Source organism: Microbacterium sp., from assembly GCF_035556355.1.
Classification (GTDB): domain Bacteria; phylum Actinomycetota; class Actinomycetes; order Actinomycetales; family Microbacteriaceae; genus Microbacterium.
This window is the reverse complement of record NZ_DATMFG010000008.1, coordinates 56,939-114,609: the sequence shown is the minus strand read 5'-3', so window position 1 is coordinate 114,609 and position 57,671 is coordinate 56,939. Positions and strand designations below refer to the sequence as shown.

The window sequence follows — 57,671 nt, the reverse complement described above, 5'->3', positions numbered from 1 at the left end:
GTACACGAGGTAGCGGCCCGGGAGCGAGATCTGGCTCGTCAGACGCGCGCCCTTGTGGCCGACCGGGTCCTTCGTGACCTGCACGAGCACGCGGTCGCCGGTCTTGAGCGCGAGCTCGATGCGACGCGGCTGGTTGCCGGTCTCGACCGCGTCCCAGTCGACCTCGCCCGAGTACAGCACCGCGTTGCGACCGCGGCCGATGTCGACGAACGCGGCCTCCATGCTCGGCAGCACGTTCTGCACACGGCCGAGGTACACGTTGCCGATGAGCGACGCGTCCTGGTTGCGCGCGACGTAGTGCTCGACGAGCACCTTGTCTTCGAGCACCGCGATCTGGATGCGGCCGTTCTTGGAGCGCACGATCATTTCGCGGTCGACCGCCTCGCGGCGCGCGAGGAACTCGGCCTCGGTCACCACCGCACGGCGACGCCCGGCCTCACGGCCGTCGCGGCGACGCTGCTTCTTGGCCTCGAGGCGCGTGGAGCCCTTGATGCGCTGCGGCTCGGTGATGAGCTCGACGGCGCGCTGCTTGCGCGGTGCGGGCTGGTCGCCCGAATCCTTCGACGAGTCGGATGCCTCGTCGCGCCCTTCTCCCCCGCCACCGCGTCGGCGGCGACGACGAGATCCGGACGAGCCGCTGTCGTCGTCGCGCTGCGGACTCTGTCGGGGCGGCAGGAGCGTGATCTCCGGCGCGTAGAAGTGGAGATCGGTCGAGACCGCCGACACGAACACCTCGGGCAGCAGCCCCAGGCTCTGCGCGGTCGGCGGCGCGGGCGGGGCCTCCTCGGCCGCGGGCTCGGCGTCCTCCGACGACTCGGTCTCAGGCGCCGGCGTCTCGTCGGCGGCCTCCGGCTCCTCGGCCGACTCGGCCTCCGCCGCCTCGGGCTCCGGCGTCTCGACCGGCTCAGCCGGCTCAGTCGCCTCGGCCGCCTCCGTCGTCTGGTCGGCGTTGGACCCGGCATCCGGCTCGGTCCCGGCGGGCGTCTCGGCCGCCTGCTCCGCCTCGTCGACGGAAGTCTGCTCCTGCTCGGTGGCGGAGTCCTCGGAAGCCTCTGCCGCCGCGCCCGACTCCTGCGCCGGCTCGTCGTCGGAGCCCTGCTCGGGATCCGGTGCATCCGGGACGGTGTCGCCCTCGGTCGCCTCGACCGACTCGATGACCGCCTCGGTCTCGACGCTCGCCGCGTCGTCCGCCTCCGCGGACGGCGGAACGGCTACCGGAGCGTCGGATTCGGGGCGGGGGTCGGCGTGTGTGTCATTCTCATCAGCCATCTACGGCGTACTCCCTGCGGGGCGGCACCGCGCGCCGCCCGGCGAAATCTCGTGCTGCGCCGCTCCGTGCCCTCCGGTCCGGGGCGGTGCTGCGAACTCACTCGGTCTGCAGCGGAACCCGGCTCTGTCGGCGGAGTTCGCTGCGGGGGCTGTCATCGCCCGAAGTCTGCGTTGATGCGGTGTTCGCGGCGCGGCCGCGACACATCCCATCCATTATCGCACCTTCCCGGAGGTTTGCCCATCTCGCGGGAACCGGCGCGGTTTCCACGGCGGATGCGGCGGCCTCCGCCCAGTCGTCGATGCCATAATCCGTCGCATGCCCGAACCGCAGACGCACGTGCGTCCCACCGCCACGGCCGTGTGGCTCATCATCGCCGGCGTCATCGGCTGGTGGGCGGCGTTCTCGCTCACGATGGAGCGGCTGCACCTGCTCGAGAACCCGGGCTCGCAGGCATCGTGCGACTTCAGCCCGCTCGTGCAGTGCGGCAAGAACCTCGAGTCGTGGCAGGGCTCGGTGTTCGGGTTCCCGAACCCCATCATCGGGCTCGCGGGGTGGATCGCGCCGATCGTGGTCGGCTTCGCGATCCTCGCGGGCGCGCGCTTCGCGCGGTGGTTCTGGTGGCTGTTCGAACTCGGCATGACGTTCGCGTTCGTGTTCGTCGTGTGGCTCATCGCGCAGAGCATCTTCGTGATCGGAACGCTGTGCCCGTGGTGCATGGTCACGTGGGTCGTGACGATCCCGTCGTTCTACGTCGTGACGCTGCACGTGCTGCGCACCGGGATCCTCCCCGCGCCCGCGTCCATCCGCCGCGGCGCCGAAGAGCTCATGGGCTGGACGCCCCTCCTCGCGGTCGTCAGCTACGCGATCGTCGCGGTCATCGCGCAGCTGCGCCTCGACGTGCTCGGCTCGCTCTTCTGACGCTTCCGGTTGTCGGCGCGGAGTCGTAGCGTCGCCTCATGCGTGTCACGAAACGGATGCCCCGCCCCCGCGCCGCCGCCGGAATGACCCTCGCGGTGGTGGCCATCGGCGCGTTCACGCTGCCGGGGTGCGTGCCGACGTCGGATCCGCCGTCCGCGGTGTGCATCCCCGAGCTGAGCGTGTCGCCCGAGAACCCCAAGCCCGGCCGCATCGTGACGGTCGCGACCACGAACCCGTGCCCCGCGTCCGAAGGCACCGAGTGGGCCGTCCGCATCCAGCCCGACGGCGAGCGCATCCCGCTCGCGCAGGCGCGCGTGGAGCCCGACGCGGACGGATCGTTCGAAGTGTCGATAACGGTCCCACCGACGATCCACCCCGGCCCCGCGATCGCGTGGATCGCGAATTACTGGGAGACGCAGGAGTGCCCCGACGAGGCATCCTGCGCGCCCGCGGAGGTGCGATTCACGGTCGCCGCACCGTAACGCGGCATCCGTCTCGATCCTTCCGGCTCAGCGGAACCAGATCGCGAGCTCGCGCGCGGCCGACTCGGGCGAGTCCGATCCGTGTACGAGGTTCTGCTGCACCTGGAGGCCCCAGTCGCGACCGTAGTCGCCGCGAATGGTGCCGGGGGCGGCGGTGGTCGGATCGGTCGTGCCCGCGAGCGAGCGGAAGCCCTCGATGACGCGGTTGCCCGCGAGGCGGATCGCGACCGACGGGCCCGACATCATGAACTCGAGGAGCGGCTCGTAGAACGGCTTGCCCTCGTGCTCGGCGTAGTGCGCCTCGAGGCGGTCGCGGTCGGGCTCGACGAGCTTGATGTCGACGAGTGAATAGCCCTTCGCTTCGATGCGCGCGAGGATCGCTCCGGTGAGGCCGCGAGCGACGGCATCGGGCTTCACAAGGACGAGGGTCTCTTCGGTGGGCATGTCAGTCTCCGTTCGCCCTGTCGGTCTCGTGGGGGACGTCGGCGACACCGCCGGCTTCGGCGGCCAGTCGCGCGTTGCGGCGGTCGAGCGCCGCCCCCTTGATCGTGGCATACCCCCACATCGCACCGAAAATGAGCGCGACGATCAGGAGCGACGGAAGCAGGATCGCACCCGCGGCGAGCACGAGCTGCCACAGCCACCCGAGCGCGATGGCCCAGCGGTGGCGCAGCAGCCCCGCGGTGACGATCATGAGCACCGCGAGGGTCGCGCCCGCGACGATGCCCCACCACGGTTCGAGGCTCGCGGGCAGCGCCTTCAAGCCGTAGACGACGAGCCCGCCGAGGAACACGACGACCGACTCGAACCCGAGGACGATCGCCCCGAGCGACTCGGCCGCCCCGCGCGGTCGGCGTCCGCGTCGGGCGCTCACGCCTCCCACCCGGACTTCCAGTCCTCGACGGTCGAGAGCGTGAGGGCCTCGCCCGCCAGCACGACGGATCCCGCGATGACGACGGCACGACGGTCGGATGCCGCGGCCCACCGCCGCGCCTCTTCGGCCGCCTCGGCGAGCTCGGGGTGCACCGTGACGCTCACGCCTGCGGCCTCCACGAGATCGGCGATCGCGTCGGCGTCGTTGGCGCGCTCGGAGTCGGGCGACGTCGCGAAGACGTGCGCGGCGAGGGGCGTGATCTCGGCGACGATGCCCGCGGCGTCCTTGTCGGACAGGACGCCCAGCACGACGCCCCACTCGTCGAAGTCGAACGCCTCGCGCAGCGCCGCGACCAGGGAGCGGGCCCCGTGCGGGTTGTGCGCCGCGTCGACGATCACCGTCGGGTCCGCCCCGACGAGCTGCAGGCGTCCGGGCGACGTGACCTGCCCGAGTCCCTCGGCCAGCACGTCACCCGCGATCGCGATCGACCCCGCTCCGATGAGCGACTCGACCGCGGCGATCGCGAGCGCCGCGTTGCGGCCCTGGTGCTGTCCGTAGAGCGGCAGGTACTCCTCCTCGTACGTGGCCGCCAGGCCCCGCACGGTGATGAGCTGCCCGCCGACGGCGAGCCGATCGTCGGTGAGGGCGAACTCCTCCCCCTCGAACGCGATCGACGCACCGCGGCGCGCCGCGACCTCGCGCAGCACGGCGGCCGCGGCGGGATCCTGGTGCGCCGAGACGACGGATGCGCCGTCCTTGATGATCCCTGCCTTGACGCCCGTGATCTCCCGGATCGTGTCGCCCAGGCGGTCGGCGTGGTCGACATCGATCGGCGCGATCACCGCGACGTCTCCGTCGGCCGTGTTCGTGGAGTCCCACGAGCCGCCCATGCCCACCTCGAGCACGAGCACGTCGACCGGAGCGTCCGCGCACGCGACGAACGCGAGCACCGTCAGCAGCTCGAAGAACGTGAGCGGCGCGTCGCCCGCGGCCGCGAGCTCGGCGTCGACGATGTCCACGATGGGCTCGACCTCGTCCCACGCGTCGGCGATCGCGGCATCCGACACGGGCTCGCCGTCGATCATGATGCGCTCGGTGAACCTCTCGAGGTGCGGGCTCGTGAACATGCCCGTGCGCAGGCCGTGCGCGCGCACGAGGCTCTCGATCATTCGGCTCGTCGAGGTCTTCCCGTTCGTGCCCGTCACGTGGACGACGCGATACGTCTTCTGCGGGTCGTCGAGGAGCTCCAGCACGCGGCGCGTGCGCTCGACGCGCGGTTGCACCCACTGCTCCCCCTGCCGCTGCAGGAGGGTCTCGTAGACGCGATCGGCGCGGCGCCGATCCTTTTCGCTCATGCGGATGCCTCCACCTTCGTCACCGCGACCTCGAACGCGCCGCGGTTCGCGAATGTTCCGGCCGCGAACTCGGCGACGTACCCGGGCTCGGGCTTTCCGGGACGGCTGCCGCGAGGCCCGTACAGGGAGTGCTCGACCGCGAGGGTCTCACCGGCGACGTTCGCGACGTCGAACGCCGTCTCGACCGCGACGCGGTCTTCGACATCGTCGAACGCGAGCTCGAGTCGGATGCGGTCGCTCACCTCGAAGCCGGCGGCCTTGCGCGTGTCCTGCACGGCACGGATGACGTCGCGCGCGAGGCCCTCGGCTTCGAGCTCGGGCGTCGTGGTCGTGTCGAGCAGCACGAAGCCCCCCGACGGCAGCAGCGCGATCGCGGTGCCGTCGCCGACACCCCCGGCCTCGAGTGCGAGATCGTACTCGCCGGGTTCCAGCGGGATGCCGTCGACGACCACGACGCCGTCGCGCTCCTCCCACACGCCCGCCTTCGCCCCGGCGATGACATGCTGCACCTGCTTGCCCAGGCGCGGGCCCGCGGCGCGCGCGTTGACCGTGAGGCGCCGGCTGATGCCGTACTCCTCGGCGAGAGTCTCGGTGAGCGGCACGAGCTCGACCGCCTTCACGTTGAGCTCGTCGCGCAGGATGTCCTCGAACTGGGCGAGGGACGCGGCATCCGTCACCGCCACCGTCAGTTTCGCGAGCGGCAGGCGCACGCGCTTGCCCTCCTTCTTGCGGAGCGCGTTCGCGACGCTCGACACCTCGCGGACGGTGTCCATCGCGGAGCGGATGTCGTCGGCGGACGGGAACTGCTCCACATCCGGCCAGTCCTGCAGGTGCACGCTGCGTCCGCCGGTGAGCCCCTGCCACACGCGCTCCGAGATGAGGGGGATGAGCGGTGCCGCCACACGCGTGAGCGTCTCGAGCACCGTGTAGAGGGTGTCGAACGCCTCGCGGCTCGCCGGGTCCTCCGACACGCCCATCCAGAACCGGTCGCGCGAACGCCGGATGTACCAGTTCGTCAGCACCTCGGCGAAGTCGCGCAGCTTCGCCGCTGCGAGCGTCGAGTCGAGCACCTCCAGGTCGGCGGCGACACCGCGCACGAGGTCGCCCGTGAGCGCGAGGATGTACCGGTCGAGCACGTCGGTGGAGTCGGTGCGCCACGACGCCTCGTAGCCCGAGCCCTCTGAGCCGCCGGCCGCGTTCGCGTACGTCGCGAAGAAGTACCACGCGTTCCACAGCGGCAGAAGGAACTCGCGCACGCCGGCGCGGATGCCCTCCTCCGTGACGATGAGGTTGCCGCCGCGCAGCACCGAGCTCGCCATCAGGAACCAGCGCATCGCGTCGGAGCCGTCGCGATCGAAGACCTCGCTCACGTCGGGGTAGTTGCGCAGCGACTTCGACATCTTCTGCCCGTCGCTGCCGAGCACGATGCCGTGGCACGACACGCCCGTGAACGCCGGCCGGTCGAACAGCGCGGTCGACAGCACGTGCATGACGTAGAACCAGCCGCGCGTCTGGCCGATGTACTCGACGATGAAGTCCGCCGGCGAATGCGTCTCGAACCACTCGCGGTTCTCGAACGGGTAGTGCACCTGCGCATACGGCATCGATCCCGAGTCGAACCACACGTCGAACACGTCTTCGATGCGCCGCATCGTGCTGCGGCCGGTCGGGTCGTCTGGGTTCGGGCGCGTAAGCTCGTCGATGAACGGGCGGTGCAGGTCGATCTCGCCCGCCTCGTTGCGCGGCAGCGCGCCGAAGTCGCGCTCGAGCTCCTCGAGCGACCCGTACACATCGACGCGCGGGTACTCCGGGTCGTCGCTCTTCCACACCGGGATCGGCGAGCCCCAGTAGCGGTTGCGGCTCACCGACCAGTCGCGCGCGCCCTCGAGCCACTTGCCGAACTGCCCGTGCTTGACATTCTCGGGCACCCACATGATCTGCTCGTTGTTCTCGAGCATGCGGTCCTTGATCGCGGTCACGCGCACGAACCAGCTCGAGACCGCCTTGTAGATGAGGGGATTGCGGCAGCGCCAGCAGTGCGGGTACGAGTGCTCGTAGCTCGCGAGGCGCAGCAGTCGCCCGTTCTGGCGCAGGAGGCGCACGAGGGGCGTGTTGGCGTCCATCCACAGCTGGCCCGCGACATCCGTCACGTGCGGCAGGAAGCGCCCTCCGTCGTCGAGCGACAGGATCGTCGGGATCCCGGCCGCCTCGGCCACGCGCTGGTCGTCTTCACCGTACGCCGGCGCCTGGTGCACGATGCCCGTGCCGTCGCTGGTCGTCACGTAGTCGTCGGCGATGATGCGCCACGCGTTCTGGGTGCCCCAGGTCTCGGCATCCGCGTAATAGTCGAACAGGCGGTCGTACGAGACCCCGTCGAGCTCGGAGCCCAGGACCACGCGCTCGACCGCCTCGCGCGCCGCCTCGGGCGACTCGTAGCCGAGGTCCTTCGCGTAGCCGCCCAGAAGTTCCTCCGCGAGGAGGTACCGGTGCGCGACGGCGCTCTCGCGGTCATCGCCCGCCGGGACGTCCGAGGCGCCGTTCGGGCCGCCGGGAAGGACGACATAGCGGATGTCGGGACCGACGGCCAGCGCGAGGTTGGTCGGCAGCGTCCACGGGGTCGTCGTCCACGCGAGCGCCCGCACACCGGTGAGGCCGAGCGCCTCGGCCTTCGCGCCGACGAGCGGGAAGGTGACGGTCACGGACGGGTCCTGGCGCATCTTGTACACGTCGTCGTCCATGCGCAGCTCATGGCTCGACAGCGGCGTCTCGTCGCGCCAGCAGTACGGCAGCACGCGGTAGCCCTCGTACGCGAGGCCCTTGTCGTAGAGCGTCTTGAACGCCCACAGCACCGACTCCATATAGGTCGTGTCGAGCGTCTTGTAGCCGCGTTCGAAGTCGACCCAGCGCGCCTGGCGGGTGACGTAGTCCTCCCACTCCCGTGTGTACTCGAGCACCGACTCGCGGGCCTTCGCGTTGAACGCCGCGATGCCCATCTCCTCGATCTGCTGCTTCTCGGTGATGTCGAGCTGCTTCATCGCCTCGAGCTCGGCGGGAAGACCGTGCGTGTCCCACCCGAACACGCGGTCGACCTTGTGGCCGCGCATCGTCTGAAAACGCGGGAAGAGATCCTTCGCGTAGCCGGTCAGAAGGTGCCCGTAGTGCGGCAGACCGTTCGCGAACGGCGGGCCGTCGTAGAAGACCCACTCGGGAGCGCCCTCGCGCTGCGCGATCGACGCGCGGAACGTGTCGTCGTTCTTCCAGAAGTCGAGCACCTCGAGCTCGATCTCGGGGAAGCGCGGGCTCGGCACGACAGCGGACGGCGTCGCATCGGCGGCGGGGCCGAAAGCGGAAGGGCGGGGGTAGGTCATGTCTCTCCAGCAGGTGCTCGAATGCTCATCTGCCGGGACGACCCTCGCGGACCGCGGTACCACCCTGCTTGACCTCGAGGTCTCGTGCGCGAGATGCGCTCGCCCGAGACCCGGGCCCCCTCTCACTGCGGCTGTGACGGGCCTGACCCGTTCGGTTCTACTGACGCCGGGCACGGGGACCCGTCGCGTTCTTCCGAAGACTCCCCGGTGATGGCCGGATCGACGTCGTTCCCCTCGATCTTACCGGCTCGACGATCGTCGTAGGCTTCCCCTGACAGCCCCGAGCTGAGGCGACGATGCCAGACACCCCGTTCCCCCGTCCCGTGATCACGCGCCGCACGCTGCTGACGGCCGCAGGCGCCGGCGCGATGGCGGCCGCGCTCGCGGCCTGCACGGCGGATGCGCCGCCCATCCCCGCCCCGACCGCGATTCCCAGCCCCACCCCGTGGTCCCCGCCCGCCGAGCCGATGGGCTTCCCGACCGGCTTCACGTGGGGAGCCGCCACCAGCGCGTTCCAGGTCGAGGGGTCGCTCACGGCCGACGGGCGCACCCCGTCGGTGTGGGACACGTTCGCCGCCCGTGCGGGGACGATCCGCGACGGGTCGACCGGCGAGCCGGCAGCGGATCAGTACCGGCGGTACGAAGAGGACATCGACCTCATGGCGAGCCTCGGCCTCTCGGCCTACCGCTTCTCACTGTCGTGGTCGCGCATCGTGCCGACCAGCACGGGCACGATCGAATCGCGCGGCATCGACCACTATCGGCGCGTGATCGACGCGCTCGTGTCGCGCGGCATCCGTCCCGCCATCACGCTGTTCCACTGGGACCTGCCGCAATGGGTGCAGGACGCCGGCGGGTGGGTCCAGCGCGAGACGGCGGACCTGTTCGCCGAGTACGCGGCCGCGTGCTTCGAGGCGTTCGGCGACGTGGAAGCCGACTGGATGACGCTCAACGAGCCGAAGACCCACGCGTACGTGGGTCATTGGTACGGGGCGCATGCGCCGGGTCTGCGCTCACCCGACGTCGCCGCGGCGGCCGTGCACCACCAGCTGCTCGCACACGGACGCGCCGTCGAGCGGTTCCGCCTGAGCGGCGCGGCGGGACGCATCGGCATCGCGTTGAACCTCATCCCCGCGTACCCGACCGACCCCGGCGAACCGGAGGCGGCGGTGCGCGTGGACGCCCGCGAGAACCGGCTGTTCCTCGACCCCGTGCTGCTCGGCACGTACCCGGATGACGCCGTGGGCGGCGATGCCGGACAGCTCCCCGCCGACCCGGTGACCTTCGCCGGACTGCAGAAGGCCGGGGACCTCGAGACGATCGCGGCTCCCCTGGACTTCCTCGCGGTGCAGTACTACGGCGTGACGGGCGTCCGCCCCGACGGCCGCGAGACGCAGGTGGCCCCGACGTCCGCGGCGCCGTGGCAGCAGATGCTGCCGGAGGGGATGCACGACCTGCTCACGCGGCTCGCGACGGATTACCCCGCGATCCCGCTGCTGATCACCGAGAACGGCATCCCCGACCGGTCGCCCGCGGTCACGGTGGACGACCCTGAGCGCCTCGAGTTCTTCCGCGCGCACTTCCAGCAGGCATCGCGTGCGATCGCCGACGGGGTGCCGCTCGAGGGGTATTACGTGTGGTCATTGCTCGACAACTTCGAATGGGCGGAGGGGTACACACAGCGGTGGGGCATCATCGCGGTCGACTTCCAGACGCAGGAGCGACTTCCGAAGCGGAGTGCGGAGTTCTACGCCGACGTCATCGCGGCGACCGCGGTGCCGCCCGCGTAACAGACTTCCTGGATCGGATCCATCAACCCTCGAGCGGTGGCAGGATAGACGCTCGTGACAACAGCAGACGCCGCCCCTGCGGCATCCGGTTCCTCCGGTTCCTCCTCCGTCCGCCGCGTGGCCTGGGCCTCGATGGTCGGCACGTCCCTCGAGTCGTTCGACTTCTACGTCTTCGCGTACTTCTCGGCCTTCTTCGTCGGACCCCTCTTCTTCGAGCCGCTCGGCGAGTTCGGCGGCACGCTCCTCGCGTTCTCGACCGTCGCGGTCGCGTTCGTCGTGCGCCCGATCGGCGCGGTGATCTTCGGCCACATGGGCGACCGCCTCGGCCGTCGCGCGACCCTCCTGTGGACGATCGGCATCATGGGCGTCGCGACCGGACTCATCGGCGTGCTGCCGACGTACGCGCAGGCGGGCTGGTTCGGTGCGGTGTTCCTCGTGATCCTCCGCATCGCGCAGGGCCTCTCGCTCGGCGGCGAGTGGGGAGGATCGATCCTCCTCGCGACCGAGCACGCCAACCCGATCAAGCGCGCGTTCTACGCCGCCGTGCCGCAGCTCGGCTCCCCCGTCGGCTCGATCCTGTCGGCGGCTCTCTTCATCGTCATGACGATCGCACTGCCCGCCGACCAACTCGCGGCGTGGGGCTGGCGCATCCCGTTCCTCATCGCTCTGCCGCTGCTCGCGGTGTCGCTCTACCTGCGCATCACGATCACCGAGACGCCCGTGTTCGAGGGCGTCGTCGCGGAGGGTCGGCGAGACAAGGTGCCGTTCCTGACGATGTTCCGCGTGCGCCCCGTCGCGATCCTCATCGCGATCGGCGCCGCGCTCCTCGGCATCGGCTCGTACTCGCTCATGAACACGTACACCGTGAACTACGGCGTGACCGAGCTCGGGTTCAGCTTCCAGGACCTGCTCATCGCGACGACGATCGGCGGCCTGCTGCAACTTGTGACCATCCCCCTCTTCGGTGCGTGGGCCAACCGCATCGGATCGGCGCAGGTCGTCTTGTGGGGCGCCCTGGGCACGCTCCTCGTCACGTTCCCGATGTACTGGCTCCTGCAGTTCGCGACGTTCCCGATCCTCGTCGGCACCATGATCGTCGGCGGCATCCTCCCGACGATGGCCTGGGCTGCGCTCGGCGGGCTCATGAACGATCTGTTCCCCGACCACTTCCGCTACTCCGCGCTGTCGGTCTCGTACGCGTTCGCGGCGACGGTGAGCGGCTTCGTGCCGCTGCTCACGACGGCGCTCGGCGGCGCGACGGACTTCGCGTGGTGGCATCCGGGCATCATCCTCGCCGTGATGTCGGCGGTCACGCTCGTCGCCGCGTGGGCGGCTGCGCGCCTCGCGCGCACGCGTCCCGTGCCCGAGGCGGGGCCCGCTCCCGAGGAGCTCGACGCGCCGGTCGCAGCCGCGCGCTGACGCGATGCGGGTGGCGGATGCCGCGGCATCCGCCACCTCGCGTCGTCGCCGGGCCCGTGTCGCCGACCCGTGACAGGATGAGCGCATGCCCGGCCGCCTCATGCTGCTCGACAGTGCTTCGCTCTACTTCCGCGCGTTCTACGGCGTGCCCGACAAGGTGCGCGCTCCTGACGGCACGCCCGTCAACGCGGTGCGCGGGTTCCTCGACATCATCGCGCGACTCGTCACGACGTACACGCCGACCGACCTCGTCGCGTGCTGGGACGACGATTGGCGCCCGCAGTGGCGCGTCGACCTCATCCCGTCGTACAAGACGCACCGCGTCGCGCAGGTCGTGGAGGGTGCTCCCGACATCGAGGTCGTGCCCGATCCGCTCGAGGTGCAGGTGCCGATCATCCGCGAAGCGCTCGCGGCGGTCGGCATCGTCATCGTCGGAGCCGCCGAGCACGAGGCCGACGACGTCATCGGCACGCTCGCGACGCGCGCGACACAGCCTGTCGACATCGTGACGGGCGACCGCGATCTCTTCCAGCTCGTCGACGACGCGCGCGACGTGCGGGTCGTCTACACCGCGCGGGGCATGAGCAACCTCGAGGTCGTGACCGACGAGACCGTCGTCAAGAAGTACGGGGTGCTGCCGCAGCAGTACGCCGACTTCGCGACGCTGCGCGGGGACTCCTCCGACGGTCTTCCGGGCGTCGCGGGCATCGGCGAGAAGTCGGCGGCCGGGCTCCTCGCCGCGTACGGCGACCTCCCGGGCATCATCGCCGCCGCCGAGAGCGGCGAGGGCGGCATGAGCGCGGGCGTTCGCGCCAAGATCACCGCCGGCCTTCCGTACCTGGCGGTCGCGCCCGAAGTCGTCGGGGTCGTCCGCGACCTCGACCTGCCCGACGTCGACGCGCGTCTGCGTCCGCTGCACGACTCCGCGAAGACGGATGCGGCGGCCTTCGCCGAGCACTGGGGACTCGGCGGCTCGATGACGCGGCTCATCGAGGCGCTCGACCGGGTCGAGACGGACTGACGAGGGCGCGTCCGGGCTCAGCGCCCGGGGCGCCGTGCCGCGGCGATGGCACCCAGGAGCGTCGCGCAGTAGCCGATCGCGAGCACGACAAGCAGCACGAGGGCGGACGTCCACTCCCCCGTCGCCTCGTGCAGCGCGCCCACGACCGGCGCACCGAGGGCGCCGATCGCGTATCCGACGCCCTGCACGAGCGCCGACAGCCCGGCGGCCTCGGCGTCGTCGCGCGCGACCGCGACGAGCGCGGAGAAGATGACGACGAAGCCGCCCGCGTGCCCGATCGCGCCGATCGACAGCCACACCCACAGCGGCCCCGGATCGACGAGGAGGCCGATCGTGACGACGAGCCACGACGCGCAGATCACGAGGGGCGTCACGATCCGCGGAGTGAAGCGCATGAGCAGCGGCACGAGGAACGCCCCCGCGATGCCGACACCCTGGTAGACGGACGCGATCGCGCCGGCGGATGCCGCGTCGAGCTGCAGCTCATCGGCGGCGAACGTCGGCAACCACGTCGACAGCGCGTAGTAGATCGTGCACTGGAGCGCGAACGAGGCGACGAGCAGCCACGTGACGGGGCGGCGGAGCATCCGTCTGTGTCGGGTGACGACGGGAAGCGGTCCCGTGAGGATCTCGGGATCGACGTCTCGCCCAGGTGTCGGTGCGGACGCCGCCGGCGCCGGGACCCCGGAGTACTGCTCGTCGGGATCCTCGCCGGCTCGCCGCTCGCGCTGCAGGTGCGCGGCCCACACGATGATGCCGGCGATCGTGATGACCGACCACGTGAGCAGTGCCGCCGGCCACCCGAGCACCGACGCGAGCGGCGCGGTGAGCAGCGACGTGATGAGCGATCCGGCGTTGAGCATCGCGGCGTACGCCGCGGTAACGATCGCGACGCGCTCGGGACGCACGTCCCGGCGGATGATGACCGGGATGACGACGTTGCCGATCGTGATGGACGCGCCGATCACGACCATCCCGGTCAGCATCGAGCCGAAGCCGGGCAGAGCGCGGATGAACGTGCCGAGAAGCACACCGCTGAGAGAGAGGACCAGCGCCGTCTCGGCGCCCGCCCGTCGGATCACGACGGCCGCGACCGGCGTGAGCAGCGCGAACATGAGCACGGGAGCCGTCGTGAGCAGGCCCGCGGCCGTCGACCCGACGTCGAGATCGCGCTCGATGGCCGACAGCACGGGGGTGGGCGCCACGATGGGTCCGCGCAGGCTCAACGCCGCGACGAGCACGCCCGTGATCACGAGCCACGGCATCCGGCTTCTCGCGTCGGATGCCGGGCGCACGTTCACCTCACGAGTCTAGGCGGCCGCCTCCAGGCGCAGCCCGGTGGCGATCGCGTTGCGCGCCCAGTGGTAATGGTTGCCGCCGCACTCCAGCGCGAACTCGCCGAGCGGCGAACCCTGCGTCCAGGGGTGGATGTCGGGGTCGCTGAGCTCGGCGTCGGAGTGCAGCGCGACATCCGCCTGCAGCGACTGATGGGACGCCTTCAGCAGCGCGAGCAGGTCGTGCAGGCTCGTGTCCTGCCACTGCTGACGCAGATCCTCGTTGAGCTCGGCGAGCTGCGACCACGAGTATCCGTCGGCGGGGATCGCGGGGATGCCGCCGGTCGTCCCCTCGGCGTACCAGCCCTCGAAGAGGATGTGCCACGCGTGCAGGTGGGCGACGACGTCTCGCACGTTGCGATCGCGCCCGTCGCCGGCGAACTCCTCGTCGAGGCGCTCCGGAGGCAGCGAGTCGATCAGCCCGATGAGCGCCTCGAACTCCTCGTCGTTGCGCTCGAGCAGCTCGTCCCTCGTGAAGTCCACCATCATCCGAACGTACCGTTGCCGGGCGGAGTCGGGCGAGGGTTCATCCGGGGGCTCATCGGGGGCGCCGCAGCCACTCACGCAGCCGTTCCAGGGGCCACGTCGTGACGATCCGGTCGGCGGGCACGCCCGCACGCTCGGCGCGCTCGGCGCCGTAGTCGATGAGCGAGAGCTGGCCGGGCGCGTGCGCGTCGGAGTCGATCGAGAAGAGGCATCCGATCTCGAGTGCGAGCGCGAGAAGCTCGTCGGGCGGATCCTGACGCTCCGGCCGCGAGTTGATCTCGACGGCGACGCCGTGCTCCGCGCACGCCTCGAACACCGCGCGCGCGTCGAACGTCGACTGCGGGCGTGTACCGCGCGACCCCTCGACGAGCCGACCCGTCACGTGCCCGAGCACATCCGTGCGCGGGTTCGACACCGCCTCGACGAAGCGGCGCGTCATCGGCCCGGAATCCATCCGGAGCTTGGAGTGCGCCGACGCCACGACGACGTCGAGCTCGTCGAGCAGCTCGGGCTCCTGGTCGAGCGCACCGTCATCGAGGATGTCGACCTCGATGCCCCACAGAAGCGTGAACTTCTCGTCGCGGAAGCGCTCGACGACCTCGCGCTGCGCGCGCAGTCGCTCGGCCGAGAGTCCGTTGGCGACCCGCAGACGCGGTGAGTGGTCGGTGAGCGCGAGGTATTCGTGCCCCAGGATGCGCGCCGTCTCGACCATGAGGTCGATCGAGGTGAGCCCGTCCGACCAGTCGCTGTGGCTGTGCAGATCGCCGCGCAACTGAGCACGCAGATTCGATTCGCGCTGCACTCCTGCGCGCTCGCGCAGATCCGCCAGGTAGGCGGGGACGCCGCCGGCGAGTGCCTCTTGGATGACCGCGAACGTCGACTCGCCGATTCCCTTTCGGCGACGGAGGGACGCCGCGTCGCGCAGGTCCTCGTCGCTCAGCCCCGCGATCGCGTCGGCCGCCGCCCGGAACGCCTTCGACTTGTAGCGTGACGACCGCTCGCGCTCGAGGAGCGTCGCGATCTCGATGAGGGCATCACGCGGATGCATCGCGGTCTCCGCGGGACGCGCCGCTCATGCCGGGCGGGTCACTCCCCCGGCGCGGCGAACGCCGAACGCTTCACGACGACGGGCGCCACAGCGAGCCGGTGCAGCGCCCATCCGAACATGATCGAGAGCACACCGACCGCGGCGGCGAAGGCGGCGACGCCGTACGAGACGACGGATGTGAACAGCGACGCGCGCAGGAACGACGCGTTCATCATCGTGGCGCGGATCGGGTCGTCCTGCGCAAGCTCGGCGTACGTCTGGCCGCCGGAGGCCTCGAGCGCGTGGCGGTTGATGATGTCGGCCTGCACGTACGCCGTGAAGGGGCCCGACACCTGTTGACCCTGGAACGCCATCGCGTCGTCGGGGATCGTGATGTTCTCGGCGCGCAGCTGCATCGTCACGACGATCCACACGACGATCGCGACGACGATGAGTGCGATGCCCGCGAGGATGCCGAGGATCCCGACGACCTTCACGCCCCCCGTCTTGCGGGCGGGCGGGGCGATCGCGTCTGGGGCCTCGGGGGCGGCGGCGTCTGACATGGCGAGCTCCTCTTCGAATTCCCGAACGGATGCTGCGGCAAACCTAGCGTCCGGCGGCGACACGCCGCCAGAGCGCTGCGCGCGTGTGCGGAGAAGGGGCGGTCAGGCGGGCGCGAGCGAGGTCGTGACCTCGATCCAGCGGTCGAGCGTCGCCGCCGCCCTGCCCTCGTCGATGGCCGCCGCGCCGAGCTCCATCGCCTCGCCGAGGCGCTCGAGGATCGGGCGCTGCACTTCGGATGCGTCGCGGAACAGGCGATACGCCACGATGCCGGCCGCGGCGTTGAGCAGCACGATGTCGCGCACCGGACCCTTCTCGCCCGCGAGCACGCGTCGCACGACCTCGGCGTTGTGCGCGGGATCGCCACCGAGGAGGTCGTCGATGTCGGCGAGCGGGATTCCGAGATCGCGCGGATCGAGATCGTGCTCGTGGATGTCGCCGCGACTCACCTCCCACAGGCGGCTGTGGCCGGTCGTCGTGAGCTCGTCGAGCCCGTCGTCGCCGCGGAACACGAGTGCCGTCGCACCGCGCGTGCGGAACACGCCCGTGATGAGCGGCACGCGGTCGAGGTGCGCGACGCCGACCGCATTCGCCTCGGCGCGGGCCGGGTTGCACAGCGGACCGAGGAAGTTGAACACCGTCGGGACGCCGAGCTCGGCGCGCGTCGGACCCGCGTGCCGGAAGCCGGGGTGGAAGGCGGTCGCGAACACGAACGTGAGTCCGGCCCGGTCGAGCGTCTCTGCGACCGCCTCGGGCGAGAGCTCGAGGTCGACGCCGAGCGCGCGGAGCACGTCGGACGAGCCCGACGAGCTGCTGGCGGCCTTGTTGCCGTGCTTGACGACGGGGATCCCGGATGCGGCGGCCACGATCGCCGCCGTCGTCGACACGTTCACCGTGCCGAAGCGGTCGCCGCCGGTGCCGACGATGTCGAGCACGTCGGGAGACACGGGAAGCGGAAGCGCTGCCTCGAGGATCGCGTCGCGGAATCCGACGATCTCATCGACCGTCTCGCCCTTCGCGCGCAGAGCCACCAGGAACGCGCCCAGCTGGGACGGCGTCGCCGACCCGCTCATGATCTGACGCATCGCCCACGTCGACTCGGACACGCTCAGGTCCTTGCCGTCGAGCAGGCTCGAGAGGATCTCCGGCCACGAGTACAGCTCCGCCATGACCCAGAAGCCTAGTGCGCGACAGGGGCACGCCGATCGCCGAGTGAGCCGCCGAATGGGGATGGTTCGGGCCGCCCGACAGTCGTCTGGCGATCTCCCGGCGGGTTGTCAGCCCCCTCTTAGGTGGCCCGAAGTTCTCTTTCAGCCCGCTGGATGATCGGCGGTGCATGAAGCGTCTCTCAGGATCAGCCATAATGGGGACGTGACGAGCACGCCAGCGACCTATTCCCAGGCCATGCGATCCGTCAAGCGTCCTGATCCGGTCGCTGTCGGAACGATCGTTTGGCTCGGCAGCGAGGTGATGTTCTTCGCGGGACTCTTCGCGATCTACTTCACCCTGCGGGCCACGTCCCCTGAACTGTGGGCGGACCGCACCGCGCTGCTGAACATCCCCTTCGCCGCCGTGAACACGCTCATCCTGGTGCTTTCGAGCTTCACCTGCCAGATGGGCGTCTTCGCCGCTGAGCGGTTCCAGCCGTACCGTACGGGCGGCTTCTGGAACGTCCGCCGGTGGGGCATGGTCGAGTGGTTCTTCCTCACCTTCTTCATGGGCGCCGTCTTCGTGTCCGGCCAGGTGTGGGAGTACGCACAGCTGGTGTTCGAGGGCATGCCGATCCAGGCCGACTCGTATGCGTCTGCCTTCTACCTCACGACGGGCTTCCACGCCCTGCACGTGACCGGCGGTCTCATCGCGTTCCTGCTCGTCATCGGCCGCGCGTACGCGGTCCGCAACTTCGGGCGCAAGGAGATGACGTCCTCCATCGTCGTGTCGTACTACTGGCACTTCGTGGACGTCGTCTGGATCGCGCTGTTCATCGTCATCTACTTCCTGAGATAGAGCGGAGCGGAATCCCGACATGGCACGAGAGAGCAAGCGCCGCTCGCACGGGCGCCGGAGTCCCTGGGCGGCGGCCGCCCTCATCGGTATCGGTCTTCTGATCACCGGTGGCGTCTACGCCGGCGCGTCGGCGGCGATGGCCGCGACGGCGGAGCCGTCGGCCTCGAGCACCCTGACCGTCGAAGACGGCAAGCTGCTGTTCCAGGCGAACTGCGCCACCTGCCACGGCCTCAACCTCGAGGGGTCGGAAGACGGCCCCTCGCTGTACGGCGTCGGTGAGCTTTCGGTCGAGTTCCAGCTCGCGACCGGGCGCATGCCGCTGCAGATGCAGGGGCCGCAGGCTCCGCAGAAGCCGCCGCAGTTCACCCAGGAGCAGATCGAGGCGATCGCCGCCTACGTGCAGTCGACCTCGCCCGGCCCGACGTACCCCGACCCGGAGGTGCTCGACGGCGAGGGCGACATCGCGCGCGGAGCCGAGCTGTTCCGCATCAACTGCGCGATGTGCCACAACGTCGCCGCCGCCGGCGGCGCGCTCACCGAGGGCAAGTACGCCCCCGCTCTCCACACCACGAGCCCGCTGCACATGTACGCGGCGATGGTGACGGGTCCGCAGAACATGCCCGTGTTCGGCGATATGAACCTCTCGCTCGAAGACAAGCGCGACATCATCTCGGCGCTCATCTTCCTGCAGAACGAGGAGTCCGCCGGAGGCTTCACGCTCGGCTCGCTGGGCCCGGTCTCGGAGGGCCTGTTCATCTGGATCTTCGGCATCGGTGCGCTGATCGCCATCACCGTGTGGATCACGGCGAAGTCCAACTGAATCGACGACGACACTCACGCGAAGAGGACACAGCAATGGCACACGAGGAAGACCCGCTCGAGCACGAGAGGGCCTCCTGGAAGCCCTCACCGGGGCTCGCGGTCGCCGTCAGCGACCCCGTGAAGACGCCGGACCTGCCGCCGCACCGGGCGCGCATGACCGACAAGGACCCGGCCGCGATGAAGCGCGCCGTGCGGACGATCTACACGCTGTTCTACCTGTCGGTGGCGGCGAGCATCTTCTCCGTCGCGGCCTACATCATCTTCCCGATCGAGAGCGGCCGGATCGCCGACATCCGCAACAACAACCTCTTCGTCGGCCTCGGCATCGCCCTCGCGCTGCTGGCCCTCGGCATCGGCGCGATCCACTGGTCGAAGGCCGTCATGTCCGACAAGGAGTTCATCGAGCCCCGGCACGCGACGCGCGGCCGTGACTCGACGCGCGAGGCGGCGGTCAAGGCCTTCGCCGATGCGAACGAGGAGTCGGGCTTCGGCCGCCGTGCGATGATCCGCAACTCGCTGTTCGCGGCGCTCATCGCCTCGATCGTCCCCGGCATCGCGCTGTTCCGCGGGCTCGCTCCGCAGAACAGCCCGACGAACCCGGTCGCCGGCGACCCGGTGGCCCTGCTCTCCCACACGATGTGGGAAGAGGGCATGCGCCTCGCGCGCGACCCCGAGGGCACCCCGATCCGCGCCGCGGACGTCACGCTCGGCTCGGCGATGCACGTGATCCCCGAACCGCTCGCGGCGCTCAGCCACGAGGAGGGCTACCTCGAAGAGAAGGCCAAGGCGATCGTGCTGCTCATGCGCCTGCTGCCCGAGCAGCTCGTCGAGGCCGAGGACCGCAAGGACTGGTCGTACGACGGCATCGTGGCCTACTCGAAGGTCTGCACGCACGTCGGATGCCCGGTCGCCCTGTACGAGCAGCAGACACACCACCTGCTGTGCCCGTGCCACCAGTCACAGTTCGATGTCACGCGCGGCGCGGCCGTGATCTTCGGACCGGCGGCACGCCCCCTGCCGCAGCTGCCCATCACGGTCGACGATGAGGGCTACCTCGTCGCCCGCAGCGACTTCACCGAACCCGTCGGCCCGAGCTTCTGGGAGCGCCATTGAGTACCGCATCCGCAACCTCCCGGTTCCAGGCGGAGACCAAGGAGAAGCCGCTCGGCGGCCGCTTCGTCGGCGCGGCCGCGAACTACATCGATGAGCGGACCAGCCTGTCCGGCTTCGTCAAGGAGCTCGGCCGCAAGATCTTCCCCGACCACTGGTCGTTCATGCTCGGCGAGATCGCGCTGTGGAGCTTCGTCGTCGTCCTGCTCTCGGGCACGTTCCTGACGTTCTTCTTCCAGGCCTCGATGGTGCCGACGCACTACACGGGCGCCTTCATCCCGATGCGCGGCGTCGAGATGTCGGCCGCTCTCGATTCGACCCTGAAGATCTCGTTCGACCTCCGCGGCGGCCTGCTCGTCCGTCAGATCCACCACTGGGCGGCTCTGGTGTTCGTGGCCGGCATCGGCGTGCACATGCTCCGCGTGTTCTTCACCGGCGCGTTCCGCAAGCCGCGCGAGCTGAACTGGGTGATCGGCTTCATCCTGTTCATCCTCGCGATGGGCGAGGGCTTCACCGGCTACTCGCTGCCCGACGATCTCCTCTCGGGCAACGGTCTGCGCATCATCGACGGCATGATCAAGGGCATCCCGCTGATCGGCACGTGGACGTCGTTCCTGCTGTTCGGCGGTGAGTTCCCTGGCACCGCGATCGTCGGACGCTTGTACACGCTGCACATCCTGCTACTGCCTGCGATCCTCGTCGCGCTGCTCGTGCTGCACCTGATGCTCATGGTCATCAACAAGCACACGCAGTTCGCCGGGCCCGCGCGCACGAACAGCAACGTCGTCGGCTACCCGATGATGCCCGTTTACATGTCGAAGATGGGCGGGTTCTTCTTCATCACGTTCGGCGTCATCGTGCTCATCGCATCGCTGTTCACGATCAACCCGATCTGGAACTACGGACCGTACGACCCCTCCCCCGTGTCCGCCGGAACCCAGCCCGACTGGTACATCGGCTTCGCGGACGGCGCCCTGCGTCTGGTCCCGCCGGGATGGGAGTTCGTCTTCCTGGACCGCACGTGGTCGTTCAACATCATCGCGCCGATCCTGGTGCTCGGTCTGTTCATCGTGCTCGTCCTCATCTACCCCTTCATCGAGGCGTGGATCACGGGCGACAAGCGCGAGCACCACATCGCGCAGCGTCCGCGCAACGCCGCGACGCGCACGGCCATCGGTGCGGCAGGTGTCACGTTCTACGCGGTCCTGTGGGCCGCTGCCTCGTCCGACATCATCGCGACGCACTTCTGGCTCACGATGGAGGGCGTCATCCACACCCTCCAGGCGCTGCTCATCGTCGGCCCGATCATCGCCTACTTCGTCACGAAGCGCATCTGCATCGCGCTCCAGAAGAAGGACCGCGAGATCGCGCTGCACGGCTACGAGTCGGGCCGCATCGTGCGCCTCCCGGGCGGCGAGTACATCGAGGTCCACCAGCCCGTCGACGAGTACGAGCGGTGGAAGCTGATCGGCCACGAGGTCGAAGAGCCTCTCGTCGTGCGCCCGAACGCCCGCGGCCGCATCCCGTGGCACCAGAACCTCCGCGCCGCTCTGTCGCGCTGGTTCTTCGAGGACCGCCTCGCCCCGCTCACGCAGGCCGAAATCGAGGCGGCGGTCGAGCACCAGCACCACACCCTCGACCACATCGCGGTCGAGGAGGACGCCGAGATCCAGGCCGCTCACGAGCGGGCCGGGGTTCCCGACGCTCCCCACGTGCCGATCGACGACGGTCACAACACCGAAACGGCCAATCGTCCGTCGAACGTGATCGTGGTCGACGAAGAGAACCCGAAGAAGTCGAAGAAGCGCGACGACAACGGCGACGAGTAAGTCAACTGACACGAACCGGATGCCCCGGCTCCCCTGTTCAGGCGGGAGCCGGGGCATCCGCCAATTCTCCGGGCATGTCGGAGCATCGTCGGCAGGAATCCGGCGTCACGTGGCGCCTCGGGCGGCGAGCCGCTACGGGTTCATCCGTAGGCTGGCCCTATGACCGATGCGCTCACGTACTTCTCCGACAAGCTCACCCACGAGACGGACCCCTCCGACGTCTACGCCGCTCAGAAGGCCGGCGAAAGGTTCATCCTGGTGGATGTGCGCAGCGATGAAGCATGGGCGCGGGGGCGCATCCCCGGCGCCATACACATGCACTACAGCGAGATTGCGACGCGTGCTCCGCGCGAGATCCCCGCGGACATGCCCGTCGTGGTCTACTGCTGGAGCCCCGGGTGCAACGCCGGCACGAAAGGCGCCCTCGAGTTCGCGAAGCTCGGGTACGCCGTGCGAGAGATGATCGGCGGCTACGAGTACTGGGTGCGCGAGGGCCAGCCCACCGAGAACGACGAGGGTGCGCTCCCCCGCACGTTCGACCCGCTCACCATGGTCGTGCGGGAGCGAGTCGCCTCCGAGTGACCGCAGGGCTTCACAGGAGTCTCGTCGCGCCGATCGGCCGAGTGCTCTGAGACGCCGCACACGCCCCATGGAGCGATGTATCGGGTCGGGACGACCCCAGGAGTGCGGTTACGCCGATTCGAGCTCCTCACGGAAGCGGTCAGCGGCCGCTCCGGAGAACTCCGGTGACCCCGGGTCGAGTGAGTCAGGGACGACGTCGCACACCACCGCCGTGATGTTGTCGCGTGAGCCCGAGCGGATGGCGAGCTCGACCAGCAAGCGCGCCGCCGTCATGGGCGAGCCCGTCGCGAGCACCGGCGCGAGTGCGCGCTCCGTCAGGTAGTCCGTCACGCCGTCGCTGCACAGCAGCCAGCGGTCTCCGACGTCCGACACGCGTGACACGATCGCGATGACGTCCTCGTCGCGCCCCTGCATGGACGCGGTGATGATGTTCCGCTGCGGGTGGGTCGCGGCATCCGATTCGGCGATCAGACCGTGATCCACCAGCACCTGCACGAGCGAGTCGTCATGCGACTCCTGGGTGAGCCCGCCATCGCGCAGGAGGTAGGCGCGCGAGTCCCCCGTGTGCGCGAGGATCACCGTGTCATCGGGCGCCGTGAGCAGGCCGGTGAACGTGGTCGCCATGCCGGCGAGCGAAGGGTCGTGCTCGACGTGCGCCCGCAGGTCCCAGTTGGCTATCCGGATGCGTTGCAGCCAGTCGTCGAGCACGAGGGGTCCTCGAACGCCGGCCACCAGGCGATGCAGGAAGGCGGACGACGCGAGGTCGCCCGAGGGTCCTCCCCCGACCCCGTCCGCCACAGCGGCGCCCCAGGGCGCGGTGAACGCAGAATCCTGGTTCGTCGCGCGGTGCGGACCGACGTCCGACACCGCGGCAGCGCTCAGCCGCAGCGGCACGTGATCAGCGCGCGAAGTAGCCGCGGTAGTACTCGTACACCCAGCCGACGATGGCGACCACGAAGACGCCGATCCCGATCGGCATCAGCCACGTGCCGACCGCCAGACCGATCATTCCGATGGCGGCCGCGAACGCGAGCACGATGGGCCACCACGACCACGGGCTGAACTCGCCGAGCTCGGGGTCGCCGTCATCGATCTCCGCCGTGAGGCGGTCCTCCGGGAGCTCGCCTCCCTGTGCGCGGTGCACGCGGCTCACGTAGAACGCGATGAGCAGCGACATGAACGAGGTGAACAGCAGCGCGATCGTGCCGACCCACTCGATCCGATTGACGACCTCGCCGGTGTTGTTGACCAGGTTCCACCACGTGTAGATGACCGCGACGAGGAAGAAGAACGCGCTGAGGACCCACCAGAGTCCGACGTTGGTCCGCATCTACTTCACTTCTCCTTCGGCTGCGTCGACAACGGGTGCAGCGGGTGCGTCCTTCGCAGGCCCGACGCCGACCGGCAGACCCGCCTCGGGGTGGTTGAGGTCGAACGCCGGACGCTCGCTGCGGATGCGCGGGATCGACGTGAAGTTGTGGCGCGGCGGCGGGCAGCTCGTCGCCCACTCGAGCGACGCGCCGTAGCCCCACGGGTCGTTCACGGTCACCTTCGGCGCCTTGCGGGCGGTGATCCAGATGTTGAACAGGAACGGGATCATCGACGCGCCGAGGATGATGGCACCGACGGTCGAGACCTGGTTCTGCCACGTCCAGCCGTCGGCCTCGGAGTAGTCCGCGTAGCGGCGCACCATACCGTCGACGCCCAGCCAGTGCTGGATGAGGAACGTCATGTGGAAGCCGATGAACAGCATCCAGAAGTGCACGTAGCCGAGACGCTCGTTGAGCATGCGGCCTGTCCACTTCGGCCACCAGAAGTAGAAGCCGGCGAACATCGCGAACACGACCGTGCCGAAGACGACGTAGTGGAAGTGCGCGACCACGAAATACGAATCCGACAGGTGGAAGTCAAGCGGCGGCGACGCGAGGATCACGCCGGTCAGACCGCCGAACACGAACGACACGAGGAAGCCCAGGGAGAAGACCATCGGTGTCTCGAAGGTCACGGATCCTCTCCACATCGTGCCGATCCAGTTGAAGATCTTCACACCTGTCGGCACCGCGATGAGCATCGTCATCAGCGCGAAGAACGGCAGCAGCACCGCGCCGGTGACGTACATGTGGTGCGCCCACACCGCCACCGACAGCGCCGCGATCGCGATCGTCGCGTAGACGAGCGTCTTGTACCCGAAGATCGGCTTGCGGCTGAACACCGGCAGCACCTCGGAGATGATGCCGAAGAACGGCAGCGCGATGATGTACACCTCGGGGTGGCCGAAGAACCAGAAGAGGTGCTGCCACAGCAGGACGCCGCCGTTGGCCGGGTCATAGATGTGCGAGCCGAGCACGCGGTCGGCGGCCGCCGCGAGGAGCGCCGCCGCGAGCACCGGGAAGGCCATCAGGATCAGGATGCTCGTGACGAGCGTGTTCCACGAGAAGATCGGCATGCGCCACATGGTCATGCCCGGTGCGCGCATCGTGACGATCGTCGTGATGAAGTTCACGGCACCGAGGATCGTGCCGAAACCGCTCATGCCGAGGCCGAGCATCCAGAGATTGCCGCCGGCGCCTGGTGAGAACGTCGCATTCGCCAATGGCTGATACGCGAACCATCCGAACGCGGCCGCGCCCTGGGGCGTCAGGAAGCCCGACACCGCGATGAGCGAGCCGAACAGGAACAGCCAGAAGGCGAAGGCGTTCAGGCGCGGGAACGCGACATCGGGGGCGCCGATCTGCAACGGCAGCACCGCGTTCGCGAAGCCCGCGAACAGCGGTGTCGCGAACATCAGCAGCATGATCGTGCCGTGCATCGTGAAGAGCTGGTTGTACTGCTCCTTCGTCGGCACGATCTGCATGCCCGGCTCGAAGAGCTCGGCGCGGATGATGAGCGCCATCACCCCGCCGAGCAGGAAGAACAGCACCGACGCGATGAGGTACATGTAGCCGATCGTCTTGTGGTCGGTGGAGGTGATCCACTTGACGATGATGTTGCCCTTCTGCTCGACGCGCGTGGCGCTGAGCAGCGCCGCCTGGCGCGGCGGCAGGGTGGTCGGGCGACCCTGCGTCGGTTCCTGGAGCGGAAGCGTCGTGGCCATGATCAGCTGTCTCCCTCGTGCTCGGACGCCTCACCAGTGGTGCCGGGCAGGTTCTGCAGGCGGTCGTACGCGTCGTCGATGTCGCCGGTCTGCCCCGCGGCGCGGAGCGACTCGAGGTAATCCTCGTACTCTTCCTCGCTGACGACCTTGACGTTGAAGAGCATCATCGAGTGGTACTCGCCGCAGAGCTCGGCGCACTTGCCGGCGTACGTACCCTCTCGTGTCGGCGTGAAGGACCAGTAGTTGTCCTTGCCGATGTACATGTCCTTCTTGTAGAGGAAGTCGATGATCCAGAACGAGTGGATCACGTCGCGCGACTGGAGCTTGATCTTGACGGTCTGGTCGACCGGCAGGTAGAGCGTCGGCAGCGAGTCCTGGTCGATGTCGCCGTTCGGCGCGGGCTTGGCCTGGACGCCCATGGTCCAGACGGCGTCGGAGTTGTCCTCCTCCTCGCCGTCGTACATGAAGTCCCACGACCACTGCTTGCCGATCGCGGTGATCGACACGTCGGGGTCGTCGTACTGCGTCTCGAGGATCGTCTGGTCACGCGCGGTGAACGCGAAGAACCCGATGACGAGGATGAACGGCACGATCGTGTAGAAGATCTCGATCGGCATGTTGTACCGCAGCTGCACGGGCAGGCCGACCTGACCCTTGCGGCGGCGGTACGCGATCGCGGCCCACCCCATGAGGCCCCACGTGACCACACCGACGACGAGCAGCACGATCCACGAGTTGGTCCACAGGCCGGACACCATCTCGGTGCGATCGGTCGCGGGCGTCCCGTCTTCGACGAAGCCCGGAAGGAAGCCGTTCAGCTCGGTCGGCGTGCAGCCAGCGAGCACGACGGCCGCGGCGATACCGACGGGTACCAGGGCCCAGCGAAGACGGCGTTTCGACGGCACGGGCGCACCTTTCAGAGTTGCGAAATGTGACTGTGGCCAGTCTAGGGCAACCGCTCAGCCGATTCCGGCCAAGTCCCCAGCATCCACCCGCTCAGCGGGTCGCGGATGCCCGGAAATCCGGCGTTTCGACGGCACGACGAAGAGGCCCCGACACCAGGTCGCGGGCCTCTCGAGTCAGCCGCTCAGTGGAAGCTGTCGCCGCAGGCGCAGCTGCCGGCCGCGTTGGGATTGTCGATCGTGAAGCCCTGCTCCGAGATCGTGTCCTTGAAGTCGATCGTGGCTCCGTCGAGGTACGGGATGCTCATGTCGTCGACGATGACCTCGACGCCGTCGAAGTCCACCGTCTTGTCGCCCTCGAGGAACCGCTCGTCGAAGTACAGCTGATAGATCAGGCCGCTGCATCCGCCGGGCTGGACGGCGACGCGCAGACGCAGGTCGTCGCGGCCTTCCTGCTCGAGCAGGCTCTTCACCTTCTGCGCCGCGGCGTCGGTGAGCAGCACACCGTGCTCGCGCGCGATCTGATCGGTCGACAGTGCGGTGTCGGTCATGGCACTCCTCCGGACGGGCCGCGTTGACGCGGCGGATGCTGCGATTCTACGCCCGCCGCACGTGAGAGGGCTCTGGAACCGCCGCGCGGCACTCCGCTCAACGGGTGCGCGCGTCGAGCTTCTCCAGCAGCAGGGCCTCAGCCACGAGCGCATTGCGGAACGTGTCGAGGTGCAGGGACTCGTTCGGGCTGTGCGCCTTGCCGTGCGGGTCCTCCACCCCCGTGACGAGGATCTGCGCACCCGGGAACTCGCGCACGAGGTCCGCGATGAACGGGATCGAGCCGCCCACGCCCATGTCGACCGGGTCGGCGCCGTACGCGTCGCGGAAGGCGTCGCGGACGTCCGACACGGCCCACCCCGACGTGTCGACGAGGAACGGGTCACCGTAGTCCTGGTCGGTGAACTCGAGCTGCGCACCGAAGGGCGCGTGCGCGCGCAGGTGCGCCTCGATCGCGGCGTACGCGTCGGCCGCGCGCTGTCCCGGTGCGATCCGGGCGCTGATGACGACCGAGATCTCGGGGCTGAGGGTGTTCGAGGCGTTCGCGACGCTCGGCGCGTCGATGCCCGTGACGGTGATCGACGGCTTGTTCCACAAGCGGCTGAGGATCGTGCCGCGGCCGATCGGCGACACCCCGTCGGGAAGGCCCGCCTCATCGCGCAGTTTGTCCTCGCCGTACTCGGGCGTGGGCGCATCGCGCTCGGTGAGGCCCTCGACGGCCACCGCGCCGTCCTCGTCCCACAGCGTCGCGAGGAGCTTGACGGTCGCCATCATCGCGTCGGGGACCGCTCCCCCGAACATGCCCGAGTGCGACGCGTGCTCGAGCGTGCGCACCCGCATCGTGAAGCGCGTGTTGCCGCGCAGCGACACCGTGAGCGCGGGTGTCTTCGCGTCCCAGTTGCTCGAGTCGGCGACGACGATGACGTCGGCTTTCAAGGCATCCGCGTTGTCGCTCAGGAACTGCGCGAACGACCGCGAGCCGGCCTCCTCCTCGCCCTCGAAGAAGAGCGCGACGCCGAGGTCGAAGTCGTCGCCGAGCGCCTCCTTCAGCGCGCGGAGCGCGCCGAGGTGAACCATGATGCCCGCCTTGTCGTCGGCGGCGCCGCGGCCGTAGAGCCGCCCGTCGCGCAGCGTCGGCTCGAACGGGGGCGAGTCCCACAGCGCTTCGTCGCCGACGGGCTGCACGTCGTGGTGGGCGTACAGGAGGATCGTGGGACGCCCGTTGCGCGCTGCCCGCGTCGCGATCACAGCGGGCATGCCGAGCTCGTCGGTGCCGGGGATCGCCGCCTGCCGCACGTCGACCGTCTCGAAGATCCCGAGGTCGCGCGCGAGGCCGGCGACGGTCTCGGCGCTGCGGCGCACTTCGGCCGGGTCGAACCCGGGGAAGGCGATCGATGGGATGCGCACGAGCGTGCCGAGGTCTGCGAGGGCCGACGGGATGCCCGTCTCGGCCGCTTCGCGCACAGCCTGGGGCCGGGAGTTCTCTGAGGTCATGCGGGTAATCTTAAGGGCACCCGTTTCCGCACGATCGAGGATCAGCCGTGGCCAGAACCCCTTCCGCACCCGCATCCGACGGAGCCTCAGAAGGCACTGTCCTCAATGGGGAGCCCGCGCGCGGAACCTCGGGCAAGGGCCGCCCGACCCCGACGCGCGCCGAGCGCGAGGCCGCCCGCAAGCGTCCCCTCGTCGCCGACACGAAGGAGGCGAAGGCGCGCGCCCGAGCCGAGCTCGCAGCGCAGCGCGAGAAGGCCCGTCAGGGCATGGCCGCCGGCGACCCCAAGTACCTGCCGCCCCGCGACCAGGGCCCGCAGCGCAAGTTCGCGCGGGACTTCGTCGACGCGGGCTGGCACCTCGGCGAGGCCGTCATGCCGGCGATGGTGCTCGTCATCGTCGCGACGTTCATCCCGGTGGCCGCGATCCAGTACTACGCGTTCATCGGCCTGTGGATCTTCATCCTCTTCGTCGTCGGCGACATGATCGTCACCTCGATCCGCGTCAAGCGCGCCGCGCGCGCGAAGTTCGGCGCGGACCGCCTGGAGAAGGGCCTCGGCTGGTACTCCGCGATGCGGACGATCCAGATGCGCTTCATGCGCCTGCCCAAGGCGCAGGTCGCGCGCGGTCAGTACCCGTCCTGATTCGACGGATGCCGCGCCCCGCGCATCCGTCACCTCACGCGCGAGCGGAAGTCAGGCCCCGATTGATCTGCCGCGCCCACAGCGGCCCGCGGTACAGGAACGCCGTGTATCCCTGCACGAGGTCGGCCCCCGCGTCGAGCCGCTCACGCACGTCGGCGGCGGTCTCCACTCCGCCGACCGACACGACGCAGAACGAGTCCGGCACGGCCGAGCGCACGAGCCGCAGCACCTCGATCGACCGCTTCTTCAGCGGCGCACCCGAGAGGCCGCCCTCCCCCGCGGCGGCCACGACCGCGGGGTCGGTGGCGAGCCCGTCGCGCGAGATCGTGGTGTTCGTCGCGATGATGCCGGCGAGCCCGACGTCGACCGCGAGGGCGGCGATGCCCGTGATCTCGTCGTCGGGCAGGTCGGGGGCGATCTTGACCAGCAGCGGGGTCGGGCCGGAGGCGTCCTTGACCGCCTGCAGCAGGGGTCGCAGCGTCTCGACGGCCTGGAGGCCTCGCAGTCCGGGCGTGTTCGGCGATGAGACGTTGACGACGAGGTAGTCGGCGAGGGGCGCGAGCAGGCGTGCGCTGCGCTCGTAGTCCGCCGTCGCATCCGCCACGTCGACGACGCGGCTCTTGCCGATGTTCACGCCGATGACGGGGCGTCTCGCCCGCCGGCGCAGCTTCGCGAGGCGCGTCGCGGCCGCCTCGGCTCCGCGATTGTTGAAACCCATGCGGTTGACGACCGCCCGGTCGGGGATCAGCCGGAACAGCCGCGGACGCGGATTGCCCTCCTGCGGGATCGCGGTGAGGGTCCCGACCTCGACGTGACCGAACCCGAGCGCGTACAGCCCCTTCACGCCGACGACGTCCTTGTCGAAGCCGGCGGCGACACCGAAGGGCGAGTCGAAGGTGAGCCCGAGGGCCTGCGTGCGCAGGGACGGATCGGGGCGCGTCAGCGCGCGGGCGATCCAGCTCGCGGGCGGGAGCCCCAGCATCCGGATCACCGCCATCGCCAAGTGGTGCGCGCGCTCGGGATCCAGGCGCGACAGGACAATGCGGAAGAGGAGGGGATACATCCCCTCCAGGCTATCGGCCGCGCTCCCCCGCTCTCGGCGGGTCAGTCGGTCTCGTCGTCGCCCGCGGCGCTGGCGTACGCGTGGTCGGCGCGCAGCAGCGCGATCGCCGCTTCGAAGTCCTCGAGCGACTCGAAAGCCTGGTACACGCTCGCGAAGCGCAGGTACGCGACCTCGTCGAGCTCGCGCAGCGGCCCGAGGATCGCGAGGCCGATCTCGTTCGTGTCGACCTGCGATGCGCCGGTCTGGCGCACCGTCTCCTCGACCTTCTGGGCGAGCACCGCCAGGTCGCCGTCGGTCACGGGTCGCCCCTGGCACGCCTTGCGCACGCCCGACATCACCTTCTCGCGGCTGAACGGCTCGATCACGCCGGAGCGCTTGATGACATTGAGGCTCGCGGTCTCGATCGTCGAGAAGCGCCCACCGCACTGCGGGCACTGACGGCGACGACGGATGCTGAGTCCGTCGTCGCTCGTACGGGAGTCGATCACGCGCGAGTCGGGGTGGCGGCAGAAGGGGCAGTGCATGGCACCGACAGACTACGCCCGACGAGCGGCGGCGGCTTCCGCCGACGCCGACGGCTCGGCGGATTCGGAGGACTCGAAGCGGACGGTGATCGCCTCGCCGTGCGCGGGAAGGACCTCGGCGTCGGCCAGGACCACGATCTCGTCGCGCACGCGCGCGAGGGCGTCGTGGTCGTACTCGATGACCTGCTGCGGCCGCAGGAACGTCGCCGCCGAGAGTCCGGACGCGTAGCGCGCCTGGCCGCCGGTGGGGAGCACGTGGTTGCTTCCGGCGAGGTAGTCGCCGAGGCTCACCGGGGAATCGGGGCCGACGAACACGGCACCCGCGTGGATGAACTCCTCCGGGCGAGGATCGGCGAGGTGCAGCTCGAGGTGCTCGGGGGCGTACGCATTGGAGAAGGCCGTCGCGGCGGCGACGTCGTCCACGAGGACGATCGCCGACTGCGGCCCCGACAGCGCGGCGGCGATCCGCTCGGCGTGGCGCGTGCGCGCGGCACGGTCGGCGATGTCGGCCGCGACGGCATCCGCAAGGGCCGGCGACGTCGTCACGAGCACGGCCGATGCCTGCTCGTCGTGCTCGGCCTGGCTGATGAGGTCTGCCGACACGAGACGCGGATCGGCCGAGTCATCGGCGACGATGAGGATCTCGGTGGCGCCGGCCTCGGCATCCGTCCCGACGAGTCCTGCGACGACGCGCTTGGCGGCCGCCACGAAGTTGTTGCCCGGCCCGGTGACGACGTCGACCCGCTCGAGGCCGATGTCCGGCACACCGTGCGCGAAGGCGCCGATCGCACCGGCACCCCCCATGGCGTAGACCTCGGTGACGCCCAGCAGTCCCGCGGCGGCGAGGATCACCGGGTGTGCGCGTCCGCCGTGCTCGTGTTGGGGCGGCGTCGCGAGGGCGATCTCCGAGACCCCGGCGACCTGCGCGGGGACGACGTTCATGACGACGCTCGACGGATACACCGCCTTGCCGCCCGGCACGTACACACCCACGCGGCGCACCGGCTGCCACCGCTGCATGACGCGGGCGCCCGGCGCGAGCTCGGTCGTCGCGGGCGGAGGCACCTGCGCGGCCGACGCCGTCCGCACGCGCGCGATGGCCTCTTCGAGCGCCGCACGCACGCGCGGGTCGAGGGCGGCTACCGCGTCGTCGATGTGCTCCTGCGGAACCCGGATGTCGTGACCGACCGTTCGGTCGAACCGCTCGGCCTGCGCGCGGAGCGCCCGCTCGCCCTCGCGGCCGACGTCGGCGACGAGGGCGGCCGCGGCGTGCTGGGCCTCCTCGCGCGCCGCCGTCGCGCGCGGAACGACGGCGAGGAGCTCGGATGGGGTCGGTGTGCGGCCACGCAGGTCGATCGTGCGGAGCATCGTTCCAGGCTAGCGCGCGTGACTGGACGTTCCCGCGCACCGGATCCCGCGGGGCGGGCGCCCTACGGATCGCCGTGTCGGGTCAGCCGCGTGTGACACCCGAGACGTCGTGCAGATAGCCGACGCGGCCGTCCTCGTGGCGGACGACGAACGTGTCGCCGCGGTCCTCGATCACGAGCGCCCACGCGGTCGGGCCGATGCGGAACAGCGGCACGCCCCGCTCGTCGACGACGTCGCGCTCTTCGGGCACGAGCGCCCAGAACGCCTGGTAGCGCACCGTCGACGTCTGCTGCGCGGACTGGGCGGGCGCCCAATCCTGCGCGGCATCCGCGCCCTGCGAGCCGTACGCGTCGCCGCCGTAGGCCTGTTCGCCGTACCCGGCCTGGCCGTACGCACCGCCTGAGTACGCCGCGGTGGACGTGTCGGGCTCGCCGAACGGCTGAGCGGGGGCGTACTCGCCGACGGGCTGGGACGCCTCAGCCGCCGGACGCCGCTCGTGTGCGGGGCGCTTGCTCACGGGGCGCGTCGGTCGCGCCACCTTGTGCGCGACGATTTCGGGCCGGCCGCGGAAGTCCTCCGAGAACGGAGGGATGAGCGGCGCGAACACGGTGAACACGACGCCCGCCAGCATCGCTGCGAACGACACCCACATGACCCACGACCGCACCCAGGGTCCGTTCTGGGCCACGATGCTCACGGTCTCCCAGATCCACGTGAGCCACACCACGGCCGAGACCGAGAAGGCCACCGACGCGAACTGGTCGATCCCGAGCGAGCCGACACGCCGGATGCCCTCGGGCGAGAGGCGCCGCAGGACGATGAGGAACACCGCCACCGTCGGGACCGCGATCGTGAGGATCCAGCTGATCCCGGCGGTCCACACCGACTCGAAGCGGAGGTTGCTGACCGAGAAGAACGAGACCACGAAGGCGACCAGCCAAGCCACGCCCAGCGCGACCTCACGGATCGAGAACGGACCCACGCCGTACTGCGGGGGCAGCTCGGCGCCGCCGACGTCGTCGCCCACGACAGGCTCGGACTCGGCCGCACTCGTTCCGTCGGCTGTCGCGTCGGCCTGAGCCGCTGCTTCGTACTCGGTGGTCTCGCTCCGTTCGTCAAGCCTGCGCTCGTCTGTCACGATCTTCCCTTTCCGCACGACGTCTGTCCTGACGCGTGGTTGCGATCCTACTCACGGCTGATGAGACCTCCGTGAGACAACGCCGATGTCTGCGAGGGTCGGTCAGCCCAGGCACTGCGGCCCGAGAAGACCCTTCAGCTCGCCGTACAGGTCTGCCGTCACCGTCACGGGATGCGGCACCTCGAAGACCTTCGCGGTGCCGCCTCTGTGCAGCCGCAGCGTCACCTCGGTGTCGCCGCGATGACGCTCGAGCACGTTCGCGAGCTCTGTCACGACGGACTCGGTCGCACGCTGCTCGGGCATCTGCAGGATGAGGGGACCGGATGCGTCGACGGCCCCGAGATCGGGGGCGAAGCACGACACCGCATGGAGGTTGAGACCGTCGTCGCGACGCGATACGCGGCCGCGCACGACCAGGATCGAGTCGGGCTGCAGCATCGACTGGAACTCGGTGTAGGTCTTGCCCATGAACATGACCGTGACCTCGCCGTCGAAGTCCTCGACGGTGATCATGCCGTAGGGATTGCCGCTCGACTTCGCCACGCGGTGCTGCACGCTCGTGACGAGGCCGGCGATCGTGACCTGGTCGCCGTCGCTCAGGTCATCGGACGCGAGCAGGTCGTGGATGTTGATCGAGGCGTGCTTCGCGAGCGGGATCTCGAGGCCCGCCAGCGGGTGGTCGGAGACGTACAGCCCGAGCATCTCGCGCTCGAACGCGAGCTTGTCCTTCTTCGTCCACTCCGGACGGTCGGGCACCTTCTGCGTCTGCTGCGGCTCGTCGTCGCCCCACAGCGAGTCGAAGTCGAACCCCACCTCTCCGTTGGCCTCGCGGCGCTTGTCGAGCACGGCCTGCTCGGTCGCGTCCTCGTGGATCTCCATGAGCGCCCGGCGCGTCGCCCCCAGCGAGTCGAAGGCGCCTGCCTTGATGAGCGATTCGACCGTGCGCTTGTTCGCGACGTGGACGGGCACCTTCGCGAGGAAGTCGTGGAAAGACGTGAAGGGGGCCTCTGCACGCGCTGCGACGATCGAGTCGACGACGTTCGCGCCGACGTTGCGCACCGCGCCGAGGCCGAAGCGGATGTCGTCGCCGACGGCCGCGAAGTACCGGGTCGACTCGACCACGTCGGGCGGGAGGACCTTGATGCCCATGCGGCGGCATTCGTTGAGGTAGACCGCGAGCTTGTCCTTCGCGTCGCCGACGCTCGTCAGGAGCGCGGCCATGTACTCCGCCGGGTAGTGCGCCTTGAGATAGGCGGTCCAATACGCGATGAGGCCGTAGGCGGCCGAGTGCGCTTTGTTGAACGCGTAGTCCGAGAACGGGACGAGGATGTCCCACAGGGTCTTGATCGCCTCCTCGCTGAAGCCGTTGGCCTTCATGCCGGCCTCGAAGCCCTCGTACTGCTTGTCGAGCTCGGACTTCTTCTTCTTGCCCATCGCGCGGCGCATGATGTCGGCTTGGCCGAGCGTGAAGCCGGCGACCTTCTGGGCGATCGCCATCACCTGCTCCTGATAGATGATCAGGCCATAGGTGGTGTCGAGGATGTCGGCGAGGGGCTCTTCGAGCTCGGGATGGATCGGTGTGATCTGCTGCTGGCCCGTCTTTCGCAGCGCATAGTTGATATGCGAGTTCGCGCCCATCGGACCGGGCCGGTACAGCGCGATGACGGCCGAGATGTCTTCGAAGTTGTCGGGCTTCATGAGCCGCAGGAGCGACCGCATGGGCCCGCCGTCCAGCTGGAACACCCCCAGCGTGTCGCCGCGCGCCAGCAGGTCGTACGCCGCTTTGTCGTCGAGACCCAGGTCTTCGAGCACGAGCCGTTCGCCGCGGTTCGCCTCGATGTTGTCGAGCGCGTCGTCGATGATCGTGAGGTTGCGCAGCCCCAGGAAGTCCATCTTGATCAGGCCGAGGGCCTCGCACGCGGGGTAGTCGAACTGCGTGACGATCTGCCCGTCCTGCTCGCGCTTCATGATCGGGATGATGTCGATCAGCGGCTCGCTCGACATGATGACGCCCGCCGCGTGCACACCCCACTGGCGCTTGAGGTTCTCAAGGCCCACCGCCGTGTCGTAGACGGTCTTCGCCTCGGGATCCGTCTCGATCAGGGCCCGGAACTCGGACGCCTCCTTGTAGCGCGGATGCTGCGGATCGAACATGCCGTCGAGCGGCATGTCCTTGCCCATGACGGCAGGGGGCATGGCCTTCGTGAGCCGCTCCCCCATGCTGAACGGGAAGCCCAGCACACGGCCCGCGTCCTTGAGCGCCTGCTTCGCCTTGATGGTGCCGTACGTGACGATCTGGGCGACGCGCTCGTCGCCGTACTTCTCGGTCACGTACTGGATGACCTCGCCGCGGCGACGGTCGTCGAAGTCGACGTCGAAGTCGGGCATCGAGACGCGGTCGGGGTTGAGGAAGCGCTCGAAGATGAGACCGTGCTGGAGCGGGTCGAGATCGGTGATCTTCATCGCGTAAGCCGCCATCGAGCCGGCGCCCGAACCGCGGCCGGGACCCACGCGGATGCCGTTGCGCTTGGCCCAGTTGATGAAGTCGGCGACCACGAGGAAGTACCCCGGGAAGCCCATCTGCACGATGACCTGGGTCTCGTACTCGGCCTGCTTGCGCACTTCGTCGGGGATGCCGTCCGGGTAGCGCTCGTGCAGGCCCCGCTCGACCTCCTTGATGAACCAGGACTCCTCGGTCTCGCCCTCGGGCACCGGGAAGCGGGGCATGTAGTTCGCCGACGTGTTGAACTCGACGTCGCAGCGCTCCGCGATGAGGAGGGTCGACTCGATCGCCTCGGGGTGGTCGCGGAACACCTGCTTCATCTCGGCGGCGCTCTTGAGGTAGTAGCCGTCGCCGTCGAACTTGAACCGCTTGGGGTCGTCGAGGGTCGAGCCCGACTGCACGCACAGCAGCGCCGCGTGGCTCTGCGCGTCGTGCTGGTGCGTGTAGTGCAGGTCGTTCGTGCCGACGAGCGGGATCTTGAGGTCTTTCGCGATCGAGAGCAGATCGCTCATGACGCGCCGCTCGATGGAGAGCCCGTGGTCCATGATCTCGGCGAAGTAGTTCTCCTTGCCGAAGATGTCCTGGAACTCGGCGGCCGCGGCACGCGCGGCGTCGTACTGCCCCAGGCGCAGACGCGTCTGCACCTCGCCCGAGGGGCAGCCTGTCGTCGCGATGAGCCCCTTCGAGTACTTCTGCAGCAGCTCGCGGTCCATGCGGGGCTTGAAGTAATAGCCCTCGATGCTCGCGAGCGACGACAGACGGAAGAGGTTGTGCATGCCCTCCGTCGTCTCGGAGAGCAGCGTCATGTGGGTGTACGCGCCCGACCCCGACACGTCGTCGTCGCTCTGCTCGGGGGTGCCCCAGCGCACACGGGCCTTGTCGGCTCGGTGCGTGCCGGGCGTCACATACGCCTCGATCCCGATGATCGGCTTGATGCCCGCGTCCTTCGCGGTCTTGTAGAACTCGAACGCCGCGAAGGTCTGGCCGTGGTCGGTGACGGCGATCGCCGGCATGCCCTGCTTGACCGCCTCCTGGATGAGCGGGCCGATGCGCGCGGCGCCGTCGAGCATCGAGTACTCGGTGTGCACATGGAGGTGAACGAAGGAGTCGGATGCCACGTCGTCGAGTCTATGGAGCGGCTCGGACACGACAGGCCGGCGCACGCGGCATCCGCCGATTCGCGTGCCGAGCTCGCTTCACCTTCGACTCGAACCTGAGGGATTCGCGGCGATCCAGCGGATTCTTTACAACGTCGTAAAGAGATCATTTACAACGTGGTAAATGCCCAATACCCTGACCGCAGAGAGAGGGGTGCCCCAGCCCCGTGACCCTTCAGGGAGGAATGGTTATGAGAGTCCGTCAACTCATCAGGGCGACGGGAGGCGACGGCGGCGATCATGCCGCGCGGGCTCGTCTCCCTCGGCTCGCGGCCGGAGTCGCGCTCGCCTCGGCGATGGTGCTGGGCATGGCGCCCTCCGTCGCCGGCGCGGACGAGGTCGACCTCACCCCCGGCCCGACCGTCGTCGAGGACGCGAGCTCGCCCACCGGCTACACGGGTCATTTCGTGTACTACGACCCGGATGCCACGAGCGTCCGCTTCGTCGCCGACATCATGCTGCGCAACTGGGAGGATCTGAGCGATCCGACCGTGTACCAGCCTTCGCAGTACCGGCCGGGCCTCATGCGCGGCGGCGGTGCGTACGACGTCCAGATGACCGACGTCGGCGACGGGTACTGGGTCACCGACGTGCCGCTCGCCGCGGGCGTCAATCAGTACTGGTTCTACGTGAACGACAACACGAGCCTGTGGGTGGCCGACCCGGCGAACCCGCCGATCTACGCCCCGGACGGGCTGACCGGCACCGCACGCCGCGCGTTCAACAAGGTGTACGTGCCGTACGACCCGGTCAAGCAGAACTACGCGCCGCTGGCGGCCCGTGAGATCGAGAACGAGCGCCCCGACACCGCCAAGGGGACGTGGGGCTACGTGCCGATCGACATCAACGGCACGACGCGCACGATCGGCGTCTACCTGCCTCCGGGGTACGACGCCGACCGCGCTGAGCCGTACAAGACGATCTACCTCCAGCACGGCAGCGGGCAGGACCAGTCCGACTGGCTGAACATCGGCGACGCACCGGTGATCATGGACAACCTGCTGGCCGACGGCCTCACGGAGCCCGCCGTCATCGTCACCACCAACACGACGTACCTCGGCCCGGCCGACCAGGGGCACCCCGTCCTGCGGGATGTCGTCATCCCGTTCGTCGAGGAGAACTACAACGTCTCGACGAGGCCGATCGACCGCGCGTTCGCCGGTCTGTCGCAGGGCGCGGGGGTCACGAACGCGCTGATCACCTATGACCCGACTCTGTTCGGCTACTTCGGTCCGTGGAGCAGGGACGTCGGGTTCCCGAACACGGTCCCCAACCTGGCCGCGCCGTACATCATGGTGGGCGGCGGAGCGTGGGACTTCGGCCGGCCGAACCCCGCTCAAGTCGAGCTGCGGACCAACGCGGTGGTCGAGAACGTCCTGGTCTCGGGTGCGCACGACTTCAACACCTGGAACCAGCTGTTCACGATCTTCGCGCGTGACTACCTCTGGCACCCGGAGGCGTTCCTGGCCGATGAGTTCGGCGACCTCAAGGATGCAGTCGCGAGCACGACCCTCAACAAGGGCAACAAGAACGCTCTGACGGTCAAGCTCGACCAGGCGCTGAAGCTCATCGCGAAGGGCAAGAACGCCGAGGCGATCGACGTCCTCGACGGCTTCGTCAACCAGGTGATCTCGTTCCAGGCGAACGGCAAGCTGACCGCCGATGAGGCGGCCGGCATCCTTCCGACCGCGGAGAAGGTCCTCTTCAACGTCGGGTACTGGCTGTAGTCAGCGACGGCTGCGGGCTGTCGGCGGAAGCCTCTCCGCCGGCAGCCCGCACGCACGGGGACCGAAGTCGCAAATCACTCGGGTACGAGCGCGTACCGATCGATCCATGACTCCGGAATCCGCAGCGGCACGGCGTAGAAGTACCGGATCAGCTGACCCTGATGCTGCGTCTCGTGCTCGAGGAGACTCACCGCGAAACGCCACGCCGGGTCGTCGTCCGAGCCGATCTCATCGAGCCACGCGGCGACCTCGGCGGCGGTGCGTTCGAGAGCCGTCCGCACCGTGGCGGGGTCTTCGTCGTCGTCGAGAGAACACGTGAAACCCTGCCATGACCCCGCATGCCCGGCTCGCACGTGGCTCTCGCGACCGCCGACGACACACCAGAACTGGTTCGAGACGGGACTCGATCGCACACCGGGGAGCCGTGCCCGCAGCAGATCCGGAGTGAGCGTGTCGAGAAGGTCGAGGTAGAGCGCGTTCGCCGCCGCGTGACGGCGGCGAAGGATCTCGGCGAGTTCGCTCATGACAGGTCCTTCCGCATCAGTGCGCGCGGGAACCCGGCGAGCACCGACTCGGTGTCGGCCGCCTTCGTGAACCCCGCCTTCTCGAAGAGGCGCCGTGTGCCGACGTACGCCATCGTGAGGTCGACCTTCGCGTAGCCGTTGTCGACCGGGTAGCCCTCGATCGCCGGAGCGCCCTGGTCGCGCGCGAATCGGACGGCACCCTCGAGGAGCGAGTGCATGATCCCCTTCTTGCGGTGGCCTGGTCGAACGCGGAAGCACCACACGCACCACACGTCGCGGTCGTCGATGTGGGGGATCTTGCGGAACGTCGCGAAGTGGGTGCGCGAGCGCGGGGCGACCGCTGCCCATCCGACGACCTCGTCGCCCTCGTACGCGAGCACGCCGATCGGGCCCTCCTCGTCCATCAGACGACGGACCCGCTCGGCGCGCGCCGGCCCGCGCAGCTCCTTCGCCTCCTTCGACGGGATGCGGTAGCTCAAGCAGAAGCAGACAGTCGAATCCGGGTTCTTGGGGCCGAGGATCGTCGCGACGTCGTCGAACACCTCGGCCGGACGCACATCGATCACCATGGGACCACCTTGCCCGAGGCATCCGACACTCGTCAGTCCTCGCGCAGCACCTCGAGCGCGTGCGCGAGATCGGGCGGGTACTCGGACGTGAACTCCATCCACTCCCCCGTCGTCGGGTGGGTGAACGCGAGCCGCCGCGCGTGCAGCCACTGCCGCGTGAGGCCGAGACGCGCCGACAGCGTCGGGTCGGCGCCGTACAGCGGATCACCCACGCACGGATGCCGGTGCGCCGCCATGTGAACGCGGATCTGGTGCGTGCGCCCCGTCTCGAGGTCGATCTCGAGGAGCGCCGCACCCCGGAACGCCTCGATCGTCTCGTAGTGCGTGACGGAGTCCTTGCCCGTGGGGGTCACCGCGAACTTCCACGAGTGCGTGGGATGGCGCCCGATGGGTGCGTCGATCGTGCCGACGAGCGGGTCCGGATGCCCCTGCACCACCGCGTGGTAGATCTTGTCGACCTCGCGCTCCTTGAACGCGCGCTTGAGCGCCGCGTAGGCATGCTCCGACTTCGCGACCACCATGAGCCCGCTCGTGCCGACGTCGAGCCGGTGGACGATGCCCTGGCGCTCGGCGGCGCCGGTCGTCGCGATGCGGTAGCCGCCCGCCGCGAGCGCCCCGAGCACCGTAGGCCCCTCCCACCCGAGGGATGGGTGCGCTGCGACGCCGGGCGGCTTGTCGACCACCACGATGTCGTCGTCGTCGTACACGATGCCGAGTTCGGGCACCTCCACGGGCACGACGCGCGGCTCCTCTTTCGGGGTCCAGGTCACCTCGAGCCACGAGCCGCCGCGCAGCTTGTCGGACTTCGAGAGCGGCCGCCCGTCGAGCGTCACGCCGCCCGCTTCGGCGACCTCGGCGGCGAACGTGCGCGAGAAGCCGAGCATCTTGGCGAGCGCGGCGTCGACGCGCACGCCGTCGAGTCCGTCGGGAACAGGGAGGCTCCGGGACTCCATGTCAGTTCCTCGGGGCGTCGCCCGCGGTCGGCTGGTCGGGCAGTTCGCGGTCGGAGGCGCCGGCGGGCGCCGCATCGTCCGTCTCTTCGTCGTCGGATGCCGCGCGGCGCTCGCGAGTGCCGTCGAGGTGGAGCCCGACGAGCACGAGCAGCGCGACGCCGATCATCATCGAGACGATGAAGATGTCGGCGACGTTGTAGATCGCCGGCATCATCCACGGCGTGTTGATGAAGTCGACGACGTGCCCGACGGGGAAGCCCGGCTCACGCAGCACGCGGTCGGTGAGGTTGCCCAGCACACCCCCGAGCAGCAGTCCGAGTGCGATCGCCCACAGGCGCGAGCGCACGCGCGTGATCGTGAGCCACACGACGACCACGGCGACCGCGGCCAGCGCGATCGTGAAGATCCACGTGACGCCCTCGCCGAGAGAGAATGCGGCGCCGGGGTTGCGCGTGAGGATGAAGATCAGGAAGTCGCCGAGGACGTGGACGGGCTCACCCGGAGGCAGGTTCTCGATCGCCAGATACTTCGTGAACTGATCGGCGGCCAGTACCGTCGCCGCGAGCAGCGCGACGACGGCACCGGCCGCCGCAGGTCTGAGAGGACGGCGGTTCGTCAAAGGATCGGCCTAGAGGCCGCCGATGCTCGAAACCGGCGTGGGCCCGGATGCCGTGGCCGAGGTCTCGAGGTCGCGAAGCTTGCCCTCGATGAAGCCGCGGAGCTGGGCGCGGTAGTCGCGCTCGAACGTGCGCAGCTCGGCGATGCGGGCCTCGAGCGACGTGCGCTCCTTGTCGAGGCGGGCGATCTCGTCGCGGCCGCGCGCCTCGGCGTCGGCGATGATCGAAGCGGCCTGCGCCTGAGCCTCGGCGATGAGCTGGTCGCGCTTGGCACGGCCCTCGGCGACGTGCTCGTCGTGCAGGCGCTGGGCAAGCTCGATGATGCCGGCGCTCGCGGCGGCGGGCGGAGCGCCCTCACCCGAGGGAGCCTGCGCGGAAGCGGCAGCCTGCGCGGCGGGGGCGGCGGCACCCGACTCGTACGCGGCGAGCTTCGCCTTCAGCTCCTCGTTCTCGGCCAGAGTCTTGCGCCACTCCACGACGATCTCGTCGAGGAAGTCGTCGACCTCGTCCGGATCGAAGCCCTCCTTGAACCGGACGTGCTGGAACTGCTTCGTGACGACGTCATCGGGAGTCAATGCCATGGTGTTTCCTCTTTCGCGCGCACTGGTCGCTGGCCGATGTCGGTGTTGGCCCGCCGCGGGGGACGCGCCACTGTCCAAGACAGCATAGCCGCGGCTCATGGGCGTGTCGAAGGGGCGACCCCCGTGTGTCCCACTGAGAAGGTGTCGGGGTCCGTCGTGCTCAGCCCGCGATCGCGCGCGTGACCGACAGGAGGATGAAGCACAGCAGCATCGTCAGCGCGAACGCGAAATCGATCGCCACGGAGCCGACCCGCAGCGGCGGGATGAACCGACGGAACAGCTTGATCGGCGGGTCCGTGATCGTGTAGACGACCTCGGCGACGACGAGTCCAGCACCCCTCGGCCGCCACTCGCGGTTGAAGAACGGGATCCAGTCGAGCACGAGGCGGACGAGCAGGATGAGGACGTAGATCAGGAGGAGTGTGTTGAGGATCCCGGCGATGATCTCGATTACGAACACAGGTTACGGCGCGAACGGCACCGCGTCGGGGTCCGCCTGCGCGACGGTCCCGTCACCCGACACCGCCACGTTCTCGGGCGACAGCAGGAACACCTTGCTCGTGACGCGCTCGATGCGGCCGTAGAGGCCGAGCGAGAGGCCGCTGGCGAAGTCGATCAGACGCCGCGCGTCGCCGTCGCTCATCTGCGAGAGGTTGATGATGACGGGGATGCCGTCGCGGAAGTTCTCGGCGATCACCTGCGCGTCGCGGTACTGCTTCGGGTGGACGGTCAGGATCTCGGAGATCGCGCTCGCCGTCGGCTGCCGCACGACCGCGGGCCGATGGATGGGCGTGATCGGCGCTGCCGGCTTCTCGACCGACTTGGAGGCACGCTGAGCCGGCTGAGGCGTCGGCTCCTCGTAGGCCTCTTCCTCATCGGCGAGTCCCAGGTACACCATCGTCTTCTTCAGCGGGTTGGACATCGCATCCTCCGTCATCGCGTTGCTCGTCTGTTCCGAGGCTAACCGTGCACCGGCCTCGGTCCGGTGATTGCTGTGCCGATCCGCAGGTGTGTCGCGCCCGCGGCGATCGCTTCGGCGAAGTCGCCGGTCATCCCGGCGGACATCCACGTAGCCGACGGCTCCAGCTCGCGCACGAGGTCTGCGCACGCGCGCAGCCGCTCGAACGCGGGCGCGGGGGGCTCGCCGAGGGGGGCGACGGCCATGACCCCGCGGAGGCGGAGGGTGGGGCATCCGATCACGTGCTCGGCGAGCGATCGAAGGTCGCTCGGCGCCACCCCTCCCCTCTTCGGGTCGTCGGTCAGGTTGATCTGCACGAGGACGTCGAGCGGGGGCGCGCCATCCGCGCCGGCCGCGTCGAGGGCGTCGGCGAGGCGGGGGCGGTCCACCGAGTGGACGACGGATGCCGCCGCCCGGATCGCCTTCGCCTTGTTCGTCTGCGCCTGGCCGATGAAGTGCCAGGTGAGCCCCGGGAGGTCGCGCACGCGGGCCCGCTTGTCGGTGAGCTCCTGCTGGCGGTTCTCGCCGACGTCGCGCACGCCGAGGTCGTAGAGCTGTTCCACGAGGGAGGCCGGATGAAACTTCGTCACGACGATGCGCGTGAGCTCGGCGGGGTCGCGTCCTGCGGCCCGGGCGGCGTCGGCGATCCGCGCGTCGACCTCGGCGAGGCGAGAGGCGAGATCCACCGTCGGTTCCTGAGCCCGTCGAAGGGCTACTTCAGGAAGTCGGGGATGTCGAGGTCGTCGTCGAACGAGTCGTGGCTCGGCTCCGACGCGACGCTCGCTCCGACCGACACCGGCTCGGACTGGTCGCTCGCCCGCGCCTTGGCGGCGTCCTCGGGCGCGACGTCCGGCAGCACGGGCGTCGCCGTCACGGGCGTCGAGCGCAGGCTCGAGATCGGTTCGATCCGGGCGGAGGGTTCACCGCCGTCGAATCCGGCCGCGATCACGGTGACGCGCACTTCGTCGCCGAGCGTGTCGTCGATGACCGTTCCGAAGATGATGTTCGCCTCGGGGTGTGCCGCTTCCTTCACGAGCTGAGCGGCGTCGTTGATCTCGAAGATGCCGAGGTTCGATCCGCCCTGGATCGACAGCAGCACGCCGTGCGCACCTTCGATGGACGCTTCGAGCAGGGGCGACTCGACCGCCAGCTCCGCTGCCTTGATCGCGCGATCCGCTCCCCGTGCCGAGCCGATGCCCATGAGCGCGGAGCCGGCCCCCTGCATGACCGACTTCACGTCGGCGAAGTCCAGGTTGATGAGACCCGGCGTCGTGATGAGGTCGGTGATGCCCTGGACACCGGCGAGGAGCACCTGGTCGGCGGTCGCGAACGCCTCGATCATCGAGATGCCGCGATCGCTGATCTCGAGAAGCCGGTCGTTCGGCACGACGATGAGGGTGTCGACCTCTTCCTTCAGCTTCGCGACGCCCGTCTCGGCCTGCTGCTGACGGCGACGGCCCTCGAACGAGAAGGGCTTCGTGACGACGCCGATCGTGAGCGCGCCGATCGACTTCGCGATCTTCGCGACGACGGGAGCACCGCCCGTGCCCGTTCCGCCGCCCTCGCCCGCCGTGACGAAGACCATGTCGGCGCCGCGCAGCGACTCCTCGATCTCCTCGGCGTGGTCCTCGGCCGCGCGGCGACCGACTTCCGGGTCGGCGCCCGCGCCGAGTCCGCGGGTGAGCTCTCGACCGACATCGAGCTTGACGTCGGCATCGCTCATCAGCAGCGCCTGCGCGTCGGTGTTGATCGCGATGAACTCGACGCCCCGCAGCCCGAGCTCGATCATGCGATTGACGGCGTTGACGCCTCCGCCACCGACGCCGACCACCTTTATGACGGCGAGGTAGTTCTGGTTCTGGCTCATGCCGGCCTCCGAATCGTGCGAACCAAACCTTCAACCTCTAGTAGAGGTATAAAGTATTGCCCAGTATGCAATTCCTTTGATCGAAGGTAAGCGGAGGCCACGCCCCGACCCGGAACCGCTTGGGCGTGTCGCGGCACCCGCGTCGAAACTCCCCGACGCGCGGCCGAGCGGACGCCGGACGAGCGCCGACCGAGGACTCAGCGGACGACGATCGAACCGGGCGACGACACGTCGTACGCGCTCACCGACTCGGGCGGACGCTGCTTCATCATCGTCTGCAGCACGAGCGCCTTCATCGCGGAGTCTTCGGCGCTCCCCCACACCACCTGCGTGTTGGTCCCGCCCAGGATCAGTGTCACGTCGTCGGGCGTCGACGCCGTGACACCCGTCACGAGCGAGCGGATGTCGTCCGGAAGCGAGCGGATCACCTGCCCGACCGACTCGAACGCGCCCGAGCGGACGCCGCCCTGCACACCGAGGATCGGACGACCGGGCGCCGGCGTCTCGGTCGTCGACAGCGCGACCCCCGCCGCGTCGACGAGCGTGTACCCCGCGCGCGTCTCGATGAGCCCGATGGGTGTGCGCTCCACGATCCGCACGACGAGCTCATGCGGCGGACGGGCCTCGAGCCGGTACGACTCGACGAGCGGGAACGCGACCAGAGCCGCCTTGACCTCGCTCTCGTCGATGAGCGGCAGCGGAGTGCCGAGCTGACCTGCGAGAGCCTGCTCGACAGCGGCCGCGTCGAGCTGCTCGGCACCGACGACCCGGAACCGCTCGACCGCGAACAGAGGGCTGTACGCGGCGCCGAGGGTGCCGAGCACGAGGAGCACGAGCGCTGCGGCGACGCCGAGCCATGTGAGCCGGCGGCGCCGTTGGCGCGCCGTGAAGCGCCGGATCTCGGAGCGCAGGGCCTTGCGCCGCGCGCGCGACGCGCGCCAGACGTCACGCAGGCCCACGGGCTCGGCGGGAGCATCCGGATCCTTCGCGGCGCCGTCCATCCCCGGCAGCAGGTCGGGGGCCTCGCCCGGACGCGCGGTCAGCGGGATGACCGGTGCGACGGCATCCGGGTCGTCCGTGACGTCGGGCGCCGCGGGACCGGCGGGCTCTGCCGTGCGGCGGGCCGGGTCATCCGCCCGCGCTCCGGCCGGCGGAGGCGGCAGTGGCGTCGGCCGGCGCATCCGGGACTACTCCCCTGATCCCTCGGCGGGACCCGACTTCGCCAGCGCTTCGAGCACCTGCGGGATGATCAGGTAGACGTTGCCGCACCCGAGGGTGATGACGTAGTCGCCCTCGCGCGCGACGGATGCCGTGTACTCGGCGGCCTCCTGCCAGTCGGGCACGTAGTGCACGCGCGACGGGTCGGAGAAGGCACCGCTCACGAGCTCGCCGGTGACGCCGGGAACCGGATCCTCGCGCGCTCCGTACACATCGAGCATCACGGTGTGGTCGGCGTACGTCTCGAGCACCTCGGCGAACTCGCGGTACATCTCCTGGGTGCGCGAGTACGTGTGCGGCTGCTGGATCGCGATGATGCGTCCGTCGCCGATCACGGTGCGCGCGGCCGCGAGCGCCGCAGCGACCTCGGTCGGGTGATGCGCGTAGTCGTCGTACACGCTCACACCACGCTCGACGCCGTGGAGCTCGAAGCGGCGGATCGTGCCCTCGAAGCGCTCGACCGCGCGCACGGCGGGCTCGAGCTCATGGCCGAGGGTGAGGAGCACCGCAACCGCTCCGGCCGCGTTGATCGCATTGTGCGCGCCGGGGATGGCGAGGTTCGCGTCGACCGAGACGCCGTCGTGCTCGATCGTGAACGACACGGGGCCGTCGGTGCGGATGCCGGTGACCCGCACATCGGCGCCCTCGGACTCGCCGAACGTGACGACGTTCTCGTGCGAGACCCGCGCGGCGACGCTCCGGGCCCCGGGGTCGTCTGCCGAGATGACGACCGCCTCGCGCGCCTCGTTCGCGAAGCGCGCGAACGCCTCGTCGAACGCGTCGCGTGTTCCGTAGTGGTCGAGGTGGTCGGGGTCGACGTTCGTGATGAGCGCGATGGAGGTGTCGTACAGCAGGAACGTTCCGTCGGACTCGTCGGCTTCGATCACGAAGAGCTCGTCGGCGCCCGTGCGGCTCGAGACTCCGAGCTGCGCGATGACGCCGCCGTTCACGAACGTCGGGTCGCCACCGAGCGCCTCGAGCGCTACGACGATCATGCCGGTCGACGTCGTCTTCCCGTGCGCGCCCGCGACCGAGACGAGCCGGCGTCCGCCGATCAGCCAGTACAGCGCCTGCGAGCGGTGGATGACGTGCAGTCCGCGCTCCTTCGCGAGCACGTACTCGGGGTTCTCGGGCCAGATCGCACCCGTGTGCACGACGGTGTCGACGTCGTCGGCGAGATTCGCCGCGTCGTGCCCCACGTGTACGCGCGCTCCGCGGGCGGCCAGCGCCTGCAGGGCCGCGCTGTCGGCGCGGTCGGAACCCGACACGCGGATGCCCCGGTCGAGGAACATGCCGGCGAGCCCGGACATGCCCGAGCCTCCGATCCCGATGAAGTGGGCGGACTCGATCGTCTCGGGGATGGGAAGGCTCAGGTCGGGTCTGATCATGACCCGTCAATCTTAGGTTGGGCGCCGGTGCGGACGGCCTCCGCACACGCCGCTCCCGGGTCCCGCTCAGGCTCGGCGCCGCGCGAGCGCTCCGTCGATCAACGCGACGACGTTGTCGGTGCCCGCACGCGTGCCGACGGATGCCGAGGCCGCCCGCATCGCGTCGCGCGCGGCCTCGTTCGCGAGCAGCGGCACGACCTCGGACCGCACGCGCTCGCCCGTGAACTCCACGTCGAGGATGAGCCGCGCCGCGCCGGCGCGCACCGCCGAGGACGCGTTGAGCACCTGCTCGCCGTTGCCGACCGCGTACGGCACGTACACCGCGGGGATGCCGAGGGCGCTGATCTCGCTCACGGTCGCGGCGCCTGCGCGCGACACGATGAGGTCGGCCATCGCGAAGGCGAGGTCCATGCGGTCGACGTAGCGGCGCACGCAGTATCCCGGCACACCGGGGTCGGCGAGGTCGGAGCGCTCGCCCGTCACGTGGAGGAGCTGCCACCCTGCGGCGAGCACGTCCTTCCACGCTGCGCCGTGTCCTTCGCCGAATGCCTCGTTGAGTCGCTGGGCGCCGAGCGAGCCGCCGAAGACGAGGAGCGTCGGCTTCTCGGGATCGAGGCTGAAGTGATCGGCCGCCTCGTCGCGCAGCGCCGCACGGTCGAGGTCGACGATCTCGCGCCTCAGCGGCATCCCCACGACCTGCGCGCCCTTCAGCGGCGTGCCCTCGAACGCGACGCCCACCCCCGCGGCCCCGCGCGCGCCGAGCCGGTTCGCAAGGCCCGGACGGGCGTTCGCCTCGTGCACGATGTACGGCACGCCCTCGCGACGGGCGGCCACGTAGGCCGGGGCCGACGCATATCCGCCGAAGCCCACCACGATCTCGACGCCGCGCTCGCGGATGTGCCGGCGCACTTGCGCGATCGCGCGCGCGAAGCGGGACGGGAACGCCGCCGCCGCGCGGTCGGGCCGCCGTGGGAAGGGAACCTTGTCGACGATGAGCAGCTCGTACCCGCGCTCGGGCACGAGACGCGCCTCGAGCCCCTCGCGCGTGCCGAGCACGAGCACGTCGGCCTCGGCGTCACGCTCGCGGAGGGCGTCCGCGACGGCGAGCAGCGGATTGACGTGTCCGGCGGTTCCCCCACCGGCGAGCAGGTACGTGGTCATCCGTCCGATTCTCCCAGACGCGGTCGCCGGAGCATCCGTCTCTCCCCACCGGCGCCGCGCGCTCGGCTCCCGCTTCACCGGTTCAGGACATCCGGCGCAGTCAGGAAAGTGCGTGGGCGAAGGTCCTGAGCCGGCCGGATCACCTGATCTCGGACGCTCGCGCGGCGGACCGCGGTGCACGGCGACGCGCCGCTGCCGAGCCCGACGCGACTCGCTTGGCCGGGAGCGACCGCGCGAACGAGAGCAGCACGCCGGACGCGATGAGCACCGACAGCAGCGACGTGCCGCCCTGCGACATGAACGGCAGCGGAACGCCGAGCACCGGGAAGACCCGCAGCACGACGCCGATGTTGATGAGCGCCTGGCCGACGATCCACACCGTGATTCCGCCCGAGACGATCCGCACGAACGGGTCGTCGGTCTTGCGGATGACGTGGAACGCGCCGACCGCGTAGAGGGCGAACAGGGCGAGCACGACGGCGCATCCGATGAGCCCGAGCTCCTCGCCCACGATCGCGAAGATGTAATCGTTCGCCGCGGCGGGGAGCCAGTCGTACTTCTCGCGGGAGTTGCCGAGGCCGAGGCCGAAGATGCCGCCGCCGGCGAGCCCCCAGATTCCGTGCAGGGGCTGGTAGCAGTCGTTGTAGTAGTCGCCGAGGCAGTCCGGGTTGAGGAAGCTCATGAAGCGGCGCACGCGGTCGGGGCTCGTGACCGCGAGATACGCGACCGCGAGACCGGCGGCGATCGCGGGCAGCACGAAGATCCGCAGCTTGACGCCCGAGAAGAAGAGCGCGCCGAGCACGATCAGCACGAGGATCATCGCCGTGCCGAGATCGTCGCCGGCCATGACGGTGCCGATCACGAGGATCGCCACCGGCACGAGCGGGATGAACACGTGCCGCCAGAGCCCGAGCAGCGTCCTCTTGCGGAACAGCACGTATCCGACCCACAGCGCGAGCGCGAGCTTCAGGAACTCCGACGGCTGCGCCTGCACGCCCGCGATCTGGATCCAGTTGCGGTTTCCGTACGCCTCGACGCCCAGCGGCGTGAACACGAGCAGTTGGAAGATGGTCGCGAAGATGAGCGCGATCCACGCGATGCGCTTCCAGAAGGCGATCGGGAACCGGCTCGCGACGAACATGAGCGGCACGCCGATCGCGGCGAACATGAGCTGCTTGAGCACGGCGTCGTACGGCTCGGCACCGGATGCCGCGGAGGTCGCCGACGTCGCCGACAGCACCATCACGAGCCCGAAGATCGTCAGCAGCAGCGCGGTCGACGAGATGAGCAGGAACTCGCTCGGCACCGGCGCGAACACGCGGCCGAGCGAGATGCGGGCGGCGAGGCCCTTGCGCGGCTTCGCCTCAGGCGTCGTCGCCGGGGGGCGGGTCTGCGTCGTGCTCACCGTCGCCCCCTCCGGTCCTGGTCCTCACCGCTTCCGCGAACCGGCGTCCTCGGTCCGCGTACGACGCGAACTGATCGAACGATGCGGCGGCCGGAGCGAGCAGGACGACATCGCCGTCCTGTGCCACCTCGGCCGCGAGCTCGACCACCCGCGACATGACATCCTTAGTCTCGGTGTCGTCGACCTCGATGACCGGCACGTCGGGCGCGTGTCGCGCGAACGCCGAGACCACGTCGGTGCGGTCGACGCCGATCACGATGGCGGCTTTGACCGATGCCCCGCGCTCGGCGACGAGCGCCGAGATGTCGACGCCCTTGAGCAGTCCGCCCACGATCCACACCGCCCCCGGGTACGCCGCGAGCGACGACGCCGCCGCGTGCGGGTTGGTCGCCTTGGAGTCGTCGACCCACGTGACGCCGTCCGTCACCGCGACCACCTCGATGCGGTGCGGGTCGAGGCGGAACGTGCGCAGGGCATCGCGCACGGCGGACGGCGGCACGTCGAGCGAACGGGCCAGGGCGGCCGCCGCGAGGATGTTCGCGACTACGTGCGGTGCCGAGAGGCCGTCCTCTGCGAGTTCCGCGACCGTGGTCAGCTCGAGCGCACTCGTGCGGCGGTCCTCGAGGAAGGCGCGGTCGACGAGGATCCCCTCGATCACGCCCATGTCGCTCGGGCCGGGAACCCCGAGGTCGAAGCCGATCGCACGCGCACCCTCGACGACGTCGGCGTCCTCGACCATGCGGCGCGTCGCCTCGTCCGCCTTGTTGTAGACGCATGCGACGCGCGTGTTGTCGTACACGTGCGCCTTCGCGTCACGGTACGACTCGAACGTGCCGTGCCATTCGAGGTGGTCGTCGGCGAGGTTGAGGCACACCGCCGCGTGCGGCGACACAGGGTCGGGGCCGCTCTGCAGCCCGAGGTACCACAGCTGGTGGCTCGACAGCTCGACCACGAGTGCGTCGAAGCCCGACGGGTCGCGCACCGCGTCGAGCACCGGCGTGCCGATGTTGCCGACGGGGGCCGCCCGGAGTCCGCCCGCCACGAGCATCGTCGCGGTCAGCCGGGTCGTCGTCGTCTTGCCGTTGGTGCCGGTCACGAGCACCCAGTCGGCCGGAGTGCCGTCCGGCCGTACGACCTTGTCGCGCACGCGCCACGCCAGCTCGATGTCGCCCCACAGGGCGATGCCCCTCTCCTGCGCCCAGGCGATGACCGGATGCCGCGGCGCGAACCCCGGCGAGGCGACGATCACCTCGGGGGCGAAGTCGATGAGGTCGGCCGGCACGGGGTCGAGCGGGCCGATCGACGACCGCGCGCCGATGACGGGCAGCAGCCGCGCGTACTCCTCGTCGGCCGACTCGGACACGACAAGCACCTCGGCGCCCAGCTCGGCGAGGGTGTCGGCGACCGAGAAGCCGGTCACCGACATCCCGAGCACGGCGGCGCGGAGGCCCTTCCAATCGGCGTGCCAGCTCGTGAGCTCGTCGAGACGGCTCATGTGCGCGTGAGCCATTCGACGTAGAAGAGTCCGATACCGGCGATCGCGAGCATGCCCGCGATGATCCACATGCGCACGACGATCGTGATCTCGGGCCATCCGCGCATCTCGAGGTGGTGATGCAGCGGGCTCATGAGGAACAGGCGCTTGCCGCGCGTCAGCTTGAAGTACAGCCGCTGGAGCACGACCGACCCGGGCGCGATCACGTAGACGCCGGCGACGAGCACCGAGAGCAGCTCGGTGCGCGTCAGGATGCACATCGCGGCGATGACGCCGCCGATCGCCATCGAGCCGACGTCGCCCATGAAGACCTTGGCCTTCGGAGCGTTCCACCACAGGAAGCCGAGCATCGCGCCCACGAACGACGCCGACACGATCGCGAGGTCGAACGGATCGCGGGTCTGGTAACAGGCGTCGCGCACCGCGTCGTTCAGCGTCTCGCCGCCCCAGCAGGCCTGGTTGAACTGCCAGAACGCGATGAGGCTGTACGCGCCGACGACGAAGATCGACGCGCCCGCGGCGAGGCCGTCGAGTCCGTCGGTGACGTTGACGCCGTTCGAGAAGGCGACGCCGATGAACGTGATCCACAGCGTGTAGAGGATCCAACCGGCGACGGCGCCGAGGGCCATGAACGAGAGAACGGGGATGTCGCGGAACAGCGACACGTACGGCGACGCGGGGGTCTGGCCCATCGGGCTCGGGAAGTTCAGCGCCGTGACCGCGAACGGCACCGCGACGAGCACTTGGCCCACGATCTTGCGCCAGCCGGTCAGGCCGAGGCTGCGCTGGCGGCGCACCTTCATGAAGTCGTCGATGAAGCCGACGACGCCGAAGCCGACCATCATCCACAGGACGAGCAGACCCGAGATGGTGGGCGGGTTGTTGCCCGTGTAACCGCCGACGAGGTATCCGACGATCGTCCCGACGATGAAGATCGTGCCGCCCATGGTGGGCGTGCCGCGCTTGGCGCCGTGGCTCGGGTTGTGGATGTCTTCGGGGGTGCGGATGACCTGGCCCCAGCCCCACTTGCGGAACAGCCGCAGGAACACGGGCGTCAGGAAGAGCGTGAACGCGAGCGAGATCGCCGCCGCTGTCAGGAGTGATCTCACGAGAACGATTCTCCCAGACGATCGCCCAGGAACCGGAGGCCCGCCGAGTTCGACGACTTCACCAGGACGCGATCGCCGTCGCGCAGCTCGCCCATGAGGTAGTCGTACGCCTCGTCGGCGGTCTCGAAGAAGACGGCCTCGTCGGACCACGACCCCTCACCGACCGCGGCGAGGTACATGCGCCGCGCCTCTGGACCGACGATCACGATGCGCGGGATCCGCAGCCGCACGGCGAGCTCGCCGATGCGGTCGTGCTCCTCCCCTGCGAACTCGCCCAGCTCGCTCATCGCGCCGAGGACCGCGACCATGCGCTCGCCGGGTCGCGTGATCTGCGCGAGCGTGCGCAGGGCCGCCGCCATAGAGTCCGGGCTCGCGTTGTAGGCGTCGTTGATGATGCGCACGCGGTCCGAGCCGAGCGGCTGCATGCGCCAGCGCTCGGCGAGCTCGAGCGTCTCGAGCCGCGCGACGCTGTCGGCCGGCGAGACCCCGAGCGCCGTCGCGGTCGCGATCGCGGCGAGCGCGTTCATGACGTGGTGCTCGCCGAGCACCTTGAGCCGCAGCTCATGCCGCTCGCCGTCGACCACGACGGTCGAGCGCGTGCCGTCGGGCGTCACCTCGACGTCCTGGGCGCGCACATCGGCGGCCTCGCCGCGGCCGAACCAGCGCACGCGCGCGCCTTTCTCGGCTGCGATCGGCGCCATGCCCGCGACGCGCGCGTCGTCGGCGTTGAGCACCGCGATACCGCCCGGGCGCATCGCCCGCACGAGCTCGGACTTCGCCTCGACCGTCGTCTCGATGCCGCCGAACCCGCCGGCGTGCGCGAGGCCGACCATCAGCACGACCGCGACATCGGGCTCGACGAGACCCGCGAGCCGTGCGATCTCACCGGGCGCGCTCGCACCGAACTCGTTCACGAGGAACTTCGTGTCGTGCGTGACGCGCAGCATCGTCAGCGGCGCCCCGACCTCGTTGTTGAACGACGCTCGCGGCGCGACGGTCTCGCCCTCGTCCTGCAGGATGCGCGCGAGCATGTTCTTCGTCGTCGTCTTGCCGTTCGAGCCGGTGATGCCGACGACCCGCATGTCGCCGCCGGCGCGCACCCGCGCCACGACCTCGCGTGCGAGGTCGGCGAGCGCCGCCACGGCGTCCGCGACGATCACCTGGGACACGGGGACGTCGACCTCGTGCTCGACGATCGCGAGCACGGCGCCGCGCTCGACGGCGGCGCCGACGAACAGGTGTCCGTCTGTGGTCTCACCGGGCTTGGCGACGAAGATGTCGCCGGGCTCGATGAGCCTCGAATCGGTGTCGACCGTCCCTGAGACGGTGGTTTCGGCGGTGTCGCCTTCGGCGAATCGAAGGGTCCCCGAGACGGCGCGGGCAAGCTCGTCGAGGGTCAGGCTGATCATGTCTTCTCCGGATGCGGACGCTCACCCGAACTTCGGGAGCACCTCGGCTGCCTCCGTCGCCGGCATCACACGGTACGTCTTCAGCACCTGTGTCATCGCCTTCTGGAAAGCGGGGGCGTTGGCACCAGACGACTTTATCCTGGTGGGCTCGTCGAGGGTGACCGCGACGACGAACTGGGGATCGTCGGCCGGGGCGAACCCGATCATCGTCGTGAAGTACGAGCCCGCCTTGTAGCGACCGTTCCCGTCGGACTTCTCACCCGTTCCCGTCTTGACGCCGATCCGGTAGCCCGGGATCTCGACCTGCCTCGCGTAGTTCGCCTGGAGCGCGACGTTCTCGAGGATCGTCCGCATCTGAGCGGACGTCTGCTCGCTCACGACCTGCGTCGGCGCGGGAAGCTCGGGCTCCACGACGGTCCCGTCGGCCTTCGTGCACGACTCGACGATCGAGAGGGGCATCCGGATGCCGTCGTTCACCAGCCCCGCGTACGCCCCGACCAGCTCCGGCAGGGTCGTCGTCACACCCTGGCCGTACGACGTGTTGTAGACCGTCTGCCGGTCCCACTCCGACGCGGGGCGCAGCAGGCCGTGCTGCTCTCCCGCGAAACCGACGGCGCTGCCCTCGCCGATGCCGAACTTCTTCAGGTACTCGTACCGGGTCTGCGGGTCGACCTTCTCGCTGAACTTGGAGATGCCCGCGTTCGACGAGTCGATGAGCACGCCCGCGAGGGTGTACTCGTAGGCCGGGTGCGCGAACGCGTCGCGGACGCGCGCGCCGTTCGGGAAGCGCTCGTCGCTCGACGCGATGACGGTCGAAAGCGGCGACTGCCCGCCCGCGTCGATGACGGTCGCGGCGGTGAGCGACTTGAACGTCGAGCCCGGCTCGAACCAGTTCACGAATGCGCGGCTGCCGCGGTCGGCCTCCGGTGACGCGTCGACGTCGTTCGGGTCGACCGTCGGGTACTCGGCGATCGCGCGGATCTTGCCCGTCTCGACCTCGGCCACCATGATCGAGCCGCTCTGCGCGCCCATGTCCTGCACCTGCTCGGCGATGAGCTGCTGCAGGAACCACTGCAGATCGCGGTTGATCGTGAGCTGCAGCGTCCCGCCGTCGACGGCGTCCTCTCGCTTCTCCGTGCCGGGGATGACGACCCCGTCCGCCCCGCGCTGATACGTCACGCGGCCGTCGTGTGCGGACAGGCAGTCGTCCTCGCTGAGCTCGAGGCCCGCGAGCGGGTCGCCGTCGAGACCGACGAACCCGACGAGGTTGCCGGCGACGGCGCCGTCCGGATACGCCCGGGCGGGGTGCGGGTCGAAGTACAGGAACGGGATGCCGAGGTCGGCGAGCTTGCGGTACTGCTCCGTCGTGAGCCCCTTCGCGAGGCGCGCGTACTGCGAGTTCGGGTTCTCGGCGAGCGCGTCCTCGACGACCTTGCGCACCTCTTCGGGGGTCTGCCCCGTGATCTCGGCGATCTGCGCGGAGGACTGCTCCCACGTGATCTCGACGGTGTTGCCGTCGGCGTCCTTTCGCTTGATCGTGCGCACGTTCGACGGGTCGAGCTGCGCGTCGTAGAGCATGATGCTCCCCGCGAGCGGCTGTCCCGTCGCGTCCACGATCGATCCGCGCTCGCCGTACAGCGTGCGCGCGCCTGCGAGCGCGCGGTCCATCGAGTCGGCGATGTGGTCGTCGGCGTTCACGACCTGGATGTCGACCAGGCGCACGATGAACCCGGCGAGCACGGCGAGGACGACGGCGAGTGCGACGACGGTCCGCCGGCGCGGGCTGCGTGTGGCTTTCGTCGTCATGTGCTCAGTGTGTCTCCGGGATGGGCAGGCCGTCGGTCAGCGCGGGCGGGGTGTTCACGACTCCGCCGTCGCCGGCGTCGGTGCCGGCATCCGTCTCGACCACCGTGCGTCCTTCGATCGTCGCGTCCGGGTCGGTGACCAGCGGTGTGTCCTCGACGAGCGCGTTCGGCACGGCGGCGCGCCCGAGCGCGTCGATCGACGACCTGCCGAACGACACCTGTCCCGGTCCGAGCAGCGCGCCGTCGCTCAGGCGCAGGTAGGACGGCGCTTCGTCGATCACCATGCCGAGCGCCGTCGCGTTCGCGGCGAGGAACTGCGGCGAGCTCAGGCCCGCGATGTCGTCCTCCAGGATCTGCTTCTGGTACGTGAGCGCCCGCTGCTCCTCGTTGAGCTTCGACAGCTCGTACGAGCCCTGTGTCATGAGGATCGACAGGACCATCTGGGCGGCGCCGATCGCGAGCGCGCCGATCACCGCGACGATGCCGTAGACGAGCTTCGGGCGACGGCGGCGCCGGGCAGGCGTGTCGACGACGTGCAGGCGACGGCCGGGCGACTGCCGTTCGGGCAGCGGCGCTGCGGCGGCGACCGCCGCGGCGGCCGGCGTCATGCCGAGGATCTCGGCGCTGGGCGCGGCGTTCATGCGTTCGCCTCCTTCGCGTGGTCGGGTCGGATCCGCTCGGCGGCGCGCAGACGCACGGGCGTCGCGCGCGGGTTGCGCGCCCGCTCCTCTTCTGTCGCCTGCTCGGCGCCCCTCACGAGGAGCCGGAAGCGCGGAGCGTGCTCGGGCAGCTCGACGGGAAGGCCGGGGGGCGCCGTCGACGCGGATGCCTCGGCGAGCGCGCGCTTGACGAGGCGGTCCTCGAGCGACTGGTACGAGAGCACGACGATCCGACCGCCTACGGCGAGCATGTTCAGCGCCGCCGGGATCGCCCGCTCGAGCACGGACAGCTCGCGATTGACCTCTATGCGCAGTGCCTGGAACACGCGTTTGGCCGGATGCCCCGTCCGCTGCGCCGAGTACGGCGTCGCCTTCGTGAGGATCTCGACGAGTCGCCCCGATCGCTCGATCGGGGCCTCGGCGCGCGCGGCCACGATGGCTCGCGCGTAGCGGGCCGAGAGCTTCTCCTCGCCGTAGCGCTCGAAGATGCGCCGCAGCTCACCCTCGCTGTACGTGGCGAGGATGTCGGCGGCCGTCGTCCCGGACGACTGGTCCATGCGCATGTCCAGCGGCGCGTCCTGCGCGTAGGCGAAGCCCCGCTCCGCCTCGTCGAGCTGGAGCGACGAGACGCCGAGGTCGAACAGGATGCCGTTCACATCACTGCGGCCCGTCGAGGCGACCGCGTCGGCGATGCCGTCGTACACCGTGTGCACGAGTGTGACGCGATCGCCGAAGGGGGCCAGGCGATCGCCCGCGATGCGCAGCGCCTCGGTGTCGCGGTCGAGGCCGATGACGTGGAGCGCCGGGAACCGGTCGAGGAAGGCCTCGGTGTGACCGCCCATCCCGAGCGTGGCGTCGACGAGCACCGCGTCGGGGCCCTCGAGGGCGGGCGCGAGCAGCTCGATGCAGCGCTCGAGCATGACGGGGGTGTGGATGTCGCGGAGGTCCATGATGTCGGACGGCCTCGTCCCTCGGCCCTGATCCCCATCCGCTTCGACCTGGCACCGGGGAAGGTGCGCCAGGGCGGCAGCGGCTGGGAGTCAGGACCGAGGGCCTTCAGAACAGGCCCGGGATCACCTCCTGCTCCATCTCGGCGTAGGTCTCTTCGTTGCCTTCGAGGTAGGCGTTCCACGCATCGGCGTTCCAGATCTCGGCGTGTGCGCCCACGCCGGTGACGACGAGGTCGCGCTCGAGGCCTGCGTAGGCGCGCAGCGGAGGGGGGATCGTTATGCGGTTCTGGCTGTCGGGCTTCTCGGCGCTCGCGCCCGAGAGGAACATGCGGAGGAAGTCGCGGGCCTGCTTGTTCGAGAGCGGGGCCTCGCGGATGCGCTCGTGGATCCGCTCGAACTCCTCGCTGCTGAACACGTACAGGCAGCGCTCCTGCCCCCGGGTGACCACGACTCCCGAGCCGAGGTCGTCGCGGAACTTGGCGGGGAGGATGACGCGCCCTTTGTCGTCGAGCTTGGGAGTGTGCGTGCCAAGAAGCATCGACACTTCACCCCCTCACGTCCGGCCCCCACCAGGTTGTCCGCCACTTT

53 protein-coding genes (1 of these 53 cut by a window edge) are annotated in these 57,671 nt (G+C 69.6%); 12 read left to right on the top strand and 41 right to left on the bottom strand.

Annotation, left to right across the window (positions count from 1 at the left end; all coding sequences use genetic code 11):
* On the bottom strand, positions 1–1,269 hold the 5' end (the start) of the coding sequence (locus VNR19_RS01755) for an Rne/Rng family ribonuclease (protein ID WP_325723298.1). It extends 1,299 nt beyond the left edge of the window; 1,269 of the gene's 2,568 nt are visible here — the first part of the coding sequence; its start codon is at positions 1,267–1,269; the stop codon falls past the left edge of the window.
* 316 nt (positions 1,270–1,585) lie between these two features.
* Here VNR19_RS01755 and VNR19_RS01750 point away from each other — a divergent pair, with 316 nt between their 5' ends.
* Positions 1,586–2,188, top strand: coding sequence for a vitamin K epoxide reductase family protein (locus VNR19_RS01750; RefSeq protein ID WP_325723296.1), 603 nt, complete (start codon positions 1,586–1,588; stop codon positions 2,186–2,188).
* Positions 2,189–2,226: 38 nt separating this feature from the next.
* Positions 2,227–2,670 carry a hypothetical protein gene (locus VNR19_RS01745; protein WP_325723294.1) on the top strand — a complete coding sequence of 148 codons (444 nt, stop codon included), beginning with the start codon at positions 2,227–2,229 and terminating at the stop codon, positions 2,668–2,670.
* Positions 2,671–2,697: 27 nt separating this feature from the next.
* Here VNR19_RS01745 and ndk read toward each other — a convergent pair whose 3' ends face one another.
* The 4 genes from ndk to ileS are packed head-to-tail and all read right to left on the bottom strand — an operon-like array spanning position 2,698 to position 8,267.
* The gene (ndk, locus tag VNR19_RS01740) at positions 2,698–3,114 is read right to left on the bottom strand and encodes a nucleoside-diphosphate kinase (protein ID WP_325723292.1); all 417 of its coding nucleotides are present in this window, start codon (positions 3,112–3,114) and stop codon (positions 2,698–2,700) included.
* Between the two features lies 1 nt (position 3,115).
* Positions 3,116–3,544, bottom strand: a complete 429-nt coding sequence (locus VNR19_RS01735; RefSeq protein WP_325723290.1) for a DUF4233 domain-containing protein — start codon at positions 3,542–3,544, stop codon at positions 3,116–3,118.
* Positions 3,541–4,899, bottom strand: coding sequence for a bifunctional folylpolyglutamate synthase/dihydrofolate synthase (locus VNR19_RS01730; RefSeq protein ID WP_325723289.1), 1,359 nt, complete (start codon positions 4,897–4,899; stop codon positions 3,541–3,543). The genes VNR19_RS01735 and VNR19_RS01730 overlap by 4 nt, the downstream gene beginning before the upstream one ends.
* Positions 4,896–8,267: an isoleucine--tRNA ligase gene (ileS, locus tag VNR19_RS01725; protein ID WP_325723287.1), complete on the bottom strand. Its 3,372-nt coding sequence runs from the start codon at positions 8,265–8,267 to the stop codon at positions 4,896–4,898. Before ileS ends, VNR19_RS01730 begins: the two co-directional genes overlap by 4 nt.
* 296 nt (positions 8,268–8,563) lie before the next feature.
* Here ileS and VNR19_RS01720 point away from each other — a divergent pair, with 296 nt between their 5' ends.
* The 3 genes from VNR19_RS01720 to VNR19_RS01710 all read left to right on the top strand — a co-directional run bounded on the left by VNR19_RS01720 (position 8,564) and on the right by VNR19_RS01710 (position 12,497).
* Positions 8,564–10,057 (top strand): GH1 family beta-glucosidase, encoded by a 1,494-nt coding sequence (locus tag VNR19_RS01720; protein ID WP_325723284.1) that lies wholly within the window; start codon positions 8,564–8,566, stop codon positions 10,055–10,057.
* A gap of 54 nt (positions 10,058–10,111) precedes the next feature.
* On the top strand, positions 10,112–11,476 hold the full coding sequence (locus tag VNR19_RS01715; RefSeq protein ID WP_325723282.1) for an MFS transporter: 1,365 nt from the start codon (positions 10,112–10,114) through the stop codon (positions 11,474–11,476).
* 85 nt (positions 11,477–11,561) lie between these two features.
* Positions 11,562–12,497 (top strand): 5'-3' exonuclease, encoded by a 936-nt coding sequence (locus VNR19_RS01710; protein ID WP_325723280.1) that lies wholly within the window; start codon positions 11,562–11,564, stop codon positions 12,495–12,497.
* A 17-nt stretch (positions 12,498–12,514) separates the two neighbouring features.
* On the opposite strand, the gene VNR19_RS01705 is transcribed toward VNR19_RS01710, so the two are convergent.
* The 5 genes from VNR19_RS01705 to trpD form a co-directional block, all read right to left on the bottom strand.
* Positions 12,515–13,798 (bottom strand): MFS transporter, encoded by a 1,284-nt coding sequence (locus VNR19_RS01705; RefSeq protein ID WP_325723278.1) that lies wholly within the window; start codon positions 13,796–13,798, stop codon positions 12,515–12,517.
* 9 nt (positions 13,799–13,807) lie between these two features.
* On the bottom strand, positions 13,808–14,314 hold the full coding sequence (locus VNR19_RS01700) for a ClbS/DfsB family four-helix bundle protein (protein WP_325723276.1): 507 nt from the start codon (positions 14,312–14,314) through the stop codon (positions 13,808–13,810).
* A 55-nt stretch (positions 14,315–14,369) separates the two neighbouring features.
* A complete protein-coding gene (locus VNR19_RS01695; protein ID WP_325723274.1) occupies positions 14,370–15,365 on the bottom strand; it encodes a PHP domain-containing protein in 996 nt (331 codons plus the stop codon).
* Between the two features lie 38 nt (positions 15,366–15,403).
* On the bottom strand, positions 15,404–15,907 hold the full coding sequence (locus VNR19_RS01690; protein ID WP_325723272.1) for an aromatic ring-opening dioxygenase LigA: 504 nt from the start codon (positions 15,905–15,907) through the stop codon (positions 15,404–15,406).
* A 102-nt stretch (positions 15,908–16,009) separates the two neighbouring features.
* Complete coding sequence (gene trpD / locus VNR19_RS01685) at positions 16,010–17,074, bottom strand: anthranilate phosphoribosyltransferase (RefSeq protein ID WP_325723270.1); 1,065 nt, start codon at positions 17,072–17,074, stop codon at positions 16,010–16,012.
* Between the two features lie 235 nt (positions 17,075–17,309).
* On the opposite strand from trpD, the gene ctaE reads away from it, so the two are divergent.
* The 5 genes from ctaE (at position 17,310) to VNR19_RS01660 (ending at position 22,255) form a co-directional block, all read left to right on the top strand.
* Positions 17,310–17,912: an aa3-type cytochrome oxidase subunit III gene (gene ctaE, locus VNR19_RS01680; RefSeq protein WP_325723310.1), complete on the top strand. Its 603-nt coding sequence runs from the start codon at positions 17,310–17,312 to the stop codon at positions 17,910–17,912.
* 19 nt (positions 17,913–17,931) lie between these two features.
* Positions 17,932–18,732, top strand: coding sequence for a cytochrome bc1 complex diheme cytochrome c subunit (qcrC, locus tag VNR19_RS01675; RefSeq protein WP_325031840.1), 801 nt, complete (start codon positions 17,932–17,934; stop codon positions 18,730–18,732).
* Between the two features lie 35 nt (positions 18,733–18,767).
* Complete coding sequence (gene qcrA / locus VNR19_RS01670) at positions 18,768–19,847, top strand: cytochrome bc1 complex Rieske iron-sulfur subunit (protein WP_325723268.1); 1,080 nt, start codon at positions 18,768–18,770, stop codon at positions 19,845–19,847.
* Positions 19,844–21,673 (top strand): cytochrome bc1 complex cytochrome b subunit, encoded by a 1,830-nt coding sequence (gene qcrB, locus VNR19_RS01665; protein WP_325723267.1) that lies wholly within the window; start codon positions 19,844–19,846, stop codon positions 21,671–21,673. Before qcrA ends, qcrB begins: the two co-directional genes overlap by 4 nt.
* Before the next feature lie 159 nt (positions 21,674–21,832).
* The gene (locus tag VNR19_RS01660; protein WP_325723266.1) at positions 21,833–22,255 is read left to right on the top strand and encodes a rhodanese-like domain-containing protein; all 423 of its coding nucleotides are present in this window, start codon (positions 21,833–21,835) and stop codon (positions 22,253–22,255) included.
* 108 nt (positions 22,256–22,363) lie between these two features.
* Here VNR19_RS01660 and VNR19_RS01655 read toward each other — a convergent pair whose 3' ends face one another.
* The 6 genes from VNR19_RS01655 to VNR19_RS01630 form a co-directional block, all read right to left on the bottom strand.
* A complete protein-coding gene (locus VNR19_RS01655; RefSeq protein WP_325723265.1) occupies positions 22,364–23,149 on the bottom strand; it encodes a PP2C family protein-serine/threonine phosphatase in 786 nt (261 codons plus the stop codon).
* Positions 23,150–23,153: 4 nt separating this feature from the next.
* Positions 23,154–23,585, bottom strand: a complete 432-nt coding sequence (locus VNR19_RS01650; protein WP_325723263.1) for a cytochrome c oxidase subunit 4 — start codon at positions 23,583–23,585, stop codon at positions 23,154–23,156.
* Positions 23,586–25,349 (bottom strand): aa3-type cytochrome oxidase subunit I, encoded by a 1,764-nt coding sequence (gene ctaD, locus VNR19_RS01645; RefSeq protein ID WP_325723261.1) that lies wholly within the window; start codon positions 25,347–25,349, stop codon positions 23,586–23,588.
* Positions 25,350–25,351: 2 nt separating this feature from the next.
* The gene (gene ctaC / locus VNR19_RS01640; protein WP_325031847.1) at positions 25,352–26,254 is read right to left on the bottom strand and encodes an aa3-type cytochrome oxidase subunit II; all 903 of its coding nucleotides are present in this window, start codon (positions 26,252–26,254) and stop codon (positions 25,352–25,354) included.
* A 182-nt stretch (positions 26,255–26,436) separates the two neighbouring features.
* Complete coding sequence (gene erpA / locus VNR19_RS01635; protein ID WP_325031848.1) at positions 26,437–26,802, bottom strand: iron-sulfur cluster insertion protein ErpA; 366 nt, start codon at positions 26,800–26,802, stop codon at positions 26,437–26,439.
* 97 nt (positions 26,803–26,899) lie between these two features.
* Positions 26,900–28,294 (bottom strand): dipeptidase, encoded by a 1,395-nt coding sequence (locus VNR19_RS01630; protein ID WP_325723256.1) that lies wholly within the window; start codon positions 28,292–28,294, stop codon positions 26,900–26,902.
* Between the two features lie 47 nt (positions 28,295–28,341).
* On the opposite strand from VNR19_RS01630, the gene VNR19_RS01625 reads away from it, so the two are divergent.
* A complete protein-coding gene (locus VNR19_RS01625; protein ID WP_325723254.1) occupies positions 28,342–28,935 on the top strand; it encodes a DUF3043 domain-containing protein in 594 nt (197 codons plus the stop codon).
* Between the two features lie 34 nt (positions 28,936–28,969).
* Here the strand turns inward: VNR19_RS01625 and VNR19_RS01620 are convergent, their stop codons facing one another.
* From VNR19_RS01620 to dnaE, 5 genes are all read right to left on the bottom strand, one after another.
* Entirely contained in the window at positions 28,970–29,998 is a 1,029-nt protein-coding gene (locus VNR19_RS01620; protein ID WP_325723252.1) for a quinone-dependent dihydroorotate dehydrogenase, read from the bottom strand.
* 41 nt (positions 29,999–30,039) lie between these two features.
* Positions 30,040–30,522 carry a transcriptional regulator NrdR gene (gene nrdR / locus VNR19_RS01615; protein ID WP_325031852.1) on the bottom strand — a complete coding sequence of 161 codons (483 nt, stop codon included), beginning with the start codon at positions 30,520–30,522 and terminating at the stop codon, positions 30,040–30,042.
* 12 nt (positions 30,523–30,534) lie between these two features.
* A complete protein-coding gene (gene hisD, locus VNR19_RS01610; protein WP_325723250.1) occupies positions 30,535–31,890 on the bottom strand; it encodes a histidinol dehydrogenase in 1,356 nt (451 codons plus the stop codon).
* Positions 31,891–31,972: 82 nt separating this feature from the next.
* On the bottom strand, positions 31,973–33,028 hold the full coding sequence (locus tag VNR19_RS01605; protein ID WP_325723248.1) for a hypothetical protein: 1,056 nt from the start codon (positions 33,026–33,028) through the stop codon (positions 31,973–31,975).
* Positions 33,029–33,130: 102 nt separating this feature from the next.
* Positions 33,131–36,601 carry a DNA polymerase III subunit alpha gene (dnaE, locus tag VNR19_RS01600; RefSeq protein WP_414684108.1) on the bottom strand — a complete coding sequence of 1,157 codons (3,471 nt, stop codon included), beginning with the start codon at positions 36,599–36,601 and terminating at the stop codon, positions 33,131–33,133.
* Between the two features lie 278 nt (positions 36,602–36,879).
* Here dnaE and VNR19_RS01595 point away from each other — a divergent pair, with 278 nt between their 5' ends.
* Entirely contained in the window at positions 36,880–38,415 is a 1,536-nt protein-coding gene (locus VNR19_RS01595; protein WP_325723244.1) for an alpha/beta hydrolase-fold protein, read from the top strand.
* Positions 38,416–38,489: 74 nt separating this feature from the next.
* On the opposite strand, the gene VNR19_RS01590 is transcribed toward VNR19_RS01595, so the two are convergent.
* From VNR19_RS01590 to mraZ, 20 genes are all read right to left on the bottom strand, one after another.
* The gene (locus VNR19_RS01590) at positions 38,490–38,939 is read right to left on the bottom strand and encodes a hypothetical protein (RefSeq protein ID WP_325723242.1); all 450 of its coding nucleotides are present in this window, start codon (positions 38,937–38,939) and stop codon (positions 38,490–38,492) included.
* Entirely contained in the window at positions 38,936–39,508 is a 573-nt protein-coding gene (locus tag VNR19_RS01585) for a GNAT family N-acetyltransferase (protein WP_325723240.1), read from the bottom strand. The genes VNR19_RS01590 and VNR19_RS01585 overlap by 4 nt, the downstream gene beginning before the upstream one ends.
* Before the next feature lie 32 nt (positions 39,509–39,540).
* Positions 39,541–40,461, bottom strand: a complete 921-nt coding sequence (locus tag VNR19_RS01580; protein ID WP_325723238.1) for an RluA family pseudouridine synthase — start codon at positions 40,459–40,461, stop codon at positions 39,541–39,543.
* Position 40,462: 1 nt separating this feature from the next.
* Positions 40,463–41,080: a signal peptidase II gene (lspA, locus tag VNR19_RS01575; protein WP_325723236.1), complete on the bottom strand. Its 618-nt coding sequence runs from the start codon at positions 41,078–41,080 to the stop codon at positions 40,463–40,465.
* Positions 41,081–41,089: 9 nt separating this feature from the next.
* Positions 41,090–41,659, bottom strand: coding sequence for a DivIVA domain-containing protein (locus VNR19_RS01570; protein WP_325723234.1), 570 nt, complete (start codon positions 41,657–41,659; stop codon positions 41,090–41,092).
* 160 nt (positions 41,660–41,819) lie between these two features.
* Positions 41,820–42,119, bottom strand: coding sequence for a YggT family protein (locus VNR19_RS01565; protein WP_325723232.1), 300 nt, complete (start codon positions 42,117–42,119; stop codon positions 41,820–41,822).
* Positions 42,120–42,122: 3 nt separating this feature from the next.
* Positions 42,123–42,581: a cell division protein SepF gene (locus VNR19_RS01560; protein ID WP_325723230.1), complete on the bottom strand. Its 459-nt coding sequence runs from the start codon at positions 42,579–42,581 to the stop codon at positions 42,123–42,125.
* A 38-nt stretch (positions 42,582–42,619) separates the two neighbouring features.
* Entirely contained in the window at positions 42,620–43,303 is a 684-nt protein-coding gene (locus tag VNR19_RS01555) for a YggS family pyridoxal phosphate-dependent enzyme (RefSeq protein WP_325723228.1), read from the bottom strand.
* A 26-nt stretch (positions 43,304–43,329) separates the two neighbouring features.
* Positions 43,330–44,484, bottom strand: coding sequence for a cell division protein FtsZ (ftsZ, locus tag VNR19_RS01550; RefSeq protein WP_325723226.1), 1,155 nt, complete (start codon positions 44,482–44,484; stop codon positions 43,330–43,332).
* Positions 44,485–44,681: 197 nt separating this feature from the next.
* Positions 44,682–45,665 (bottom strand): FtsQ-type POTRA domain-containing protein, encoded by a 984-nt coding sequence (locus VNR19_RS01545; protein WP_325723224.1) that lies wholly within the window; start codon positions 45,663–45,665, stop codon positions 44,682–44,684.
* Positions 45,666–45,671: 6 nt separating this feature from the next.
* Entirely contained in the window at positions 45,672–47,090 is a 1,419-nt protein-coding gene (murC, locus tag VNR19_RS01540) for a UDP-N-acetylmuramate--L-alanine ligase (RefSeq protein ID WP_325723222.1), read from the bottom strand.
* A gap of 66 nt (positions 47,091–47,156) precedes the next feature.
* The gene (locus VNR19_RS01535) at positions 47,157–48,251 is read right to left on the bottom strand and encodes a UDP-N-acetylglucosamine--N-acetylmuramyl-(pentapeptide) pyrophosphoryl-undecaprenol N-acetylglucosamine transferase (protein ID WP_325723220.1); all 1,095 of its coding nucleotides are present in this window, start codon (positions 48,249–48,251) and stop codon (positions 47,157–47,159) included.
* Between the two features lie 139 nt (positions 48,252–48,390).
* Positions 48,391–49,656: a putative lipid II flippase FtsW gene (ftsW, locus tag VNR19_RS01530; protein ID WP_325723218.1), complete on the bottom strand. Its 1,266-nt coding sequence runs from the start codon at positions 49,654–49,656 to the stop codon at positions 48,391–48,393.
* Entirely contained in the window at positions 49,616–51,151 is a 1,536-nt protein-coding gene (murD, locus tag VNR19_RS01525; protein ID WP_325723216.1) for a UDP-N-acetylmuramoyl-L-alanine--D-glutamate ligase, read from the bottom strand. The genes ftsW and murD overlap by 41 nt, the downstream gene beginning before the upstream one ends.
* Positions 51,148–52,260, bottom strand: coding sequence for a phospho-N-acetylmuramoyl-pentapeptide-transferase (gene mraY, locus VNR19_RS01520; RefSeq protein ID WP_325723214.1), 1,113 nt, complete (start codon positions 52,258–52,260; stop codon positions 51,148–51,150). The genes murD and mraY overlap by 4 nt, the downstream gene beginning before the upstream one ends.
* Positions 52,257–53,669, bottom strand: coding sequence for a UDP-N-acetylmuramoyl-tripeptide--D-alanyl-D-alanine ligase (locus VNR19_RS01515; protein ID WP_325723212.1), 1,413 nt, complete (start codon positions 53,667–53,669; stop codon positions 52,257–52,259). The genes mraY and VNR19_RS01515 overlap by 4 nt, the downstream gene beginning before the upstream one ends.
* Before the next feature lie 21 nt (positions 53,670–53,690).
* Positions 53,691–55,475, bottom strand: a complete 1,785-nt coding sequence (locus VNR19_RS01510; RefSeq protein WP_325723210.1) for a peptidoglycan D,D-transpeptidase FtsI family protein — start codon at positions 55,473–55,475, stop codon at positions 53,691–53,693.
* Positions 55,476–55,479: 4 nt separating this feature from the next.
* Positions 55,480–56,115: a cell division protein FtsL gene (gene ftsL / locus VNR19_RS01505; protein WP_325723208.1), complete on the bottom strand. Its 636-nt coding sequence runs from the start codon at positions 56,113–56,115 to the stop codon at positions 55,480–55,482.
* Complete coding sequence (gene rsmH / locus VNR19_RS01500; protein WP_325723206.1) at positions 56,112–57,083, bottom strand: 16S rRNA (cytosine(1402)-N(4))-methyltransferase RsmH; 972 nt, start codon at positions 57,081–57,083, stop codon at positions 56,112–56,114. The genes ftsL and rsmH overlap by 4 nt, the downstream gene beginning before the upstream one ends.
* A 106-nt stretch (positions 57,084–57,189) precedes the next feature.
* Positions 57,190–57,621 (bottom strand): division/cell wall cluster transcriptional repressor MraZ, encoded by a 432-nt coding sequence (mraZ, locus tag VNR19_RS01495; RefSeq protein WP_325723308.1) that lies wholly within the window; start codon positions 57,619–57,621, stop codon positions 57,190–57,192.
* Positions 57,622–57,671 lie beyond the last annotated feature (50 nt).

Bases quoted from the DNA above. Each gene is read 5' to 3' on its own strand.
- VNR19_RS01510 (WP_325723210.1), bottom strand. From the start codon at position 55,475: ATGACGACGAAAGCCACACGCAGCCCGCGCCGGCGGACCGTCGTCGCA.
- hisD (WP_325723250.1), bottom strand. From the start codon at position 31,890: ATGCTCCGCACGATCGACCTGCGTGGCCGCACACCGACCCCATCCGAG.
- erpA (WP_325031848.1), bottom strand. From the start codon at position 26,802: ATGACCGACACCGCACTGTCGACCGATCAGATCGCGCGCGAGCACGGT.
- VNR19_RS01660 (WP_325723266.1), top strand. From the start codon at position 21,833: ATGACCGATGCGCTCACGTACTTCTCCGACAAGCTCACCCACGAGACG.
- ctaE (WP_325723310.1), top strand. From the start codon at position 17,310: ATGCGATCCGTCAAGCGTCCTGATCCGGTCGCTGTCGGAACGATCGTT.
- VNR19_RS01535 (WP_325723220.1), bottom strand. From the start codon at position 48,251: ATGACCACGTACCTGCTCGCCGGTGGGGGAACCGCCGGACACGTCAAT.
- qcrA (WP_325723268.1), top strand. From the start codon at position 18,768: ATGGCACACGAGGAAGACCCGCTCGAGCACGAGAGGGCCTCCTGGAAG.
- VNR19_RS01560 (WP_325723230.1), bottom strand. From the start codon at position 42,581: ATGTCCAACCCGCTGAAGAAGACGATGGTGTACCTGGGACTCGCCGAT.
- VNR19_RS01745 (WP_325723294.1), top strand. From the start codon at position 2,227: ATGCGTGTCACGAAACGGATGCCCCGCCCCCGCGCCGCCGCCGGAATG.
- VNR19_RS01750 (WP_325723296.1), top strand. From the start codon at position 1,586: ATGCCCGAACCGCAGACGCACGTGCGTCCCACCGCCACGGCCGTGTGG.
- murD (WP_325723216.1), bottom strand. From the start codon at position 51,151: ATGAGCCGTCTCGACGAGCTCACGAGCTGGCACGCCGATTGGAAGGGC.
- VNR19_RS01545 (WP_325723224.1), bottom strand. From the start codon at position 45,665: ATGCGCCGGCCGACGCCACTGCCGCCTCCGCCGGCCGGAGCGCGGGCG.
- VNR19_RS01630 (WP_325723256.1), bottom strand. From the start codon at position 28,294: ATGACCTCAGAGAACTCCCGGCCCCAGGCTGTGCGCGAAGCGGCCGAG.
- VNR19_RS01690 (WP_325723272.1), bottom strand. From the start codon at position 15,907: ATGTCAGACGCCGCCGCCCCCGAGGCCCCAGACGCGATCGCCCCGCCC.
- VNR19_RS01595 (WP_325723244.1), top strand. From the start codon at position 36,880: ATGAGAGTCCGTCAACTCATCAGGGCGACGGGAGGCGACGGCGGCGAT.
- ndk (WP_325723292.1), bottom strand. From the start codon at position 3,114: ATGCCCACCGAAGAGACCCTCGTCCTTGTGAAGCCCGATGCCGTCGCT.
- ftsZ (WP_325723226.1), bottom strand. From the start codon at position 44,484: ATGAGCCAGAACCAGAACTACCTCGCCGTCATAAAGGTGGTCGGCGTC.
- mraZ (WP_325723308.1), bottom strand. From the start codon at position 57,621: ATGCTTCTTGGCACGCACACTCCCAAGCTCGACGACAAAGGGCGCGTC.
- VNR19_RS01720 (WP_325723284.1), top strand. From the start codon at position 8,564: ATGCCAGACACCCCGTTCCCCCGTCCCGTGATCACGCGCCGCACGCTG.
- ileS (WP_325723287.1), bottom strand. From the start codon at position 8,267: ATGACCTACCCCCGCCCTTCCGCTTTCGGCCCCGCCGCCGATGCGACG.
- murC (WP_325723222.1), bottom strand. From the start codon at position 47,090: ATGATCAGACCCGACCTGAGCCTTCCCATCCCCGAGACGATCGAGTCC.
- VNR19_RS01620 (WP_325723252.1), bottom strand. From the start codon at position 29,998: ATGTATCCCCTCCTCTTCCGCATTGTCCTGTCGCGCCTGGATCCCGAG.
- VNR19_RS01730 (WP_325723289.1), bottom strand. From the start codon at position 4,899: ATGAGCGAAAAGGATCGGCGCCGCGCCGATCGCGTCTACGAGACCCTC.
- VNR19_RS01695 (WP_325723274.1), bottom strand. From the start codon at position 15,365: ATGCATCCGCGTGATGCCCTCATCGAGATCGCGACGCTCCTCGAGCGC.
- VNR19_RS01650 (WP_325723263.1), bottom strand. From the start codon at position 23,585: ATGCGGACCAACGTCGGACTCTGGTGGGTCCTCAGCGCGTTCTTCTTC.
- VNR19_RS01515 (WP_325723212.1), bottom strand. From the start codon at position 53,669: ATGATCAGCCTGACCCTCGACGAGCTTGCCCGCGCCGTCTCGGGGACC.
- ftsL (WP_325723208.1), bottom strand. From the start codon at position 56,115: ATGAACGCCGCGCCCAGCGCCGAGATCCTCGGCATGACGCCGGCCGCC.
- ctaD (WP_325723261.1), bottom strand. From the start codon at position 25,349: ATGGCCACGACGCTTCCGCTCCAGGAACCGACGCAGGGTCGCCCGACC.
- VNR19_RS01590 (WP_325723242.1), bottom strand. From the start codon at position 38,939: ATGAGCGAACTCGCCGAGATCCTTCGCCGCCGTCACGCGGCGGCGAAC.
- rsmH (WP_325723206.1), bottom strand. From the start codon at position 57,083: ATGGACCTCCGCGACATCCACACCCCCGTCATGCTCGAGCGCTGCATC.
- VNR19_RS01580 (WP_325723238.1), bottom strand. From the start codon at position 40,461: ATGGAGTCCCGGAGCCTCCCTGTTCCCGACGGACTCGACGGCGTGCGC.
- dnaE (WP_414684108.1), bottom strand. From the start codon at position 36,601: ATGCTCGACGGCGCCGCGCGCATCGGCCCGCTCATCCAGGAGGCGGTC.
- nrdR (WP_325031852.1), bottom strand. From the start codon at position 30,522: ATGCACTGCCCCTTCTGCCGCCACCCCGACTCGCGCGTGATCGACTCC.
- VNR19_RS01570 (WP_325723234.1), bottom strand. From the start codon at position 41,659: ATGGCATTGACTCCCGATGACGTCGTCACGAAGCAGTTCCAGCACGTC.
- qcrC (WP_325031840.1), top strand. From the start codon at position 17,932: ATGGCACGAGAGAGCAAGCGCCGCTCGCACGGGCGCCGGAGTCCCTGG.
- trpD (WP_325723270.1), bottom strand. From the start codon at position 17,074: ATGGCGGAGCTGTACTCGTGGCCGGAGATCCTCTCGAGCCTGCTCGAC.
- VNR19_RS01585 (WP_325723240.1), bottom strand. From the start codon at position 39,508: ATGGTGATCGATGTGCGTCCGGCCGAGGTGTTCGACGACGTCGCGACG.
- VNR19_RS01710 (WP_325723280.1), top strand. From the start codon at position 11,562: ATGCCCGGCCGCCTCATGCTGCTCGACAGTGCTTCGCTCTACTTCCGC.